The 57671-nt window shown below is 46.4% G+C and carries 43 protein-coding genes and 1 pseudogene (1 of these 44 running past the window's edge); 13 read left to right on the top strand and 31 right to left on the bottom strand.

Features of this window, described 5'->3' with window-relative positions; translation table 11 throughout:
• Positions 1–515: the 5' portion of an MFS transporter gene (locus ACO1NU_RS03090; RefSeq protein ID WP_448816992.1), read on the bottom strand. Its footprint begins 898 nt before the window's first position; only the first 515 of its 1413 coding nucleotides appear in the window; its start codon is at positions 513–515; its stop codon lies beyond the left edge, outside the window.
• Positions 516–642: 127 nt separating this feature from the next.
• On the opposite strand from ACO1NU_RS03090, the gene ACO1NU_RS03085 reads away from it, so the two are divergent.
• Positions 643–1116, top strand: a complete 474-nt coding sequence (locus ACO1NU_RS03085) for a DinB family protein (RefSeq protein ID WP_448816991.1) — start codon at positions 643–645, stop codon at positions 1114–1116.
• 118 nt (positions 1117–1234) lie between these two features.
• On the opposite strand, the gene mnmE is transcribed toward ACO1NU_RS03085, so the two are convergent.
• From mnmE to ACO1NU_RS03070, 3 genes are read right to left on the bottom strand one after another with little or no spacing between them, the layout of a single operon-like run.
• The gene (gene mnmE / locus ACO1NU_RS03080) at positions 1235–2596 is read right to left on the bottom strand and encodes a tRNA uridine-5-carboxymethylaminomethyl(34) synthesis GTPase MnmE (protein WP_448816990.1); all 1362 of its coding nucleotides are present in this window, start codon (positions 2594–2596) and stop codon (positions 1235–1237) included.
• A gap of 9 nt (positions 2597–2605) precedes the next feature.
• Entirely contained in the window at positions 2606–3427 is an 822-nt protein-coding gene (locus ACO1NU_RS03075; RefSeq protein ID WP_448816989.1) for a TIGR02757 family protein, read from the bottom strand.
• A 41-nt stretch (positions 3428–3468) separates the two neighbouring features.
• Positions 3469–4611 carry a cystathionine gamma-synthase gene (locus ACO1NU_RS03070; RefSeq protein WP_448816988.1) on the bottom strand — a complete coding sequence of 381 codons (1143 nt, stop codon included), beginning with the start codon at positions 4609–4611 and terminating at the stop codon, positions 3469–3471.
• A 72-nt stretch (positions 4612–4683) separates the two neighbouring features.
• Between ACO1NU_RS03070 and egtB the strand changes: the two genes are divergently transcribed.
• Positions 4684–5838 (top strand): ergothioneine biosynthesis protein EgtB, encoded by a 1155-nt coding sequence (gene egtB, locus ACO1NU_RS03065; RefSeq protein ID WP_448816987.1) that lies wholly within the window; start codon positions 4684–4686, stop codon positions 5836–5838.
• Positions 5839–5850: 12 nt separating this feature from the next.
• Positions 5851–6831 (top strand): L-histidine N(alpha)-methyltransferase, encoded by a 981-nt coding sequence (gene egtD, locus ACO1NU_RS03060; RefSeq protein WP_448816986.1) that lies wholly within the window; start codon positions 5851–5853, stop codon positions 6829–6831.
• On the opposite strand, the gene ACO1NU_RS03055 is transcribed toward egtD, so the two are convergent.
• On the bottom strand, positions 6812–7852 hold the full coding sequence (locus ACO1NU_RS03055; protein WP_448816985.1) for an AI-2E family transporter: 1041 nt from the start codon (positions 7850–7852) through the stop codon (positions 6812–6814). The two genes, egtD and ACO1NU_RS03055, sit on opposite strands and share 20 nt — an antisense overlap.
• A 312-nt stretch (positions 7853–8164) precedes the next feature.
• The gene (gene proS, locus ACO1NU_RS03050; RefSeq protein ID WP_448816984.1) at positions 8165–9637 is read right to left on the bottom strand and encodes a proline--tRNA ligase; all 1473 of its coding nucleotides are present in this window, start codon (positions 9635–9637) and stop codon (positions 8165–8167) included.
• Between the two features lie 159 nt (positions 9638–9796).
• On the opposite strand from proS, the gene ACO1NU_RS03045 reads away from it, so the two are divergent.
• Positions 9797–10744, top strand: coding sequence for a hypothetical protein (locus tag ACO1NU_RS03045; protein ID WP_448816983.1), 948 nt, complete (start codon positions 9797–9799; stop codon positions 10742–10744).
• 17 nt (positions 10745–10761) lie between these two features.
• Positions 10762–12252 (top strand): OmpP1/FadL family transporter, encoded by a 1491-nt coding sequence (locus ACO1NU_RS03040; RefSeq protein WP_448816982.1) that lies wholly within the window; start codon positions 10762–10764, stop codon positions 12250–12252.
• Between the two features lie 254 nt (positions 12253–12506).
• On the opposite strand, the gene ACO1NU_RS03035 is transcribed toward ACO1NU_RS03040, so the two are convergent.
• From ACO1NU_RS03035 to argS, 5 genes are all read right to left on the bottom strand, one after another.
• Positions 12507–14345, bottom strand: a complete 1839-nt coding sequence (locus tag ACO1NU_RS03035) for a UbiD family decarboxylase (RefSeq protein ID WP_448816981.1) — start codon at positions 14343–14345, stop codon at positions 12507–12509.
• A gap of 26 nt (positions 14346–14371) precedes the next feature.
• A complete protein-coding gene (locus ACO1NU_RS03030) occupies positions 14372–15319 on the bottom strand; it encodes an aldo/keto reductase (protein WP_448816980.1) in 948 nt (315 codons plus the stop codon).
• Between the two features lie 54 nt (positions 15320–15373).
• Positions 15374–16072, bottom strand: coding sequence for a phosphatase PAP2 family protein (locus ACO1NU_RS03025; RefSeq protein WP_448816979.1), 699 nt, complete (start codon positions 16070–16072; stop codon positions 15374–15376).
• A gap of 82 nt (positions 16073–16154) precedes the next feature.
• Positions 16155–16610, bottom strand: coding sequence for an NUDIX domain-containing protein (locus tag ACO1NU_RS03020; protein ID WP_448816978.1), 456 nt, complete (start codon positions 16608–16610; stop codon positions 16155–16157).
• Between the two features lie 24 nt (positions 16611–16634).
• Entirely contained in the window at positions 16635–18401 is a 1767-nt protein-coding gene (argS, locus tag ACO1NU_RS03015) for an arginine--tRNA ligase (protein WP_448816977.1), read from the bottom strand.
• A gap of 85 nt (positions 18402–18486) precedes the next feature.
• On the opposite strand from argS, the gene ACO1NU_RS03010 reads away from it, so the two are divergent.
• The 4 genes from ACO1NU_RS03010 (at position 18487) to ACO1NU_RS02995 (ending at position 23019) form a co-directional block, all read left to right on the top strand.
• Positions 18487–19920: an arginine deiminase family protein gene (locus tag ACO1NU_RS03010; RefSeq protein WP_448816976.1), complete on the top strand. Its 1434-nt coding sequence runs from the start codon at positions 18487–18489 to the stop codon at positions 19918–19920.
• A gap of 1 nt (position 19921) precedes the next feature.
• Positions 19922–20845 (top strand): citrulline utilization hydrolase CtlX, encoded by a 924-nt coding sequence (gene ctlX, locus ACO1NU_RS03005; protein WP_448816975.1) that lies wholly within the window; start codon positions 19922–19924, stop codon positions 20843–20845.
• Positions 20846–20923: 78 nt separating this feature from the next.
• Positions 20924–22309 carry an arginine decarboxylase gene (locus ACO1NU_RS03000; RefSeq protein WP_448816974.1) on the top strand — a complete coding sequence of 462 codons (1386 nt, stop codon included), beginning with the start codon at positions 20924–20926 and terminating at the stop codon, positions 22307–22309.
• Between the two features lie 143 nt (positions 22310–22452).
• Complete coding sequence (locus ACO1NU_RS02995; protein ID WP_448816973.1) at positions 22453–23019, top strand: thioredoxin family protein; 567 nt, start codon at positions 22453–22455, stop codon at positions 23017–23019.
• On the opposite strand, the gene ACO1NU_RS02990 is transcribed toward ACO1NU_RS02995, so the two are convergent.
• The 4 genes from ACO1NU_RS02990 to ACO1NU_RS02975 form a co-directional block, all read right to left on the bottom strand.
• Entirely contained in the window at positions 23016–24113 is a 1098-nt protein-coding gene (locus ACO1NU_RS02990; RefSeq protein WP_448816972.1) for an acyltransferase family protein, read from the bottom strand. The two genes, ACO1NU_RS02995 and ACO1NU_RS02990, sit on opposite strands and share 4 nt — an antisense overlap.
• 42 nt (positions 24114–24155) lie before the next feature.
• Positions 24156–25151 carry an NADP-dependent oxidoreductase gene (locus ACO1NU_RS02985; RefSeq protein ID WP_448816971.1) on the bottom strand — a complete coding sequence of 332 codons (996 nt, stop codon included), beginning with the start codon at positions 25149–25151 and terminating at the stop codon, positions 24156–24158.
• A gap of 142 nt (positions 25152–25293) precedes the next feature.
• Entirely contained in the window at positions 25294–26754 is a 1461-nt protein-coding gene (locus tag ACO1NU_RS02980; protein WP_448816970.1) for a Gfo/Idh/MocA family protein, read from the bottom strand.
• Between the two features lie 119 nt (positions 26755–26873).
• Positions 26874–27596 (bottom strand): class I SAM-dependent methyltransferase, encoded by a 723-nt coding sequence (locus tag ACO1NU_RS02975; RefSeq protein WP_448816969.1) that lies wholly within the window; start codon positions 27594–27596, stop codon positions 26874–26876.
• Between the two features lie 91 nt (positions 27597–27687).
• On the opposite strand from ACO1NU_RS02975, the gene ACO1NU_RS02970 reads away from it, so the two are divergent.
• Positions 27688–28557, top strand: a complete 870-nt coding sequence (locus ACO1NU_RS02970; RefSeq protein ID WP_448816968.1) for a LysR family transcriptional regulator — start codon at positions 27688–27690, stop codon at positions 28555–28557.
• 153 nt (positions 28558–28710) lie between these two features.
• On the opposite strand, the gene ACO1NU_RS02965 is transcribed toward ACO1NU_RS02970, so the two are convergent.
• Positions 28711–30798: a hypothetical protein gene (locus ACO1NU_RS02965; RefSeq protein WP_448816967.1), complete on the bottom strand. Its 2088-nt coding sequence runs from the start codon at positions 30796–30798 to the stop codon at positions 28711–28713.
• 190 nt (positions 30799–30988) lie between these two features.
• On the opposite strand from ACO1NU_RS02965, the gene ACO1NU_RS02960 reads away from it, so the two are divergent.
• Positions 30989–31780, top strand: coding sequence for an SGNH/GDSL hydrolase family protein (locus ACO1NU_RS02960; protein WP_448816966.1), 792 nt, complete (start codon positions 30989–30991; stop codon positions 31778–31780).
• Here the strand turns inward: ACO1NU_RS02960 and ACO1NU_RS02955 are convergent.
• Positions 31758–34106: a PAS domain S-box protein gene (locus ACO1NU_RS02955; protein ID WP_448816965.1), complete on the bottom strand. Its 2349-nt coding sequence runs from the start codon at positions 34104–34106 to the stop codon at positions 31758–31760. The two genes, ACO1NU_RS02960 and ACO1NU_RS02955, sit on opposite strands and share 23 nt — an antisense overlap.
• A 147-nt stretch (positions 34107–34253) precedes the next feature.
• Between ACO1NU_RS02955 and ACO1NU_RS02950 the strand changes: the two genes are divergently transcribed.
• Complete coding sequence (locus tag ACO1NU_RS02950) at positions 34254–36434, top strand: hypothetical protein (protein WP_448816964.1); 2181 nt, start codon at positions 34254–34256, stop codon at positions 36432–36434.
• A 27-nt stretch (positions 36435–36461) separates the two neighbouring features.
• Here the strand turns inward: ACO1NU_RS02950 and ACO1NU_RS02945 are convergent, their stop codons facing one another.
• From ACO1NU_RS02945 to ACO1NU_RS02920, 6 genes are all read right to left on the bottom strand, one after another.
• Positions 36462–37601 carry a vWA domain-containing protein gene (locus ACO1NU_RS02945; protein ID WP_448816963.1) on the bottom strand — a complete coding sequence of 380 codons (1140 nt, stop codon included), beginning with the start codon at positions 37599–37601 and terminating at the stop codon, positions 36462–36464.
• A complete protein-coding gene (locus ACO1NU_RS02940) occupies positions 37598–39784 on the bottom strand; it encodes a DUF5682 family protein (RefSeq protein ID WP_448816962.1) in 2187 nt (728 codons plus the stop codon). Before ACO1NU_RS02940 ends, ACO1NU_RS02945 begins: the two co-directional genes overlap by 4 nt.
• A 9-nt stretch (positions 39785–39793) precedes the next feature.
• A complete protein-coding gene (locus ACO1NU_RS02935) occupies positions 39794–40876 on the bottom strand; it encodes an ATP-binding protein (RefSeq protein WP_448816961.1) in 1083 nt (360 codons plus the stop codon).
• A gap of 12 nt (positions 40877–40888) precedes the next feature.
• Positions 40889–42358: a DUF5691 domain-containing protein gene (locus tag ACO1NU_RS02930; RefSeq protein WP_448816960.1), complete on the bottom strand. Its 1470-nt coding sequence runs from the start codon at positions 42356–42358 to the stop codon at positions 40889–40891.
• Complete coding sequence (locus ACO1NU_RS02925) at positions 42358–43668, bottom strand: SWIM zinc finger family protein (protein WP_448816959.1); 1311 nt, start codon at positions 43666–43668, stop codon at positions 42358–42360. Before ACO1NU_RS02925 ends, ACO1NU_RS02930 begins: the two co-directional genes overlap by 1 nt.
• Before the next feature lie 792 nt (positions 43669–44460).
• Entirely contained in the window at positions 44461–44850 is a 390-nt protein-coding gene (locus ACO1NU_RS02920; protein WP_448816958.1) for a hypothetical protein, read from the bottom strand.
• 421 nt (positions 44851–45271) lie between these two features.
• On the opposite strand from ACO1NU_RS02920, the gene ACO1NU_RS02915 reads away from it, so the two are divergent.
• Positions 45272–45394 (top strand): hypothetical protein, encoded by a 123-nt coding sequence (locus ACO1NU_RS02915; protein WP_448816957.1) that lies wholly within the window; start codon positions 45272–45274, stop codon positions 45392–45394.
• A 472-nt stretch (positions 45395–45866) separates the two neighbouring features.
• Here the strand turns inward: ACO1NU_RS02915 and mcrC are convergent, their stop codons facing one another.
• The 8 genes and pseudogenes from mcrC to ACO1NU_RS02875 form a co-directional block, all read right to left on the bottom strand.
• Positions 45867–46907: a 5-methylcytosine-specific restriction endonuclease system specificity protein McrC gene (mcrC, locus tag ACO1NU_RS02910; RefSeq protein ID WP_448816956.1), complete on the bottom strand. Its 1041-nt coding sequence runs from the start codon at positions 46905–46907 to the stop codon at positions 45867–45869.
• Positions 46904–49540 (bottom strand): AAA family ATPase, encoded by a 2637-nt coding sequence (locus ACO1NU_RS02905; RefSeq protein WP_448816955.1) that lies wholly within the window; start codon positions 49538–49540, stop codon positions 46904–46906. The genes mcrC and ACO1NU_RS02905 overlap by 4 nt, the downstream gene beginning before the upstream one ends.
• 246 nt (positions 49541–49786) lie before the next feature.
• Positions 49787–50119: a cyclic-phosphate processing receiver domain-containing protein gene (locus ACO1NU_RS02900; protein ID WP_448816954.1), complete on the bottom strand. Its 333-nt coding sequence runs from the start codon at positions 50117–50119 to the stop codon at positions 49787–49789.
• 58 nt (positions 50120–50177) lie between these two features.
• Complete coding sequence (locus ACO1NU_RS02895) at positions 50178–52082, bottom strand: DUF262 domain-containing protein (protein ID WP_448816953.1); 1905 nt, start codon at positions 52080–52082, stop codon at positions 50178–50180.
• Positions 52070–53446 carry a DUF262 domain-containing protein gene (locus ACO1NU_RS02890; protein WP_448816952.1) on the bottom strand — a complete coding sequence of 459 codons (1377 nt, stop codon included), beginning with the start codon at positions 53444–53446 and terminating at the stop codon, positions 52070–52072. Before ACO1NU_RS02890 ends, ACO1NU_RS02895 begins: the two co-directional genes overlap by 13 nt.
• Positions 53447–53989: 543 nt before the next feature.
• Complete coding sequence (locus tag ACO1NU_RS02885; RefSeq protein ID WP_448816951.1) at positions 53990–54889, bottom strand: helix-turn-helix transcriptional regulator; 900 nt, start codon at positions 54887–54889, stop codon at positions 53990–53992.
• 65 nt (positions 54890–54954) lie between these two features.
• The gene (gene ftsA, locus ACO1NU_RS02880; RefSeq protein WP_448816950.1) at positions 54955–56301 is read right to left on the bottom strand and encodes a cell division protein FtsA; all 1347 of its coding nucleotides are present in this window, start codon (positions 56299–56301) and stop codon (positions 54955–54957) included.
• Positions 56302–57076: 775 nt separating this feature from the next.
• A pseudogene (locus ACO1NU_RS02875) lies at positions 57077–57671 on the bottom strand (hypothetical protein); the annotation flags it as partial.

The following is a 57671-nucleotide window of genomic DNA, read 5'->3' as shown; positions in this document are numbered from 1 at the left end:
ATCCAGTGCCAGGATAGATAATCAACCATATACCCACCAACGAGCGGCCCAAGAACGGGGCCTATCAAGGCGGGAACAATGGCGAAGTTCATCGCTTTTAGCAGCTCATGTTTGGGGAACGTCCTGATCAGAGCAAGTTTGCCAACCGGAGTCATCAGGCTCCCTCCTACACCTTGTATCATTCGTGCAACCACTAGCTGAGAAAGATTTTGGGATAATGAACAGAAGAGCGAACCCGCACTAAACAAGATCAGCGAAAGAATGAAGATCCTTCTGGTGCCAAACTTATCAGATAAAAATCCGCTGACGGGCATAAATACCGCCAGGGTCAGCACATAACTGATGATAGCATTTTGCATATCCAAAGGCGACTCGTGCAGATCCCTGGCAATCGCAGGAAGCGACGTATTCAGGATTGTAGAATCCAGCATCTGCATAAAAATAGAGGTAGCCAGGATAATAGGAAGAAGTTTCTTTGTTGTTTCGGTACTGGATGTTGCTGCTGTTGACTTCATGGGCGCGATGCTAAGAAAAACGGCAAAACAGCTTCATTGTTTGGTTTGTTAAAGCAATGAGTCCTGGGCCTTGGAGGCTGCGCGTTTGTTTGTTACGCTCCAGGCTGAACTTAAAATCTACCGCGCTATGCAGAATAACGATCATCTGATTAACGAACTCGAGAAGCTCCTGAGGGGAGGAACGGCACATGTCAGCTTGCATGATGCTTTGAAGGATCTTCCGATGGATCTGCTTGGAAAGATGCCGGAGCATCTACCCTATAGTATCTGGCAATTGGTAGAACATATCCGGATTGCGCAATGGGACATGCTCGAATTCTGTAAAAGTGCCGAACATCAGTCGCCTGAATGGCCTGAGGGTTACTGGCCCGAAGAATCAGCTCCTGAGGATAGCGAGACCTTCGAAGCAAGCGTAAAACGTATCTGGTCTGATCTGGAAGAGTTTATCGCTCTGCTGCACGCAGGGAACCTATATGCTCCTTTAGCGCACGGAACGGGGCAAACCCTCTTACGTGAAGCGCTGCAGATTGCAGACCATACAGCGTATCACGTTGCAGAGATTGTTGTCATCAGACGTTTGTTGGGGGCCTGGGAGTCCTGATCAGAAGTTCAGAAAGAGGTACTTTCAGCCTTAAACAACTACGTAGAACCAGGCTGGATGTGTACCTTAACTGTATCTTGAGATCGCGGGCCAATAACCAGGTCTGTGGGTAGTAAACTTATTTCCCAATACAGAACTTCGAAAAAATATTATCCAGAAGATCATCCGTCGTCACCGACCCAGTAATTTCCCCAAGATAATACAAGGCCTGCTTGATATCCATCGCTAAAAAGTCAGACGTCACCGAATTATCCAAGCCATACAACACCCGCGACAATGCCTCCTCCGTCTTTTGCAGCGCTTCCACATGGCGGATATTGCTAACAATCACATCATCGTTGTTTATCTTGTGCAGATTCACTTTGCGTAATATCTCATTCTTCAACTCTTCGATACCATCCTTCTCCCTGGCAGAGATAAAGTTCAGATGAAGCGTGTCCAGCGACTGGATCAGAGATTCGTCTAAAAGATCCTTCTTATTGACGATACCAACATACGGAATTCCTAACGTCTCAAGCTCTTCCAGCTGCGCCCTAATTTCATCAACTTGCTGAACAACAGGATCGAAAAGATACATAATCAGCTTCGCCTGGCGCATCTTTTCCCGCGTTCGTTCTACGCCTTTTGCCTCAATGATATCGGCGGTTTCGCGAATCCCTGCTGTATCAATGAAGCGAAACACCACGCCTTTGATAGACATCTCATCTTCAATAGTATCACGTGTGGTACCTGCTATCTCAGATACAATAGCCCGCTCCTCGTTGAGGAGAGCATTCAGGAGTGTAGACTTACCGACATTTGGTTTACCTGCAATGACCACAGGAACCCCATTTTTCATCACGTTGCCCTGTTCAAAAGAACTGATCAACTTATGAAGTACCCGGTTGATCTTATTGATCAGATCCCGCAGCTGGTCTCTGTTCGCGAACTCCACATCTTCTTCCCCAAAGTCAAGTTCCAGCTCAATCATAGAAGCAAAATGAATCAGCTGTTCCCGGAGAACCTGCAATTCATTCGAAAAGCCTCCCCTCATCTGCTGCATAGCCACCTGGTGGGATGATGCTGAGTTCGATGCAATCAGGTCAGCTACCGCTTCTGCCTGCGAAAGATCCATCCCGCCGTTTAAAAACGCGCGAAGCGTAAATTCTCCTGGCTTTGCTGCACGGGCACCAGAACGGATTAAAAGCTTGATGATACTCTCAATGATGTACTGAGAACCATGAGTGGAAATCTCCACCACATGCTCCTTTGTATAGGAGCGTGGTCCGATAAACAGCGAGACGAGTACCTCGTCCAGGATGGCCTCTCCGTCTCTGATGGTTCCGAAATGGATGGTATGGGAGGGCCGACTCGACAGATCCTTCCCTTTAAATACTTTATTTGTTATCGTGATAGCCTCCGGACCTGATAAGCGGATCACACCGATTGCGCCGCTGCCTGAAGGTGTGGCTAGTGCCACTATTGTATCGTTGTTTGTCATGATATGCTTTTAAAACTTTTCCTCAATACCCAGCCCGAATAAAGCGAAGTCATACCTGACCGGGTCAAGGGGATCAAAATCCAGTAGATGATCTGTCAACTCCACTGCTGTTCGCCAATCTGTTTGCTTCCTGGAGATCAAACCTAGCTTTCTCGCTACGCGGTCTACGTGCAGGTCGCAGGGACATATAAGCTGCGAAGGTGATATCCTGTTCCATATACCGAAATCTACGCCCTTATCGTCTTTTCTGACCATCCAGCGCAAGAACATATTTAATCTCTTGCAGGTCGACTTCTGCGATGGTGAACTCACATGTTTGATTGTACGCGGAGGAAAGTCCGGCAGACTGAAAAAGTATCTCCTGAAATGATTCAGGATAACTTCTACCCTATGCTCGGTGCCGCTTACTGCCGACATGGCGCGAACCGCCATCTCATCTCCGTTATGATCCACGGGGTGTCCCTCGAATTCAAAAAACCGGCTTGTTCGCGAAGGCAGGAAGGCATCTTCCAGAGAATCGAAACGGGCGTAATGATGCTTGAAAAAGCTAACAAAATACAAGAGATCCGTATCGTTGAACGTGCGGTGCTTAAACCCTAAAAGAGCCTTCAGATCTTCCTCCTGATGCCCGCTTATAAAGGCATATGGTGTGCCCGACATACGCTCAATCAGTTCATTACACTTATTGATAATGGTTTTTCTCTGCCCCCACGCCAGTATAGACGCAAAGAAACCCATGATCTCTATGTCCTGCTTCAAGCTGAACTGATGAGGAATCACAATGGGATCGTTATCAATAAACGAAGGCTGATTGTATTGATCAGCCTTCATATCTAAAAACGACTTTAATTCTTGTCTGTCCAATTTCACTCCTAAGCTCCTATTGCTTGCTTAATATCCTCAAGAAGATCTTCAATATCCTCCACTCCCACACTTAATCTCAGTAAGTTATCTGTTACTCCTGCAGCTTCACGAATCTCCTTCGGAATCGAAGCATGCGTCATAGATGCCGGATGATTGATCAGCGACTCTACTCCACCGAGCGATTCTGCAAGCGAAAACACCTTAAATGACGATGCCAGCTTGAACGTGGCTTCCAGATCAGCCCCCTTTAAACTGAAGGAGATCATGCCACCAAAATCGCGCATTTGTTTCTTCGCTACATCGTGGTTAGGGTGATCTTCAAAGCCGGGCCAGTAGATCTTATCTACCTTGGGGTTAGACTTGAGGAACTCGGCTATCGCACGTCCGTTTTCGCAATGTGCTTTCATCCGGAGATGCAGCGTCTTCAGTCCTCTGAGCACCAGAAAACTGTCTTGTGGTCCCGGTGTGGCACCACAAGAATTATATATAAACCAAAGCTTCTTATAGAGCTCCTCATCATTCAGCATTAGTGCACCCATCACAACGTCTGAGTGCCCGCCCAGGTATTTAGTAGCCGAGTGCATCACAATATCTGCACCCAGATCTATAGGGGTTTGGAGATACGGAGAAGCAAACGTATTGTCAACAGCCAGCAGCACATTCTTCGCCTTCGCTATTGCAGCTACAGCCTGAATGTCAACAATCTTCATCGTCGGATTGGTAGGCGTTTCTATCCAGATCAGCTTGGTATTTTCGTTGACATACTGATGGATGATTTCCGGATCAGAAAGGTCAATAAAGTGGAATTTGATACCATAGTTCGCGAAGATTTTCGTAAAGATACGATATGACCCACCATAGAGGTCATTGCCCGTAATCACCTCATCTCCTGCCTTCAGCAATTTCATTACTGCATCGGTTGCAGCCATACCACTCGCAAAGGCCAGGCCATAACGTGCATTTTCCAGCGCGGCAAAGCAGTCTTCAAGGGCTTTACGGGTGGGGTTGGTACCCCTCGAGTATTCATATCCCTTGTGGTCACCCGGCGACTTCTGCCAGTAGGTAGAGGTCTGGTAAATAGGTGTCATTACTGCTCCTGTTGTTGGATCAGGCTCTTGTCCCGCATGTATAGCTTTTGTTCCGAACTTCATAATTGCATGTTGAACCGCAAAAATAAAACAATTTCAGGTTTAAGCACTTAATACATGAATTAATACATCAATATGTTAATCTCTCAATATATCGCTGTGAGGAAGCGCACGGAATGGATCGCTGCGCCTCTGAACATTGAAGATTATGTGGTGCAGCCGGTTGAATATGTGAGCCCTCCGAAATGGCACCTGGGACATACTACCTGGTTCTTCGAGACTTTCCTGCTGAAGCCCTACATCCAGGGCTATCGCGAGTTCAATGTCAACTACAATTATGTTTTTAATAGTTACTATGAAACAGTCGGGGCCCGTGTTATCCGCACAGACCGGGGGAACCTGAGTCGCCCCTCCGTTGAAGATATCTATAGATACCGGAAGTATGTTGACGAGGCAATGGCTGAGTTACTTAGTAACAGCGCTGGAGTCGATGACGAGCTGCGCGACCTGGTCACGCTCGGTCTCAACCATGAGGAACAGCATCAGGAACTGCTCTTTTCCGACATGAAATACATCCTGGGGCATAACCCCTTATTCCCACCCTACAACCTGAAGATGAACAAGGTAAAGATCATCTACAACCAGGAATGGGATTATCTCCATATGGATGAAGGGGTGTATGAAATTGGGCATAAGGGAAAAGGTTTTAGCTTCGACAATGAGCTGGGAAGACATAAGGTATACCTCCAGGAGTATCAGATAAGTCGCACTTTAGTAACCAATGCGGAATACATGGAATTTATCGCCGAGGGCGGATACAAGGATTTCCGGTACTGGCATGCTGAGGGTTGGGAATGGGTAAACCGGGAAAACATTCAGTCGCCAATGTACTGGCACCTGCTGGATGGCACATGGCACACCTATTCCATGGATGGCCTTGTCCCTGTCGAGCCGACGACCCCCGTTGTACATATCAGCTACTACGAAGCCCACGCCTACGCAGAGTGGAAAGGACAGCGCTTACCTACTGAATTCGAGTGGGAAGCCGCTTCTCCCCAGCTGCTGTATGGAAAGCGGTGGGAATGGACCGAAAGCGCCTATCTTCCTTACCCTGGCTTCCAGCGTGCACCCGGAGCGCTCGGCGAGTACAATGGCAAGTTCATGGTCAACCAGATGGTACTCCGTGGATGGTCTACGTTCACCTCACCGGGCCACGGAAGAAATACCTACAGAAATTTCTTCCACCCGCATCTTCGCTGGCAGTTTACCGGCATCCGTCTGGCCAAATAAATCAATCTACCTATGAATGTATTAACCGAATATATGCCCCTTACAGACGAGACTCTCAAAGCGTTTAAAGATGACGTGTTTAAGGGCTTGTCAACTGAACCGAAAGCACTTCAATCTAAATACTTCTATGACGCCCAGGGTGATGAGCTGTTTAAGCAAATCATGCAGTCTCCTGAATACTACCTGACCGACTGCGAGCTGGAAATATTCAGAGAGCATTGCGAAGAGATGACCTCCGTGCTGCGAAGCTTCAAAAGTAACTTTGATCTGATTGAACTGGGTGCAGGCGACGCCTCGAAGTCTTTCTATCTTCTAAAATGCCTGATGTCCAACGATCTTGATTTCACCTACATCCCCATCGATATCTCGTCCAACATCATCAACATGCTGAACGCCGAAATCCCGGAGCGACTTCCAGGCATTCGCGTGGAAGGTATTCAGGGTGACTATTTCGAGGCGTTGAAAAAGGCTGCGGCTATGTCCGGGCGACCAAAGCTAATCATGTTCCTGGGAGGCAACATCGGCAATATGTCGCCCGATGAGGCGCAGGCTTTCTGTGTCAGACTTCGTCAACACCTTTCTCCCGGAGATCTTGTTCTGATGGGATATGATTTAAAGAAAGACCCCTGGGTGATCTTCAACGCTTATAACGATCAGGCGGGCATCACAGAGAAGTTCAACCTAAACCTCCTTTCAAGGATCAACCGCGATCTGGGCGGAGACTTCATCTTAAGTCAGTTCCACCACTACGAAAACTATGATCCGGAGACCGGTGCGTGTAAGAGCTACCTGATCAGCAAAACAGATCAGACGGTTACCATTGATGGCCATTCATTCTCTTTCCGGGAAAACGAATATATTTTTACCGAGACCTCCCACAAATACACAGAAGGCGAGATCGAAGTATTCGCCTCAGCTTCCGGGTTCGCACCTGTGCTTACAATAAAAGATTCGAAGAATTGGTTTTCTGACGTTATTTGGAGGGCGGTGTAACGCCTTCCTCCTGATTTTTAACATACAGCTCGTCGACGATTACGATAACAAGAGCCAGAAGTGGAGTCGCCAGGATGATACCTAAGCCCCCGGTCAGCGTTCCGATCAACACCTGACTGATAATAATCATAGCCGGTGGGATTTTAATGATCGCATTCTGAACCATCGGCGTCACCACGTTGCTCTCAATAGCCTGAATGCCGACATACATAGCCGCTACAATAAGGCCGGTGTTGGTGTCGATGGTCAATCCGATTAACACGGCGGGGATCATCGCTATAAGCGGCCCGAAATTAGGTATAAAGTTTAGCAGTCCCGCCATCACTGCGAGTGCCAAAGCCATTGGTAAACCAACAATCTTCAGTCCGATGAAGGTGAAAATGGCAATAATAAACATGGCCAGCATGGCGCCTTTTAGCCAGCCTTTCAGCGTCCCGCTTATTCGATTCATCACCCTCCTGGCACCCTGCTTAGCCGGTCGGGGCATCAGCTTAACCACGCCTTCTTTATACATGGAGGGATTTACCGTAAAAAAAAGCCCGATAAAGAGAATAATGTAGAGATCTCCTACTACTCCAAAGCTTGTCCGGAAGATCTGCTGAAAGGAGTTCATCAGCTTCTGGCTATTATTTCCCGCGAAATAGTACAGGATCTTCCTACCCATGGTAGACTCTCTCAACTTGCTTTCGGCGGTATCAACCAGGCCGGGAATCTCCTTCGACATCTCACTCGCCTGCTGAGAAATCTTGGCTCCCATCAGGTAGAACATAGATCCGATAAGAAGAAAGGTAAACAGAACACCCACCGTCATGCTAACCGCGCGTTTCCACTTTGTTTTCCTCTCGACAAGATCAGCAAGCCCGTGGAAAAAGATAGAGATGAGTGATCCTGCGAAGATCATCAGCAGCACATTAAAAGCTGCCTTAAGAATAAAGATGAGGATGACCAGCAAAGCGATGATGCCGGCAGTGATCCAGACCTTTTTAGCGAACAGATTTAAATCTTTTTTTTCTTCAGTCATAATAGTACACGCAAGAAAACTGCTTCTGCCGTGAAAATGTTTTAAAATGACCAAATGGACTGTTGCTGACCAAGTCATATCACTGACGATGAACGGAATATTTTAGCAGAGACCTTCCCCGCTCACCTGTTCTTCGGCAGGAGCAGTATCGGCCCCACTTCAATTCCCTGATTTTTCTCCTTCGTACCGGCTTCAAATATCAGCTGGATCTTCTCAGCATCGGCGAGCCTCAATGAAGCGGGTCGTCCGGATACAGCAAAGGCTGATCACTATTCAAGTGACCAGCCTTTCTATAGCATACTTGAATAAATTCTAGTAAGCTCTTGCAAAAAGAACGCGTTGCTTAGAAGGTTGTCCGGAGTAAATACATACTCCATCCTCCAGCTTATTGTCCAAAGGAATACAACGGATAGTTGCCTTCGTTTCTTCCTTGATCTTCTTCTCCGTTTCAGGAGTGCCATCCCAATGAGCAGACACGAAGCCGGCTTTCCCATCCAGTACTTCTTTAAACTCTTCGTATGAATTTACTTCGGTGATGTTTTCAGAACGGAACTGAAGAGCTTTCTGATAAATGTTTGTCTGAATATCTTCCAGCAAACCTTCAATATGCGCAGCCAGGCCTTCCTGTGAAATGGTCTGTTTTTCTTTTGTATCTCTTCTCGCAATCTCTACGGTGCCGTTTTCCATGTCGCGGCCGCCAATAGCAATACGTACAGGCACACCCTTCAATTCGTATTCAGCAAACTTGAAACCGGGGCGCTGCGTATCGCGGTCATCATACTTAACCGAAATACCTTTTGCTTTAAGCTCAGCATGCAGATTATCAGCAAATTCAGTGATCTTAGCTAAATCAGCATCGCTCTTGTAGATCGGAACGATCACCACCTGGATGGGTGCAAGTTTCGGAGGAAGAACCAGACCTGAATCGTCGGAATGCGCCATGATCAGTGCACCCATTAAGCGGGTAGATACCCCCCAGGATGTTGCCCAGACATGATCCAGCTTTCCTTCTTTGCTGGTGAACTTAACATCGAATGCTTTAGCGAAATTCTGACCCAGGAAGTGAGATGTTCCCGCCTGAAGTGCTTTTCCATCCTGCATAAGTGCTTCGATACAATACGTCTCTACTGCACCTGCAAAACGCTCGTTCGCTGTCTTGATACCTTTCACAACCGGCATAGCCATCCAGTTTTCAGCAAAGTCGGCATAAACGTTCAGCATTCTCTCTGTTTCCTCAATAGCTTCGGCAGCTGTAGAGTGAGCTGTATGGCCTTCCTGCCACAGGAATTCGGTTGTACGCAGGAAGAGGCGCGTACGCATTTCCCAGCGCACCACATTCGCCCATTGATTCACCAGAATCGGCAGGTCGCGGTATGACTGGATCCATCCGCGATAGGTGTTCCAGATGATCGTTTCTGAGGTCGGACGAACGATCAGTTCTTCTTCAAGTTTTGCCTCCTCATCTACAATAATATTTCCCTGACCATCGTTCTTCAATCTATAATGGGTAACAACAGCACATTCCGTTGCAAAACCTTCAACGTGAGCAGCTTCTTTCGAGAAAAATGACTTAGGAATAAAGAGCGGAAAGTAGGCGTTACTATGGCCGGTGTCTTTAAACATCTTGTCAAGTGCAGCCTGCATTTTCTCCCAAATGGAGTAGCCATAAGGCTTGATAACCATGCAACCTTTCACAGCCGAATGCTCCGCCAGATCTGCCTTTGTAACAAGTTCATTATACCATGCTGAATAGTCGTCGTTTTTGCTCGTAATACCTTTACTCATATTTAATTTATGTTGTTTTTTTCGTAATTTTAACACACTGTCCGAGCGAGCAAAGTTATAAAACAAACCGGGCAATTTTACCATTATTTGACGCAACCTTTTCCTATGTTTTGCGTCTATACAGATACAGTGATGATTGGAGACTTAACACACACAGCGATGAGAAAACTAATTATACCGGCTATGGCAGCGTTCGCTGTTATGCTGGCCTCCTGCTCCACTACCCAGCTGGCGCAGCAGAGTACCGCAACTGATGACGATGTTTACAGCACCCAGGCCAAAGCAAAAGAAGTAAACTATGCTCCTGTTGCTGACCGCAACTATCGTACGGATGAGCAGCTTTACGGAGGTAATGACTATTCAGACGGCGATTATTCAGACAACATCGATTACGATTACGACTATGGTTATGCTTCGCGCATCAACCGCTTTCAGTATGGCTCCGGCTACCGTCCATACTACGACAACTTCTATTCTTTCGGTTACAATCCGTGGTACAGCTACGGATACGATCCGTTCTTCTATGATCCATGGGCATTCCGCCCAGGCTACTCCATGTGGTTTGGCTTTGGCACCTTCGGTGGTTCATGGGGTTACAATCCATGGGGTTACGGCAATCCGTATGCATACGGAAACTACTGGGGACCGGTATCTTACGGCGGATTCCGCTATCCTGGATACGGTTATGGCTACGGGGGCGGCTACTATGGCAATGTCTCAGCACGGAGGAACAACCCGCGTCCATATCTTGGATCAGGCAACCCTGATGCTGTAAGAGGTACTGCCCGCGGCACCCGCGCAGCTGGAATTGGAAGAACTAACGGTACAATTTATGACCGTACAGGAAGAGCAGGCACGATGAACGGAACATACGGCCGTCCGTCAAGACCTACGACAGGAACCTCAACCCGGGGCGGTTCAGGCGCTGCAACGCAGAGCAGACCAACTCGTGTTGAAAGACCAACAAGAGAACCTTACGTTGACCGTACACCATCAACTCAGTCTACTCGTCCGAGCAGCTGGGGCGGATCAAACTCAGGTGGTGGTTCAAGCGGCGGTAGCTCAGGTGGTGGAGGCGGCTCCAGACCAAGCAGAGGTTCCAGATAATACTTAACTAAACCAACATGAAAATTCAGAATATATTGATGGTGATCGCAGCTACTGCGATCACCCAAGCATCATACGCACAATTTAATCAGGACGCGCTCAGGTTCTCCCAGTTCAACGACGGTTCTACATCCCGGATAAAGGCTATAGGAAATGCATCAACCGCAGTAGGCGGTGATCTAAGCTCTATTGGTGGAAACCCTGCAGGACTTGGTTTCTTCAACAGATCCGAGATCAGCATCACCCCTGAGTTTAACTCATCAAATGTAAATGCAACCTATTTCGGGCAAACAGAAGGCGACTCTAAAAGTCAGCTCAACCTGGCCAATGCCTCCCTGCTGTTCCATTCTGCCAAGAAGGTTCCTGTAGGTTCAAATGCAACGACCGGATTTCTGAACTTCAACTTCGGGCTTTCTTTTAACCGGACGAACAACTTCTACGACAACCTGTTTCTGGCAGGCGTCAACCCCAATAACTCCATCGGAGACTTCTTTGCTGAGCAGGCAAATTTGGTTGGCGGAAGCACTGATGACCTGAACCGCGACGCTAATCCGCTCGGATGGTGGGGTTATGAGAGCTATCTGATTGACTCCGTAGGCAGAGATCAATACGGTAACCTGTATGCCGCCAATACCTATCTTAATGCGGATCAGACCCTGTTAAGAAGAAGAACAGGCGGACAGACAGAGTTCAACATCGCCATGGGTACTAACTACAGCAATAAGCTGTATCTGGGACTAAGTGTTGGATTAACCAGCTTGAGATATAATTCATATACTTCGATAAGCGAAGTAGGAAATGTAGGCGGTATTCCCAATGTAGTAGCCGAGGGCGCGGAATACAAATCATTCTATGACTTCAATCAGCAGACACGCGGAAGTGGTGTAAACTTTAAACTGGGGATGATCTATAAACCCGTCGAATCGGTTCGTTTTGGTGCATCGTTTAGCAGCCCAACCTGGTATTCTATCGAAGATGACAGCAGCCTTTCCCTCGAAACTTCTTATGTGGGCGGAGACAACTTCCCTGCGCTTCCGGAGACTTTTGCCGACAATTACAACCTGAGAACTCCAATGAAAGTGAATGGTGGTGTGGCGGTATTCTTCCAGCAGTTTGGATTCTTATCGGCAGATGTCGAGTACGTAGATTACGCGGGCATGAAACTGAGCAACTACTCTGGTTCGGGTGCCGACAATCAACGCATATCGGACCTGTACAAATCGGTAGTGAACGCAAAAATCGGTGGTGAGGGACGCCTGAATCCCAACCTGTATTTAAGAGCTGGTTACAGCTACCTGGCTAATCCCGAGAAAGGCATCAGCGGTGCTACAAACGTGATCAGCGGTGGTCTTGGATACCGCGTTGGAAACTTCTATGTGGATGCCACATATCAGAATGTTTCCAGAAACCAAACCATATTCCCTTACGAAATCGCTATGGAAAGTCCACGGTCAGATTTGAAATGGTCTAACGACAATGTTTTCCTGACTTTGGGCGTTCGCTTCTAGCAGGCATAATCCATCTCGTGATAGAAAGAGAGGGTGAATCATGATAAGTGATCACCCTCTCTTTTTTTTACGCCTATTGTCTTTCATACCCCTCCCGTCCCGGAGGCCGTATTCGTCCTCCTAACCAGTATTGGGTCACTACAGATTCTACGAAGTACAATCAGGGGATTTCAAAAGAAGATCCAAGTTTCTAATAGCAAAAAAGGGATGATCATCATCTGACCTCCCTTTTCATTGGAATCTTATTTGATCCGTTAAATGATTCCGAAGAGTGAACCTCCCTTGGCTCCCATTTGGTCGACGCGTCTCTCTACTTCCGGGTCTTTGATCAGTTCGGGTGCGTGATGTGGCTTCTTGCGTGCATCAATAATCAGCGGACCTTTACATCCCCAGTGCTTATGTTCGGTAAAGCTGTTGATTCCATGTACGTCGTGAGATGGGTTGCTTCTTGTAAACGTAACCCATACCAGATTATTAATATCGGCGGCAGTGAATGCAGCATCGTCGCACAGAATGATCAAAGCAAGACCATCCAGCTCAACGCCTTTCAGATGAACATTCAGCAAGGCTATTTCCTTCTGGGTAGCTTCAGAGGAGGAATAAGGCATTCCCTCTACCGCTACTACGCCGGGAATCGCCAGCTTGAATCCCCCGAATAAAGAGGGCACTTCAAAGTAGCGCGGTATCTCCCTCCACAACTCCCGCTTCTTCTCTCCTGCCGCGGCAAACACCACTTTGGAACCGGAATTCAGGCCGTCGCCACTATAGTCGAGCGTGTCGATGGTGGTATTCGTGTGGAAGTGAAGATCACGACTGAAATCCATTCTTTCAAGCACATGCATCATGAACTCCGCGATATGGTGCGTGTGCAGAGAGGCATCATCTTCCTTCGCGGCAATGAATAGATATTTGGCCAGGCTCAACTGATTGCGGCCCAATATCTGGTTCGCAATGGTGAGGATCTCCTGCGGACGTCGTTCTTTCAGATAAGGGGTGTACCGCTCGCTGCCAATAGCAAACAAGAGCGGGTGTACGCCTGCCGCATCAACTGCGTTCACTTCGTGGAGTCCTGCAATTTCTTTCGGCATGGCAGAACCGGTGATCTCATGTATGAGTGCACCAAAACTGGTATCTTCCTGAGGAGGACGTCCCACCACGGTGAACGACCAGATCGGGTTCTTTTTATGGTAAACCTTATGGACTTTCATCAGTGGGAAGGGATGCACAAGGCTATAGTAGCCCAGGTGATCACCGAATGGTCCTTCTGGTTTATTTTCTTGCGGGTACACAGTTCCGGTGATTACGAAGTCGGCATCTGCCGAAATACAAAATCCTTCCTCATCGTAAAAATAGCGAAAGCGCCTGTTACCTAGCGCACCGCCAAAGATCATCTCAGACAAGCCTTCCGGTAGCGGCATTACGGCCGACAGAGGATGTGATGGTGGGCCTCCTACGAAGATACTCACCTTCAGCGGCTGCCCCATGCCGTTGGCCTTAGCCTGATGTACACCAATACCCCGGTGAAGCTGGTAATGGAGGCCGACTTCCTGGTCCGGAACATATTCGTTCCCGTTCAGTTGGATGCGGTACATGCCGAGATTGGCGTTCATTATGCCTGGCTTGTCGTAATCTTCCGTATAAACCTGCGGCATGGTCACGAACGGTCCCCCGTCCATAGGCCAGTTAACGATCTGCGGAAGCTCTGAAATGCGCGTCTGCCCGAATGCAATGGGAGCATTCTTGCCTACTTTCATAGGCAGGGCCGAAAGCGCAGTAAGGCTCACGTTGGCATACTTGAACGGATTTTTCATAGCCTTAACCGGATCCATCTTGATGTCTACCAGCGTCTTAATTTTATCCAGCGTATCGCGAAAGATAAACTTCGAGCGGTCAAGTGTTCCGAAAAGATTGGATACGGCCGGGAACTTACTCCCTTTGATGTTTTCGAAATACAATGCCGGCCCCTGATGCTCATAGACACGCAGATGTATAGCTGCCATCTCCAAATAAGGGTCAACTTCTTCTTTGATCCGTATTAAATGCCCATGTTGCTCCAGGTCATTTACACATGCTTCTAAACTTTGATATCCCATTTGCACCAAACTTAGAGATTTTCGGATTAATATGCACTGACTGCATTCAATTCTTCGAGATCTCCTTTGTCAAGATTCAGATACGCAGCTCTGGTGATGTCGCGGAGCTGCTCTAAACTTGTCGCACTGACGATGGGTGCGGTAATACCCGGCTGAGCGATAAGCCAGGCAAGGGCAACTTGTGCCGGTGTTGCCTGATGGCGCGTTGCAATCTGATCGAGCGTTTGAAGTATGGCTGTTCCCTTGTCGTTCAGGTACTTTTTCACACGTGCTCCGCGGGGACTTTTGTAAAGGTCAGCTTCCGACCTGTATTTACCTGTAAGAAAGCCTGCTGCCAGCGAAAAATAGGAAATGACGCCGATGCCATACTCCTGTACAAGTGGCAGATACTGCTTTTCGAAGTCTGCACGTTCCACCAGATTGTATTCCGGTTGGAAGCATTCGTAACGGGGCAGGCCCTTGTCGCTTGCCTCAAGCGCTTCTCTGAGGCGCTCGGGACTAAAGTTTGATGCCCCGATTACACGCACTTTGCCTTCGCTGATCAGCTTGGCATAGGCCTCGAGGGTTTCTTCTACCGGCGTGGATGGATCGTCGTAATGAGATTGATACAGATCGATATAATCTGTCTGCAGGCGGCTGAGTGATGCTTCCACGGCCTGAATGATGTACTCCTTCCTGAGGCCCTTCAATCCGGGGCCCATTTCAGAACCGACCTTGGTGGCCAGAACGATGTCCTTTCGCTTTCCACTTTCCTTCAACCACTTGCCAATAAGCGACTCAGAATCCCCGCCTGAATTGCCGGCAACCCACCGCGAGTACACGTCTGCTGTGTCGATGAAATTGAATCCGAGGTCGACGAACTCATCCAGTAATTTAAACGAGGTGGACTGATCTGCTGTCCAGCCAAACACATTACCGCCGAAACATATTGGTGAAACCTTGAGTTCTGACTTGCCTATTTTCCGTTGTTCCATAATACGTTTGATTAAAGTGTAAGAACAGTTGAAAGGCGGTGTTGTTCGGGTGCGCTATGTCCTTTCTTTTCTCTCGAACTTTTTTAACGTCCAGAGACAAAAGATGAGCCACACGGTTCCCATGCAGTATCCCGCGAGCACGTCACTTGGGTAATGGACCCGGAGGTAGACGCGGCTATACCCAATGGTGAGGATGAAACTCAGGAGCAGGACAATCAGGAATACCCTTAAAAATACATTTTTTACATAACTGGATGTGAGATAGATGAACAGTCCAAAGAAAGTGATACTTGTCATCGCGTGACCGCTGGGGAAGCTCAGTCCATGTGCTGGCTCTAGCAGCGGGATTAGGGGTCGTGGTCTGTTGAAGAGCAGCTTGAGCAGGTGCATCATGCAGACGCTGCTCAGAGCGATCACGCCAAATTTGATAGACTGCCAGCGGTTTTTGCGCACAAAAAGGAAGTAGCAAATGAGCAGCATATTGGCCGGAAGCATGAACTGAGTACCACCAATCCAGCTGGCAATAACCATGATTCTGGATGTTGTGTCGTTTGTATGCGGCTCGATGAGCGCGTAGATCTCCTGGTCGAATACCTTATTTTCATCGATCAGAATCACTTTAACCAAGGTAAAAAACGCCATCAGGCAAATGAACGCCAGGGTGGCTATCAGAAACTCTTTTGAGAAAAGTCTTAAAGACCGTTTCACCTCCGCAGTGTCAGATCCGTTCAGGGGCTTATTTATTTCATCCATAGGTTTATTCAAACAGCAGATCCGTCCTCCGGTTCTGCTGCATAATATAAAACTTTTTACTATGGAACTGGCCTTAAGCGGTTCAGACTTCTCTTTTGTGCCAGAATTGTTGCAATTTTTCGATTGCGATCTTGTCGGTCAGGAAGGTCACATCATTTGGCGAAAGATCCTCTAGCCTCACCCATCTGAATGACTGTTTTACCTGACAGGAGTTATCAAAATCAAAAGCTCCTGGGGAAATCCTGCACTTGAGGGGCTCGAGAGGCTTCACGAGGTAGTATATACTCAGGATCTGACTTTCATTAAATGAAGACTTCTCAAAAAAATCAGTGGTATAGATATGTTCCAGAACCTCTACCGGCGTATCACACTCCTCCATGAACTCCCTTTTAAGAGCTTCGAGCAAGCCCTCTCCGTATTCAAGTCCCCCGCCGGGGAACTTGCTGAACCTGACAGACTGATGCTCTTCATCGCTTAGCAGGATCTCGTCCTGCTCATTGATCAAAAGGCCGTAAACGCGAACATTGAATAAAAACATCTTTAGGTATTTAGAGCTTAGGCCTTACATTCTCTGCGGAACATCAATACCGAGTAATTTCATGCTTTTCTTCAGTACAGAAGCAGTTGACGAAGACAGGGCAAGACGTATATGGCGGAGGTCGGCATTCTCTTCCTTCAGAATCGGCTCTTCGTGATAGAATTTATTGTACAGCTTGGCGATGTCGAACGCGTAGTTGGCAATCAGTGCGGGACTAAACTCCTTTGCCGCAGCCGTCACTACTGCCGGGTACTTGCTGATGGCCAGGATTAGCTCGCGCTGTACGGGCGACAAGTCGTCTATGGCTTCAAAAACCGGTGCACCCACATCGGCCCTGTTGAGCACCGAGCAGATACGGGCATGCGTGTATTGAATAAACGGACCGGTATGTCCCTGAAAGTCTATTGACTCGTTTGGATCAAACAGCAGGCGTTTTTTAGGCTCTACCTTCAGCAGGAAGTACTTCAATGCTCCCAGACCGATCATGCGGTACAGGTTAGCCTTTTCCTCTTCAGAAAAGCCGTCCACCTTACCGAGTTCCTCTGTGCGCTGACGTGCCGTATCAACCATTTCCTGAATCAGATCATCGGCGTCAACAACAGTACCCTCACGGGATTTCATTTTACCGGATGGCAGGTCCACCATTCCGTAAGACAAGTGGTACAATCCCTTTGCCCATGACTTACCTAATTTATCGAGGATCAGGAACAGCACTTTGAAGTGATAATCCTGCTCATTACCTACCACATAGATCGACTCGTCCATCTGGAAGTTGTCATATTTCAGCTGTGCAGTACCGAGGTCCTGCGTAATATATACAGATGTGCCGTCACCCCGCAGTACCAGTTTCTCGTCGAGTCCGTCGGCAGTAAGGTCAATCCATACCGAATTATCTTCTTTCCGGAAGAACACCTTCTTTTCCAGACCTTCGTCGATAATATCTTTACCAAGCAGGTAAGTGTCCGATTCGTAGTAATACTGATCAAACTCCACACCCAGACTCTTATAGGTCACGTCGAAACCGGCGTACACCCAGCTGTTCATGGTTTTCCAGAGATTGATCACTTCTTCGTCACCAGCCTCCCATTGGCGGAGCATCAGCTGCGCCTCCTTGATGAGCCCGGCATTCTTTTTCGCCTCTTCTTCGGTCTGGCCGGCTGCTTTCAGCTCATCAATCTGCTTTTTATATTCCTGATCGAACTTCACATAGTAGTTCCCGACCAGCTTATCGCCCTTCAATCCGCTGCTCTCAGGCGTTTCGCCATTGCCAAACTTCTGCCAGGCAAGCATGGATTTACAGATATGAATTCCTCTGTCATTCACCAGATTGGCTTTGATCACTTCGTAACCAGATGCCGCCAGGATCTCCGAAACAGAGAAGCCGAGGAGGTTGTTACGCACGTGTCCCAGATGAAGGGGCTTATTGGTATTGGGCGAAGAATATTCGATCATCACCTTTTTACCATTCGAAGGCAGATCACCGAAAGAGGAACTTGAGATAGTTCCGCGGAAAACATCGAGCAGATAGGCACTGCTAAGAGATATATTGAGGAAGCCTTTGATCACGTTGAAGGCGGAAACCTGTGGAAGGTTTTCCTGCAAGTAAGAACCAATTTCATTTCCTGTTTGCTCAGGTGATTTCCTGGAAACGCGGGTAAGAGGAAATGTCACTATGGTTGTTTCACCTTCAAACTCCTTGCGGGTTTCCTGAAGGGTAATGTCGCTTTCTTTTAATTCAACATCATATAAGGCCTTCACGGCCTCAAGGGCTCCTTTTACAATAAAATCCATCCGTCAAAATTAATCATTAGTGCGACAAACGCCACTTATAAATTCTCATAAAATCCATTAGATTTGTTATACATCCATCCAGCCTATGAAAACATACGAATCAAAGATCCAGGTTGACTCAGAAATTGGCAGGTTAAGGACGGTATTAATCCACAGTCCGGATAACGGAATTGGCCGTGTAGCACCATCCAAGGCACAGGACTGGCTTTTCGAAGACATCCTGCATCTGGACACAGTCCGCCGCGAATACGACTGCTATGTACAGCTTCTGCTCTACTTCCTCGATCCCGACACGATCCGGAACAGGCCTTCAGCTTCTGCCGGGGCAGCAGACGAACGCTCGTTCTATAAGCCGGGAATGCCGGGATTTTACCAATCAGACCGCGTTTTAGAAATCGAGAAGCTGCTTTCCGACATCCTGAAGATCGAAAATATTCGCGAGAAGCTTTGCGCGGCGGTTTGCGCAATAGAAGGCTGCAGCTATAATCAACAGTCGGACCTGAACGCACTTGATGCGGAGCGCCTGGCGCGGATTCTGATCTCCGGATCACTAAAAAGCGGCGAGATGCTGTTTCCGCCTATCCCCAATCTGATCTTTACGCGCGATATCGGAATAACGATCAATAGCCACATCCTGCTAAACAAGCCTGCGAAGAAAGCCAGAAACCGCGAATCGCTGCTTTCACGGTATATTTTCTATAACCATCCACTGTTTGCAGCCTACCGGGACCGGATCCTTGAAATCCCCCACCAGGTTCAGCACTTCCTTCGTCCCGGAGAAGCCCCTGGAGATAAGACCACTCTGGAGGGTGGTGATGTGATGGTGGTAAGTCCCGATCATGTGATCATCGGCTGTTCTGAGCGGACCTCTCCAGGCGGTGTGGCAGAAGCGATACGGCTGTTGTTTGAGAATGACGTGGTGCAAAAGGTGAGTGTAGTAAAGATCCCTCACAAACGCGATTACATGCACATAGACACGCTGTTTACCCAGGTAAACAAGCATACCTGGGTGGTGCTACATGCTATCTGCTCAGGCCGCAACAAGAACAAGGGGCAGCCTCTTGAATACCTGAGCGATAAGAAAAAGCAGGATCAGGTATCGGTGCTTCAGTTCAAAAAGGGGCGTGAGAAGCCTAAAAAGTTCAAGAGTATAGAAAGCCTGCTCGCATCAGTAAGCCAGAGAGATCTGGGCAGCACCGAAGAACCCGTATTTATTTACTCCGGAAACGACGAGTTCCCACATGACGAACGGGAGCAGTGGACAGACTCCTGCAACATCCTGGCACTGAAAGAAGGCGTTGCGCTTGGCTATGACCGGAACGACCGGAGTATCGAAGCCTTCAAGGAGGCCGGGTTTCAGGTCATTGAGGCAGAGCAACTCCTCCAACAGCTTGAAGCTGGGGAAACCGATATTGACCGGCTAGAAAATACCCTTATTCTTATGCCTTCTGCAGAGCTGTCGCGTGCCCGCGGCGGTTTCCGCTGCATGAGCATGCCTTTACTACGTGACCCTATTTGATATGCAGACAACATCCAGACTACTGATGATCAGGCCCTCGCGCTTCGGGTTTAATGAGCAGACAGCCATCAGCAACGTTTTTCAGATAAGCCCCGAAGCCAACGAAAATGTACAGGAGCAAGTCATGCGCGAGTTCGACGGCTTTGTAGACATGCTCCGGGAAAACAAGGTGCTCGTACTGGTTATAGACGATGATCCGGAACAGGACACTCCTGACGCTATTTTCCCGAATAACTGGATCTCGACCCATGATAATGGCACGATCATCATCTATCCCGTGGAAGCAGAGAACAGGCGCGCAGAGCGGCGGATGGATATCGTGAAGGCCATCCAGGGCGGCTATCGCTTTAAGCATTTTGTGGACCTTAGCTTTTTTGAACACCGGGGTCAATACCTCGAAGGTACGGGCAGCATGGTACTCGACCGCGAGTATGGGATTGTTTATGCATCCATTTCGTCGCGAACCGACGAAGAAGTACTGGGTTTCGCCGCCAATCTGCTCCAATATGAGGTAGTGAGCTTCCATGCGACCGATCATGAAGGCCGGCCAATCTATCACACCAACGTGATGATGTGTCTGGGAAGTGGCTTCGCGCTGGTCTGCCTGGAGTCGATACACGACGAAGAAGAGCGCAGTCGCTTCCTGAGCTCCCTGATTGCCACGAACAAGGAAATCATTCCGCTCTCGCGAGAACAGATGAACCACTTTTCGGCCAACGCCCTGCAAATCAGCAGCACGGAAGGCGAAAACCTCATTGTCATGTCTACCGATGCCTATGAAGCATTAACAGAGGCTCAGCACAGCGCGCTGACCCGATACGGCCGACTTATACATGCCCCGCTGGACACGATTGAACGTATCGGAGGCGGTAGCGCGCGCTGTATGATAGCAGAAATCCATACACCTATTACCACTGTTTTGTAAACATTTAGATCTTTGATGATTTTATAGAAATATAATTCACAAAAAAACTACACTTTTGCACAAATTTTAAGAATATAAATGCAGAGCTACGAAGAATTTCTTGACCTGAGTGTTGGATTCCCACAGGAAGGCTTTGAAGTAATAGACGACGAACTATACTTCCACGACCTGAACCTGATGGAAATGATCGAAACCTACGGTACTCCCCTACGGTTCACCTATTTGCCGCTGATCACGAAAAAGATCCAGAAGGCAAAGATCCTCTTTCAGCAGGCCATCATAAATAATAATTACCGCGGTTCATACATGTACTGCTACTGTACAAAGAGTTCGCATTTTAAGCATGTTGTTGAAGAAGCATTAAAGAATGATATCCACCTGGAGACCTCTTCAGCTTTCGACCTTCCGATGATTGATGCACTTGAGAAGAAAGGAACGGTCAACAAGGACATCACCGTTATTTGCAACGGCTTTAAGACTTATCAGTACAAGCAGTATATCGTGGATATGCTTCATGACGGGTTTAAGAATATCATTCCGGTGCTGGATAACAAGGAGGAGTTCAATCTTTATGATGATGAGCTTGATATCCCCTGCAGTCTGGGGATCCGGATTGCAGCGGAAGAGCAGCCCGACTCACAGTTCTATACTTCGCGTCTGGGTATCCGCATGGAAGATATTATTGAGTTCTATAACAGTAAGATTGCGACCAACCCCAATTTCGAGGTGAAGCTTCTTCACTTCTTCATCAATTCCGGTATCTCAGATACACCATATTACTGGAACGAACTGGAGAAATATGTGACGTTGTACTGCAAATTCAAGAAAATCAACCCTGCGCTGTCTGTTCTCGACATTGGCGGTGGTATGCCTTTCAAAGACTCGCTGGTATTTGATTTCGACTATGAATACATGGTTAATGAAATCGTGAAGCGTATTAAGGAGATCTGTGCCGAGCATGACGTGGAGGAACCCGATATCATCACTGAATTCGGAAAATACACAGTTGCCGAAGCTTCAGGTATTCTGTATAAAGTATTGGGACGCAAGCAGCAGAATGATCGCGAGAAGTGGCTGATGCTGGACGGTTCATTCATCACCAACCTTCCGGACGTTTGGGCCTTAAACCAGAAGTACATCCTGGTGCCTGTCAACAACTGGGATTCAGAGTACGAGCGTGTCAACCTGGGTGGAATCACCTGCGACGGGCAGGATTATTACAATCAGGAAGCCCATATGAACAGCGTGTTCATGCCGAAGACCCGTAAGGTTCAATACCTGGGCTTCTTCCACACGGGTGCTTATCAGGAAGTACTGAGCGGCTATGGAGGTATCCATCACTGCCTGCTGCCATCTCCTAAGCATGTGCTGATCAGAAGAAACCGCGACGAGACCTTCAATTTCGAGGTGTTTGGCGAAGAGCAAAATAGCAAGCAGGTCATGAAGATCCTGGGATATACCTAAAACAGAAGCCGGTCATTTTGCTTGACCGGCTTTTTTGTTCTTATAGGTACCAGGAAAAGATGAAATACTTGCTTTTTACCAGCTCATACAATATACAGCCTCATAGAACGTAATAGAATATAACACTACTTAACCCCTATCACGTGAATTTTCAGGAATATAGCAGCTATTTCAAACATATACTCAGTAAGGACATTACGCAACAGGCTCCGCCTTACAACAATGACGATTATTTCAGTTACACCCGGCTCAACTGGTCGCGCATGAACCGCTGGTTCAAAAAGGGCGAACTCTCAGACGAAATGCTTGACGTTGTTCATGACATCAATAAGCCGCAGCGTTGGATTGTGATCACGGAGCCCTGGTGTGGCGACGCAGCACACAATATTCCCTTTATCGAAATGCTCTCCTGGGAAAATCCGATGATCAGCATCAGCTATGAGCTGCGGGACTCTCCTCCATTCCGGATTGAACAGTATCTTACGAACAATACGAAGTCAGTCCCCAAGCTGATTATTCAGGATGCTGCGGGCAAAGATTTACTGGTATGGGGACCGCGTCCGCGTGACTGCCAGAAGCTGTACAATATCCTGAAAAAAGAGGAAGCCACTTTCGACAAAGTAAAAGTGGAGATTCAGAACTGGTATAATGCCAATAAGGGCGTCGATCTGCAGAATGAGCTTACCACGCTGTTCCTGCAGAAGTTTTAAAAGCTTTCATTTCTGCTTACCAACCTATTCTTCAGATACTTCCGCATGGGAATATCAACAAATACCATAATACAATAAGCCAGAGCCAGCAAGGCAACAACGCTCAAGAAAATGACAAGGATCAGCTGATTTTTGTCGGGCTTCACCGCCTCCATATAGCTGCCGAAGACGAATAAGAACGGGTAGTGCGTCATATAAAGCGGGTAGGATATATCACCCGAAAGGCGGCATACTTTCCTGAAACCTTCGTTCAGTCGGGCGCCTGCGCCAAGAGCAACCAACAGCGGGAAGTAAAAGAGGACGATCACGGGATCTACGATCTTAGGATCGAGCGTATATGGCACGAGAAATGCCAGCATGAGAAGCACGCTCATCGATAAGAAACCCAGTCTGGACCTGATGATCCAGTTGGAACGGTATACCAATACGCCCGCCAGGAAGGAGTAGAAGACCCGGATACCTCCACCGAGGAAGTTTCCTTTGCCCCAGCCACCAAGTAAAGAACCCGAACGATCAGCCTCATAGCAGATGAGCACTGCCGCTAACACAGTTAAAAACCAAAGGAGTTTATTGCGTACTTTGATCAAGACAAGTGCGTAGAAAATATTGGCGACATACTCCCAGAACAATGACCAGGAAGGAGCGTTCAGATTGAAGAAGTTGAAATACCGCTCCTCAACCACCGGGTACGGTATCATCAGGCAGGAGGTGATAAACAGCATGAAGGTCCCCCCCGAACCGTACACATGGAAGAGGTCCCTGAAGGGATCAAACAGAAAGGTCAGCAGACCTATTACAGATCCGATAAGAACCAGGGGATGCAGGCGGATAAGCCTCAACTTGAAGAAAACTGTCTTCCCCATTTTCTCCAGGCGACCGTCATAAGCATAGGCAATAACAAAACCCGAGAGACAGAAGAAAAAATCAACCGCCAGATACGCGTGAGCGATAAAGTTGTCTTTAATGTCGGGAGCCGCATACTCCATAAAATGAAAGACCAATACGGCAAATGCGGCAACTCCTCTTAGACCGTCCAGTATTTCGAAGTGTTGTTTCGTTTCAAGCTGAACGGGTGTAGTGGTAGTTAAGTTCATCCCCACTAAGCTAAAAAAAAAATGAAAGGCATGCGACCGAACCTACACCTTCACCACCATCTTCCCATTGTTTTTACCTTCGAACAGATCAATAAAGGCCTGGGGTATTTGATCAAACCCCTCCACAACCGTTTCGGTATAAGTGAGTTTTCCTTCCTGTAACCAGCGGGTCAGTTGTTGAATGCTTTCAGGGAACTTGGCAGAATAATTGGAGACAATGAAGCCCTGCATTAAGACGCTGTTCTTTACCATTACCGGTTGCACGCGCGGCCCCACTGAAACCTCCGTATCGTTGTAGCTTGATATGGCGCCACATAAGGGTACCCTGCCAAGGTTATTAATATTCGCAAGAACCGCATCAGAAACTTCCCCTCCTACGTTGTCAAAATAGATATCCACGCCCTGAGGTGCAGCGTCAGCAAGCGCCTGCTTCATATCTTTAGCCGTCTTGTAATTGATACCTGCGTCGAATCCAAACTTAGATTTCAAAACCTCTATTTTGTCGTCACTACCGGCAATGCCGATTACCTTACAGCCGAGTATTTTTCCAATTTGGCCGACCACACTTCCCACAGCACCTGCAGCCCCGGAGACGACGAGTGTCTCTCCTGCCTGAGGGCGACCGATCTCTGTGAGTCCCAGATATGCCGTTAGCCCGGTCATCCCCAATATCCCCAGATAGGCAGAAAGATCTGCTGCTGTGGAGTCGACCTTGTTCAATCCCTTACCATCAGAAACCTGAAATTCCTTCCACTCCAGTAAACCGCTAACAAAGTCACCTTGATTGAAGCTGGCGCTTTTAGATTCAAGTACCTCGGCAACTATCCCCGACTGCACCGGCTGGTTCAGCTGGAATGGAGGCACATAAGACTTCGCATCCGTCATGCGTCCCCTCAGATAAGGGTCAACGGAAACATAGCGTGTTTTCAGTAACACTTGCCCTTCTGCAGCGGTAGGGATCTCTTCTTCTGCAAATTTAAAATCATCCAGTGTTGGCTTTCCTTGCGGGCGTTTGTTTAACAGAATTACTTTATTCATGTTTCTTTTGTTTAGATGCATAGGTACAATGATCCGATAAGAACAAGCCATTTGGCGGTCCTGTTTTAGATTTTGATAACTAGGCACGAATATTAGAGGATGTGCCTATGGTAACTCGACCATGAAAATTGTTCCGTTTCACTCAGATCGTCCCGATATTCCAGCCGCTGCGGTACTGGCGCCTGACGAACTGGTTAACGTCTTCAAAGTTGGTTACGCGCATATTCGCATTATCCCATAGGAGTTTTAAACCTCTGCCGGGATAGGTAAAGCCTCCATTAGCGTTCACTCTCCTGATATCGTGGCCACGGATCGCCAGGTTGGCCATGAGCAGGGCTTCGGTAAGAGGACCCGATTCTGAGAATGGCGCACTGAGTTCAGTTTTGCCGTAGCCGGCAATGCAGGCCTCAACCCATTGGGCATAATGCCCCTCTGCCTGTCCCGGAACCCGCCTGATCTTTTGCTTAACTTTCACCTCAGAGGTGCGCGAAGTAGGCAGCAACTTCGCATCGGCACCATAGGTGCTTGCAATCATTTTGCCTTTGGTCCCCACAAACAGACTACCGTTGCCGCCGTCGCCAAATACTTCATTGGCACCTAACTCATCGGGTCTCACGGGCTGAATTCCCCCATCCATCCAATGAACAGTTACATCACCCTCTGTTTTGTCAGTCTTCGGAAATGTAAGAGTCACGTGACTTGAAGGAGGGCAGCTCTCCGGAAAGTACCCTTGCTTGAATTCATCCACATAAACTGTTCCGACACTAGCCTGCACATCCTTAGCATATTGCAGTCCGAGCACCTTGAAGGGGGCATGAAGCAAATGACAGCCCATGTCGCCCAGAGCACCGGTACCGTAATCCCACCATCCACGCCAGTTAAAAGGCACAAGTTTCTCGATATAACCTTTGTAAGGTGCCGTTCCCAACCAGAGATCCCAGTTCAGGTGCTCTGGAACGCTCGCCTTTGCAACAGGCCAGGGTATACCCTGAGGCCACACCGGACGGTCGGTCCAGCAATAAACTGTATGCACTTTCCCGATAATATCCTCATCATACCATTCCATCAATTGACGTACACCGTCGTTAGAGGCACCCTGATTACCCATCTGGGTAACTACTTTGTATTTCTTGACTGCTTCAGTTAGCAGGCGCGCTTCATAGATGTCGTGTGTAAGGGGCTTCTGGACGTATACATGCTTGCCGAGCTGCATGGCAGCCAGCGTACTGATAGCATGATTATGATCGGGCGTGGCAACAGACACCGCGTCGAAGTTCCGCGACTGCTTGTCAAAGAGTTCACGCCAGTCTTCGTAGAATTTAGCTTTGGGGAAAGCAGCTACACTAGCTGCTGCGCGATTCCTGTCTACATCACACAAAAAGGCAATATCTGCCCTGTTCGTAGCAGCAAAGGATGCAATGTCACTCTGTCCCTTGCCCCCAACACCTATAGCGGCTATGCGGAGGCGGTCGCTAGGAGCGACATATCCCTTCCCACCAAGGACATAACGCGGAACAATCATGAAACCCGCCGCAGCCAGACTGCTTGTTTTTAGAAAATCCCTCCTGGAAAGACCTGTCGGTTCAATTGATTTCTCTGACATGGTTTAAAGGCTAATTGGTTATGATTGAAGATAATCATTAGAAATCAGCTTTTTATCACCTCATGTATTTTAAAATCTAATAGCGCTGGCAGCTTCTTAACGGCAAGGTCCCGCCGCAACTACCTGATGCCTCCGAAGGCTGCGAAACAGGAGTTTTTATGCAGCAATTCAACATGCCTGAAGCCGACCTTTTTCATGAGCTCCATTTGAAAAAAAACAGATCGCGGCGTATCCTCCCGGTCAATATAATCAAGCACTTTCTCTTTATAGTCCTTCCCGCCGAGTTCTGTGAGGAACGCGCCATATGTATCCTCAAAGAATTGCTGGATAGCCGGATGATCGTGACTGACGAGGTCGCAAATCCAAAAGCTCGCACCAGGTTTCAGGGAGCGGAATATTTTCTGAAATACGTGCACCCACTCGCTCTCCTCCCGGAGGTGGTGCAAAACTGCGCCCGCCACGGCAATACAATATTCCTGTTCCGGTAGGTCAATTTCTCGAATATCACTTTGGAAGGTGATAACCGTTCCCTTCGTTGCCTCGCTTACGCGATCCCGCGCCTTTTTCAGCATCGGGTCACTGAGGTCGACCAGCGTACAGTTCAGGCCGGGAAGTTTCTGCAACATCTTGAGGGTATAGTTCCCTGCACCACAACCGATATCTAAAAGACTTTTGGCGTTTGGCGTCACACGCTTTACCACTTCAGTAATGACTTCGAGACAATACTGCGCATCGATAACGGTCTGCTGTGCAGTATCCAGGTTGGAGAATCGTTCAACATCATGGTCGAACCGGGCCCTGATCTCTTCGATACTGGACTTTGAGGCGTTGTTTGCTTTCATGCTGCTCATATTTGATTTGCTAAAAATATCTCAATTAACAATATTTGAAAAATACCATTTTTGTCAACTACTGATATCTTTTAAGTATCACATGGAAATACGCCACCTGTTGTATTTTAAGAGCGTCGCCGAACATCTGCACTTCAGAAAGGCCGCCGCTTCATTGTTTATATCTCAACCGCCGCTTAGCAGACAAATAAAAGAGCTGGAGGAAGAACTGAATGTTCAGCTATTCATCAGAAATAACAAGCAGGTTACGCTGACTGATGCGGGAAAATACTTCAAAGAAGAAGTGGATGCACTGCTCTCCAGACTTGAAGAAAGTAAGAATGTGGTTCGCCAGATCCATTTGAATGTAAGCGGTGAACTCAGGATAGGTTATATCAGTTCTCTTTATCAACCCCAGTTAGCGGATGTTTTAAGGCGAATGCAGGAGGTTTTTCCATATGTAAAGACCCGCCTGTACGAGCTGCCTACAGTTAAACAAATTGAAGCACTCGAACGCGGGAAGCTGGATGTAGGGATTCTAAGGGCCCCCGTGCATTCGGAAAAACTGACACTAAAAACCTTATTCTTTGATCCTTTCACAGTTGTTGTACCAACTAGAAATGAGCTGTTTAGCAGTCAGGAAGAACTAGCTGAGTTTATCAGGCAACGTCCCTTTATCTTTTTCAATCAGGATTATGCCCCTAATTATTACGATAAGCTCGTGGAGATATGTGAGAGGCTTGGCTTCCGGCCCAACATCCTGCACGAAACCAATAATGTTCATTCCATTATGCAACTGATTGACGCTGGCTTAGGGGTTTCTATCCTTCCTTCTTCCCTGGAGCGGCAATACGGACATTTGAACGTTTCGTTCGTTCAGTTGGCAGAGATGCCGATCTCAACCGAGGTCGTACTGGCATACAGACCGAACAGCAACGCTGCATTAAACTGGTTTGTTGAAGAGTATTCATGAGTACGACCAGCTAGCCCACAGATACTCTTTCATAAAGAAAGCCTCACAGCATCCTGATCTTCATGGCTAAAGATCGGAATGCTGTGAGGCTGAACTCAAGCCGCAGATACGGCCAGGTGTTAAGAGAACATTTATATTTAGATAAACTTCATGTTATTCTGCTACGAATGCTACGCCATAGGTTTTCACCATACCCTTGTAGTCGAACTGTACAGTAGCCTTTCCAGATGCTGAATCCGCTTGTGTTACGGTAATTTTAACATCCTTATTGTTCGAAGAGGCCGTTACCTTAGGCTTCGCTGTTGAGGAAGCTGGCATCTTGTATTTTGCTTCGTATACATCATACCCGGTTATTCCGTTAGCATTGGTAGAGCGAACCGGAATAGACGGCAGATCAACCTGCTGACCGTTCACAGCGATCTTCACCTCAGGAACGACCGGTCTCACGATCTTCTTGTTCTTAGAAGAGAAACCAAGACCTATCAGGTCAAACAGAGGCTCAGATCCAGGGCTCTCTGCCACCAGATAAATGGCATGTTTCTTATCCAGATGATCTACAAACTTCGCCACATCCACAGCGAACTCCGTTGTTTCCTGTTTGCTATTAGCCGGTACAGTGACCTCTCCTATTTTCTTGCCTTTCCAGGTAGCATTATCCCATGGACCATCTAACCAGATGGCCACTTTAAATGACTGTGCTGTTTTTGGAGTGATAAACAGGTTGAACCTGGTGTTGTTACCTGCTTTTACACCCTGGAAAGCCTTCAATCCCAGCTCATCCTTTTTCAGCCCACCAAAGCCAAAGTATTTATATCCAACGATATGCCCGTTCCTGACATTGGTGATCGGCATATGATTATCCCAGATATCCCATGAATCCTGCTGGATGCTGATATCTGAAAGATAGCTGGCATATCCTGCGGAATAATATTGATAAGGATCCAAACCATAAACATGGAAGCCTTCAGATGTAACTTCAGCCCCTTTGTATTCCTTCCCGTCGCTCGCTTTAGCAGTCCACATCTGGTTTTCACCGTAGGGATCAAAGGCGCGGATGGAAACGGTACCCCCTTCTGCTACCGGCTTCTCATCCCATTTGATGGATACAGGAGCGACCACAGCCTGACGGGCAAATCCGAATCCTCTCGGTGGACGATGGTAGAAAACGTACCACTGACCGTTAATCAGCTCCAGACTACCGTGTGTATTATGCCCGGCATTAGAAGTTTCAATCGCTGAGCCATCCTGTTTGAGAACAGGCGCGCGGGAATCCACCAATACACCACCACTCTTCCAGGGTCCTAGTGGCGAGTCGCCAATGGCATAACGCAAGGTTGAGTTTGAGCTACTTACCCCATATTCCGGTCCTGAGTATCCACTATACACAGAAAGATACTTGTTGCCAACCTTACGAATCGAAGATGCTTCAAAGAAGTTGAAAGCACCGAGGTCCTCTTTCGCATAAATATTGGGATAGTTTGTACCCTTGGGATCCCGGCTAGCAGGTAAAAGGTAATTGATGACCTGGGTTCCGGGCCTGACCGAATATAAGGTATTCTGATCCAGCTCAGCAGCCATCGACCGTTGGAAACCCCAGAATCCGTAAGCACGGAAGCCGATTTTGAAATCCGGATCTTTAGGATCTGTGATGTACTCGATGTACACGGCAGGGTCGAATCCGAGAATACTACCCGGAACAGTGCGGGTACCATCCTCTGTCAGGTTGACCGGCTTAAAAGGTCCGTCAGGACGGCTTCCTTTAACCACCATCTCCTCGCGGTTAGGTCCCCTGCTATGAGGAAAAAGGTAGTATTCTTTTACACCATCTTTCCTTTTCACTTCCACGAGATCAGGAGCGTACATGACATCCCACTGTCCGTTTATCTCGTAGGTAAAAATTGCACCTTCATCGCGCCAGCTCGACAGATCTTCTACAGGAGCAGACCACATTCTGATATCGGGACCGCAATAGCTGGTAAACCTGACATCATGAGAACCGATGATATAGGCCCTGTATTTACCAGGGTTATCCGGATCTTCAAAAACGCGGGGCTCACCATCAGGCAAATGCTCCCACAAGGGCAAGTATGGATTGCCTGCACCCTTATGAACAAATTTCTTACTTGTTACTGCTTTTTTCTGCATACTGGTTTGTGCTTTAACATACGCTGCGGTAAAGATGAACAGCATGATAAATAACAACTTCAACGGCTGCCTGAAGATAGATTGAGATCGCCTCATAAATGAACTAGTTCTGGTTAGTTTTTAATTATTCTAATACCCTGCAATGTTAGAACTACTCCCAATGAACAAACAGCATTAATCGTCAAAAAGATAGAATTTTTGTTTACGCGAAGGGTAAACAACTGAGAGAAGTCATACGACACACCAAGGTCCCGATTTGAACTTTATCTTTGTTGCCGAAACAGGCATGAAAAGAATAAACCTACTCGTATTTACCTTTATACTTCTAACCCTTTTTGCTTTTGCTCCGTCGGGAAAAGAAAACCTGAATGTGATCTTCATTGGCGACAGCATTACGCGCGGCACGGCTTCGAAAGACCTGGCGCCGCCCGATCACGCCGGGAAGCTACTACGTCAGTTGAACCGATGGAAAACCGTGCAGGTATCTAACCAGGGAAGAAGCGGCAACACGACGGTCAACTTCCTGCCCTCTTCTAAAAAATCCTTCTCCAATGTAAAGGCAGCCGCAGATCAGTTCAATCAGGACCAAACAGCCACGCTGTTATTTTCCATTATGCTGGGCACCAATGACAGCGCCATAAAAGGGCCGCTGGGAGCACCTGTGTCTCCAGCCATGTATCATACGAACCTCAAGACCATTACTGATAGCCTGCTAAGTAGCTATCCTGAATGTCTGATCGTTTTGAATTACCCGCTCTGGTATAGCGATAATGCTCAAAATAAGGGGGCAGAATATAAAAAGGAAGGACAGGCGCGTGTTCTGGCCTACTGGTCGGAGATTGACAAACTTGTAAAGTCTTACAAAGGAAAAAACAAGGAACGTGTCTACAGTGGCGACAAGAAAGCCTACAAATACTTCAAAGCAAATTACCTTACCGATTTCCGTACAGAAGAAGGGCCTTCCGGAACCTTTTACCTGCACCCCAATCAAAAAGGCGACCAGGTCCTTGCGGAGTTCTGGGTGAAGGCCATTGTCAAGGCCTTACAGATCCACGCTAGGTTTCGAGCGGCAAGGTAAACCAGAAATCGCTACCCACTCCCGGCGTACTGCTGACACCGATTTGTCCCCCGTGCCGTTCAATGATCTCCTTACAGATGTACAGGCCGATGCCAAAACCAGAGATGGATTTATTATGCAAACCCTCCACACGATAAAAACGGTCAAATAGCTTCTCCTGATCTTCGGGTTTAATACCGATTCCCTGGTCTTTCACATCGACCCGTGCATAACCATCCTGGCTTACACACGAAATGTGAATAGTCGATCCAGCAGGCGAATATTTGATCGCGTTACTGATGAAATTGTTGATCACCTGCTCAATCTTATCCTTGTCCACGCTGGTCCAGGTCTCCTCCACCGGCGCAAACAGAATCCTGTGCGAACTCGCTTCAGGCACGATCCCCTTCTCCACCTCCTTCATGAGTACCGCCATATCAAACGGGCGTTTATCAATGTAGATCTTGCCCGCCTCGAGGCGCGATACATTCAGAAATCCGTTGATCAGCGTGGTCATCTTTCCAAGCTGCTTACTCGCCCGTTCAAGCATACCAGCAGTAAGCATATCGCCATCAGCCAGCGCCTTCTTGTGCGAAACCTGAACATAACTGATCGTAGAAGTAAGCGGCGTTTTCAGCTCATGGCTCACCATCGATATAAAGTCATTCTTGCGCTGTTCATTCTGCTTGCGTTCAGTAATGTCGAGAGACGATCCGATGAATCCGGTAAAAGAACCATCGGGTTCAAAGCGAGGAGATGCGAAGGTAAGCAGCCAGCGGTACTCCCCCGATTTACTTAAAATCCGGTATTCCCCGGTATAGGGAACCTGCTTGCGGAGCGAGTCCATATAAAGGTTCAGATAGGGCTCTTTATCCTCAGAATGCACAAGATCAGCCCAGCCGAAAGCCAGTAATTCCTGCGTACTTTTGCCCGTCAGCTCAGACCATGCCTGGTTGAAATAGGTGATCTCTCCTGATTCGCTGCCAAAAGCAATCAGAATACCCGAACCTTCGGCCATATTGCGAAAACGCAATTCACTCTCACTGATCGCAGCCTCAGCCTTTCTGATCTCGGTTATGTCGCGGGTAGTGCCCGATACCGCAATCACCTCACCAGCTTCATCAAACACCGGCACGAAGATATAGTCATAGATACGCTTTCCCAAGGTAGCGTGTGGAAATGCCACCTCTCCTCTTATCCGCTGTTTTGTTGCGACCACCTGATCGATCTCGCGCTCGTGCATGCTAGCATGCCAATCTTCGTAGCCATTCTCCCGCAAGCCCTTTCCAATAGCCTGCTCCCAAGTCTTACCCCACATATCCAACACCGCTTTGTTGACATAGATGAACTTATAATCGAGATCAAACATATACATCAAATCAGGCGTATTGGAAGTAATGGCTTCATAAAGCAGCTTTTGCATTTCGATAGCGTCTTTCGCAACGCGTAATGCTACTTCTGTCGCCTTACGCTCCGTGATGTCGCTAAACATACCCACAGATCCGGTAATATTTCCGTTTGCATCCGTAATAGGTGCAGCATTCATGATCAAATACATTTTGCTGGTACCCGGACGTTCTATGGCGAACTCAAAACCAAACACCGGCTTCCCTGTAGCCATAGCAATCATAGTTGGATGTTCACTGTCGGCCATCGGCCTCCCATCCAGATGCGTATTGAACCACTCCGGAGAGTTGCTGCTTCGCTCCGGAAAAAGGCTGCTGTTGGTACTCAATATCTGGTGCGCCATCGGGTTAGAGTAAACAATACGCCCGTTTATATCCGTTATCCCAACCCCTTCCGCCATATGATCCAACACCCGCTTGAGGTGTTGCTCATTCTCCTGAATCAGCTGATTGCTTTTACTGGTCTCCGTACACACGATCAAAATACCTTCCGGCATGCCTTCACTATTGCGAACAGGACTACAGGAGAAAGTCCAATGTGCCTCTTCCCTGACTCCATTCCTGAAAACAGCAATAAGCTGATCCTTCAGCTGAGCCGGCTCACCCGTTCTGAAAACACCCTCAATCAGCGGACCGATAAGCAACCAGTTGTCACCCCAGCAGACCGAAGCATCCAGATCGAGGACATCTCGTTTTAGCCCACTTTCACCTGTACCCAGATTCGCGCGAAACGCATCATTATAAAACTGAATCTTGCCTCCAGCCCACCAGAGAACCATTGGACTGGGAGAATCCAATACCAGGTTAAGCGCAGTGAGTAAATTGGCCGGCCAAGAAGTAATCTGGCCTATGGAAGTTGCAGACCAGTCAAACGACCTGATGCTGTCGGCCATCTCTCCTTTCGCATGTATCAAACTGGGCACTCTGGATAAGGGTTGCATAATTACCCTGATGAACCGAATTGAAAAGCGATTGTTTGAGCTGAAGATAGCATAGTAAGCAAAATTTAAATAGCTAACAGGGAAATTATTACGGTCCCACTCATAGTTGAAGAATAAATCCTAAACTTGTGATCCTTAAACCTAATCATGCTAAATAAAACCCTTATCACCTGTTTACTTTTCCTATTTACCTCTGTCGCCCTTACTGCGCAACAGACTAAGAAGAAACCGAAGCTAAAAGAGCTGCCATTGATGTTTCTGGATGGCAGAGCCTTATCTCCCGGAGAAATCCAAACAATTGACCCTGAAGAAATAGCTTCATTAACTGTCCTCAAAGAAGAATATGCGTTGAAGCACTACGGCAGAATTGGCGTAGTCCTGATCAATAGCAAACGGGCCACGCGGGAGGAGTATCAAAAATATTTCTCATCAAGGAGCCCGGAGTACCAAAAGCTTTTGGCAGAAACACAAGGATCTGATGAAACCTTCACTTACATTCTAGATGAAGAGATTTTGAAAAAAAACTACGAAACAGATCTTGCATCCATTGCTGACAGTACCTTTAAGAGTATCAAAGTCGTCGACTCGCTGACACTTGCCAACACCTACAAAGTCACCAACAAATCAGCCGGTATAGTGATCACCACCACAAAGGGACCTAAACCGCAATCGTCAACAAGCATAAAATATAAATTTGAGCCCCAACTGCTCATACTCTCCCCTGGTAATACAGCTTTTGATCCTCAAGCTGCAAAGGACATCGAAGCCCAGAATAAGGAACTGAGAGCCAGCGCTGCATCCCTGCCGGAAGGCTTGAAAGAGGAAGCGGAAAATATACAACTGATGAGGCGGAGCGCCACCAGTTTTATCAGCAAGCTCGATTTTTTCAAACAAGTCACAATGATCTCCCAGGATTATCTTGCTTACCGCTTCTTCGAAAGATTCCCACAAACGCTGATCTTGGTCAAAGACCAAAAAATCGATGCAAACATCACTTTGGCTCAATTCGCTGACGCAGAAAAAATGCCTTATCTACTCCTGTTCCCTTCCGTCAATATAACCAAGGGAAAGACGGGATACATCGCCCGAATAAAAGCGCAACTATATGAACGAGAGAGCAACTCCCTTTTAATTGACAAGGAATACCAAGGTGATGATCAAAATCCTGGATTCGAATTCATGTGTAAGGAAGGGTCATTGAACTGCACGTTGAACAACGCCCTGTCAACCCTGTTGAGAGAGGTCATTCAAGCTATCGCTATGAACAATGCGACGTTGAAAGCAGAAAAACTACTACGAAGAGAGCGCAGCACCTTCATCAGAGAAAATATATACCCAGAAAGCTTCGATGTTTCCCTACTGAGGAAAGCTGTCCCACTTACAGACAAGTCAATCAATCTGGAAAATGTATATCAGTGTCTCAATAGCCCAAAAGCCGACAAGTTTGTAGCATTCTTCACTAAAATAGCATCAGAAAAAACCTTTAAAGATGTCGCTGACGGCAAAAAGGACCGTAATGTAAATATCATTTCCAAAGAGAACATTCCCGATAAGGCATTATTCAATGAAATACCTAATACATACGCTTACATCGTAAAGGGTGTAAAATCCAACGGCCGATGGTTCTATAAAAAGGATAAAGTAACCTACTTTGAGCCCGAAGATAACCAGCAAGGCAAGCTCGAATACCTGTACAACTTACAAAAATGGGGCTATTTCAAGAAAGAATCGACCGAACCGGACACCGGCTTTTGGCACGGGCAGCTGTTTGAAAGAGTACCGGATCTTCGTAAAGATCCCAAATGGGAAAATTATAGAGAGATGTGGCGCACAGAGGAGAAGGAAAACAGGGATTATATCGGGATGTACGAGATTGTCGCTTCAGTATTGCGGTCAGAAAAGGAAGAACAAGAAAAAGCGTGGCAAGACAGTGTTCAAAATCACATATTCGCTCCGTTTTATCAACAACAGATAAGATCCGGTGTTAACGGCATCAAAGCCCACTCTCCTGTTTTAACCTCATCGTTATTAATTTACAGTAAAAACAAAAAATACATCCTGAACCCTGAAGAAGTCAAAGATGCCAATGGGAGCACTTATGTTCGTTACTTCCTATTCGAATCAGCCACCGGAAAGATCTATGAATGGACCTATTTCTCTCCTTACCAAAAGAAAAAAGGTAATGTCGAGAACGGTATCATGGACAATCTGAATAAGATCACCCAATGGAATTATAGCTATGATACACTGGATGACGATAGTTTCTGGAGCAACTGTGTTTTATTAAAAGAGAATGGGATGTATAAGTATTTAAGAGAGGTTAACTAAAGTCCATGGTAGATTCAGGACTTTTAGTTAACCTACCTTAATATCATTCATCGCGGCCCATTGCTGAATATCCTGTTTACTCAGCGCAGCTGCCATCAAGTCAGGGAAAAGATCAGGCGTACACGCAAAAACAGGAACCCCGATCGAAGCAAAAAAGTCAGCATTGCTGTGGTCGTGATAAGAAGAACCATCATCATTGAGCGCAAGAAGAACGATCAGCTGAATGCCGTTATCCACCAGCTGAGCAGCTTTCTTCCGCATCTCCTGTTGATTGCCACCTTCGTACAGGTCCGTGATCAGGACCATTACCGTATCCAGAGGCCGTGAAATGATCTGAGAACAATATCGTAATGCTTTGTTGATGTCCGTTCCCCCACCCAGTTGCACACCAAACAGCAATTCAACCGGGTCCTGCAGCTCCTCCGTAAGATCGGCAACCTCCGTGTCGAATACCACCATTCTGGTCCTCACAGCCGGGATCGAAGCCATGACCGCTCCAAAGATCCCCGAATACACAACAGAAGATCCCATGGAGCCACTCTGATCGATGCACAGCACAATATCTTTAAGCGACCTTCTCCGCCGGCCAAACCCGATACGGGTCTCTGGGATCACCGTCTTATACTCCGCCTGGTAATGCTTCAGATTCCGGCGAATAGTCTCCGACCAGTTAATCTCATTATGCCTCGGGCGACGGTTGCGTACAGCCCGGTTCAGACTTCCGCTGATAGCCTGTTCCATCGGCGCCGCTAACTTCTGCATCAGCTCATCTACCACCCTTCTCACCACCATCCGGGCTGTTGCTCTTGTCTTTTCCGGGATAGCGCTGCCCAGCGTCATCAGGTTGGCAACAAGATGTACATCAGGAACCACATTCTCCAGCATCTCCGGCTCGGTCAGCATCGACTTTAGGTTCAGACGTTTCAAGGCGTCCTGTTGCATCACCTTGACGACAGTGTTCGGGAAATACTCCCGGATGTCGCCCAGCCAGCGTGATACGTTAGGCGAAGATGGTCCGAGACCGCCCTTGCGATCCGTATTGTAAAGAGCCTCCAAGGTATTATCAATCCCTTTCTCCAAGGTGCTCAAGTCAACAGGAAGCTCGTCCCTGGTCTCCGCACCAAGGATCAGTCGCCAGCGTTTCTCCAATTCGTTCTGCGTACTCATAGTCCCAGTATTTTCTCCAAAATAGGCAGTACTCGTTCCGCCCTTCCTTTATTGATCGCGTAATTCTGAACAGCAGCTGTGCCAGTTGCCGACCCACCGTGTTTAATCTTCTGAGCCAGTCTGCTCTTTTCAGCCGAATGATAGGCCGCAAAAGTGCGGCGCAGCAGCGGAACCAGCTCCATGAAGGTATCAGCATCCAGTCCCGCCACCCATTCATTGATGATGTTCCAAATACCATCATCCAGGATCAGGATGGTGGCCGCGTCCTTCAGGAAACCCTCGATCCATTGCGCCGAATACGAGGGCTCATTTCCACGGGATAATGCTCTGCTGAGTTCAGCAGCAGTCTGGTCAGAATCCAAAGCCTTCACATCGTAGAGGATCTTGCAGCAGGAGCCATAGATAAGCGGAGCCACCTGCTTCATGGAGATCGTGCGCTGCAAAGCCTCCAGCCAGGAAGAACGGAAGTCCTCGTCATCCAGGAACACGATCGACTGATGAACCGACTTGATCCGCTCCGCAAGTTGCGAAGCAGCTTCTTCATCTATACCCGAGCAACTAACCGGCAGCCCCGCAGTCATCCGGTAAAAAACAGAGCTCAGAATCACAGAAACAGTCTCCCGGTCCGTCTGCCGTACATTGCCGTACCTACTTACCTGCACAAGAGGCATAAACGCATCCATCAGCATAGACGTGTCGCTTGTAGCAGCCGCCAGTTCATCCATACGGCGCATCACCGCCTCAATCCCCTCGTGAAGATCAGCCGGAAGCGCCTTATCAGCAAGCTCCGTAATTTCAGGAAGCTGCTTACAGGCAGCAGCCTTATGCCTCAGGTAATGAATACACGCGGTCTCCACGGTATTACCCCATGGAGCCTTCTCCAGAAGCTGTATCGTCAGCTCCGGATACCACCTCAGTCGCCATTCCTCTTTGAAGGTCCCCTTACCACTTGTTTGCTGTTGCTTTGCCCAGGGAATATCCAGAACCCGTAGCCGATGAAAAAGAACACTCTTCTGAAGACCCGATGGCTCCCGCAGATCAACACTCACCAGCTTTTCGTCATTGCTCAGCTTCAGGCGCAGAGACTTCACAGTTTGTTCCAGGTCCCGCTGAACAGGCACCTGCGGAGCCGTATTGGGCACCTCCCCCTGATCTTTCCCCACGATCAGCTCCCTTCTTACTAACTGCATGGGGACAGCATCACCCATACACATGACCGTCTGCGTAGCCTCATTAAGCTCCTTCAATCCGGCCCGTGATAGTCCACGCATACCCGCCAGAGTGCTTGCCAGGCGCACAGCTTCAATAATATGCGCAGAAGAAATATCAATCTTATGATCCCGGAACACCCTTGCCGCATGAGCCAGCCACCGGGTACCATCATCATCCGGATTTTCCCAGATATGTTTATAGTAACCCGGTGAATCGACACCCGCGCCATAACCACTTTCAAAGCTCAGACGGTCGCTGGTCCACGGAATCCAGGTCGTCTCCACCTTCGCTTTTGGAAGGCCTTTCAACAACAGATCATCCTCTTTCTGTTTCGGCATAGCACGAAGAGCGGGAACATGCCAGGCCCCACATACTACAACTATCTCGGTATACATCTCCCGTTCCGCCCTCCGGATGCCGCGGCGCATAAAAGCCTCCCGGATCTGTTCCCTCAGATCCGGGTTCTGCGGCAGGCCCTCGCGGAGTGAAGACATAGCCTCTTCCACGGCAGTAAAAACCTCCAGCGGATGCCTGCTCAGTTCAAACTGATGTTCCCACCATTCCTCCTCATCATCAAAGCCAGCAATATCAGCCAGATAAGAAAGCGGGTTCTTACGAATCCCCGTTTGTCCCACTTCCCTGGCCACAGGCTTCTCAGCCAGATGATGAACGAGCGGCATATCAATAAAGCGAACCGGACGCTTGTTCTCCAGGCCATAACGTATAGCCTGCCATTCCGGAGAAAAACCAGTAAAAGGATAGAACACCGCCCGCTGCGGATTATCAGGAACATAGGCCAGCAAGGCAACCGGCGGCTTCATCTCCTCGTGGAGAACCCATTGCAGCATCTCCTCCCCTTCAGGCGGACCTTCGATCAGAATAATATCCGGCTTAATCGCGTTCAGTGCTTCGAGAACGTGGCGAGCAGAACCCGGACCGTGGTGGCGAATACCTAAAAGATGTACAGGCATAACAGAAAATTAGATAATATCCCGGCAGGCACGATAAATATCCTTCCAGCCATCCCGTTGCTTCAGTACGGTCTCCATATACTCCTGCATCACGATCTTATCCTGCACCGGATCCTTCACGATCGCTCCGATCACCCCACTCGCTATATCATCAGCCTTTACAGAGCCGTCCCCGAAATGATAAGCCAGAGCCAGGCCGCTGTTCATCACCGAGATCGCCTCCGCAGTACTCAACGTTCCCGTAGGCGACTTCAGCTTCGTCTTTCCATCCGTGGATACACCGTTCCGCAATTCCCGGAACATCGTCACGATCCTGCGGATCTCTTCTGATATGGATTTCTGAACCGGAAGATCGATCGCCTTGCTGAAACTGGCTACACGCTGTTCCACAATCTCAACCTCCTCTTCCACACTTGCAGGCACCGGAAGAATCACCGTATTGAAACGCCGCTTCAAGGCGCTCGACAAGTCATTAACCCCTTTGTCCCGGTTATTCGCTGTCGCGATGACGTTAAATCCCCTTACAGCCTGCACCTGCTGATTAAGTTCCGGAACCGGAAGCATCTTTTCAGAGAGGATGGTGATCAGCGAATCCTGAACATCCGAACCGATCCGCGTCAATTCCTCAATGCGAACGATCTTGCCCCCCTTCATGGCCCGCATCACCGGCGTTTCCACGATGGCTTCAGCAACAGGACCAGCCGATAACAGCATGGCGTAATTCCAGCCATAGCGTACAGACTCCTCACTGATCCCCGCAGTACCCTGGATCACCAGACTCGAGTCGCCAGTGATGGCAGCGGCCAGGTGCTCCGATACCCACGACTTGGCCGTACCCGGCAAGCCATAAAGCAGCAAAGCGCGATCCGTGGTTAGGGTCGCCACCGCGATTTCCATCAGTCTGCGGTTACCAATGTACTTCGGACTCACCTCAAAACCGTTGTCCAGCTTTGCTCCCATCAGGTACTGCACAACCGCCTGCGGAGATAGCAGCCAATTGGTTGGCCTGCTATGCTTGTCCTGCTTCTTCAGTTCTTCAATTTCGAGCGCAAACTGCTGCTCTGCTGATTGTCTTAAAATATTCTGTGTCACGGTTATGGAAGTTTAAAAGTCTAAAGATGCCCTCAGTTCCAAATATCTAAGCATCATATGCGCCTGGTTCTTAAAATATCGCTTCTGATAGTCCTCATCAGAAGCATCGTTCATATACAATTCAAGTAGTTTACCCGCAGAAGCAGGCAGTGAAAGTCCGATCCGCTGGTAAACAGGCTGCGTGATCTGGTAGGGATTTACCGCAAGCCGTTTGATGATCCGCTCTGCCAGAGGCAAAGACAAGATCCTGTACTCATCATCAAGAAGCATATCCAATGTACCCATAAAATACTGCTCCAGGTACTTGCTGATATATATCCCCTTCTTCTCCTCGTCCAGCAATCTCAGCAATCCCGCATCATATCCGTTTTCCATCTTCAGCAAGCTTTCCGCCAGCACCGCATCCTCAAAGCGGATTGCCGCGTTTATCAGATAAGGCCTGAACACTCCAGCCGATGGATGTTCCAGCAAAAGCTTCAGAAACTCTTCCTTATCCATTTTCTTATCCTGTGCAAGAACCGCAGGATCGACATACGCGAATAACTGCGCCAATTGGAAGATGGTATCGTCCACACCCTTCTCCGAACTTACCTTCTCTATACCCAGCTTGAAAAAGTCTTCCGGCATACCTTCAGCAGTATCCAGGTGCAAGACCTCTTTCTTCAGCAACAAAAGATGACGCTCCTCTTTCACGGAGATCGCACGCAGCAGGAACTCCCTGAAGCTTCCATTGATCTGAGATCCGCTGAGTACCCGAAGTAAGCTCAAAGCAGAATCCCTTACTTTCTTACTCTTGTCGCCAAGCGACTTCATCAAAAATCCCTCATCCTCCAACGAAAGACCAATTTCCATAAGATCAACAAAGTCGGCCCTGTTCGCAGCATTCTCCTGATCAAATCCGGCGACCAGCAGATCAAGAGCAGCAGCCGGTTCCCCTTGTCGCAGCGCAGCAAAATACAGCTTCCGCTCCTGGTGACTTCCAGTCTCCCAGTCGACAACCTGCGTTTCCTTTTCGCTGATCTTTCCCCATTCCGGATTCAGGCCGCAAAGCCATTGCCCAAGCACACCACATACCTGCAGGATCCATTCTGCTTTTCCTTTCTGCTCCAACGCCTTATTCAGCAACAAGGGGACCACAGAAGCAGAGGCCACCTTCTCAACTTTTACGGCTTGCGTTAACAGATAGCCCAGCAAGACCTCATCTTTCCCAATCAGCGCATCCCTCAGATGTTGATCGATCAAAGGCGATAACGAAGACTTGATCTCCGGAGGACATTCCTCTATAGACGATGTACCGTCTGCGGGCTCCAGACCACTAGCCTGGTAAAGAAAAGCCGCTCCCGCATACTTCAAAAAGCCATCCTCCCTGTCTTCCTGATGTAAGGCCACCCGTTCCGCCAGATCCTTGAGATCACAGGAAGGTTGGAATGGTACATTGGCAGTACCCAACAGAGCTGTTTTTATGATTTCCTCCTGCATCATCAGCGTAATGAATAGTATAGATCATCCTGCCAAAGCGCCAGGAGTTTAAAAGCTTCATTCTCGTATAGACCGAACCCGCTGAAGGACTTTCCCCGACTGATGGACAAGATCATCCAGCATTCATCAGCCGGATTATCCAGCGCAAGTATCCTGCTGTCACCATCAATAGCGAACCACCGATCTTTCTCCAGGTAAACGCGTATATCCGAGAAGATAAACGGCAAAGCATCAGCAAAGGGATTGACGGCGAGCTGCTGACTGAAAGCATCCGAAAGCTGTTCAATACCCTGAGAAATCGAGGGAGCTGAAAACGTATTCTTCGTCTCCACAGGTTCCTTCAGCAGTCCCCTCATTGGAACCTGAGAGGGATAATAGACCAGTTCCCCGCTGATCGTTCCGCCCTGAACATAACTATGCTGCCGAACCTGAGCACCGGCATAAAAATTCAGGATCAATCCGTACTTCCCACAGCCCGTGCCATATAGCCATACTTGCTCGGTCGTCAGGTTGCCTTCCTCTTCCTGTACAATAGCCAGGACCAGCCATTCGTCTTGGATTCCTGAACCCTCGAGGACTTCCTCCTTTGGTATATTCCACCCGATGAGAGTCCGGATATCTGTCTGCAGATCCGGTGAAAGAGCATCAAGCTGTGTATAAGCCTCAGTAAGAAGATAGATCTTACTTAACTGCCTGATTAAAGCATTCTGCCAGCCATCTTTATAAAAATTGATCTGATTGATCTTGCGCAGCTGATTCGCAAGGCCGCCAGCCTGCGAGTCGACCATCCTGGCAATAATATTCTGATTAAACTGATAAGGATCCTGAGGAACATTCATGATGCCCGTCCGAACCGCGTCCTTGATCCACAACCGTAATTCTGCAATCCCTCCCTCAACTTTCTTTTCTCTCGCTTCCGTTCTCTTTAGCTGAGCACGCTCATTCGGCAGGCTCTCCGCTTTTACCGGCTTACTTTCTGCCGTCGCTGCCCGTTTCCCGATCCACTCCGATACATGCGGAGGAAGCGATAACTCTACTGAAAAGACCGAAGGATTATCCGCATACAGGAAAAGCAAACCTAAACTGTGTTTGCAAGGAAACTTCCGGCTGGGGCAAGAACATTTGAAAGCCAAATTAGTCAGGTCAATGATGGTCCGGTATGGAGTTTTACCACTTCCCTGACAGTCGCCCCAGAGTGCCTGAGAATGCACGCAACGGACCAGCCATTTGGAATTTATTGCCAGTGCCCTCCCCGCTTTAGCTGATGCATCATCAGGAGCTAATTTCAATATTTGTTCCGCAGTAAAGTTCATGGCTAAAAGGCGGAATGGCTAATGTTTGTTGGAATAGTATCTGGGATGGTAAAGGTCAGGTGCAGAGTACTAGGCATAGTCGGATTGTTCAAGTAGTCCAAACATAAGAATTCTGAAGAATTTAGAGAATGTGTCCGAACAAAATTAAAACTAAGCTACAGCGGCTAATACGCACGAATACTATTTACAGTCGAGGTGGAGGTAAAGTGTAGCAAATTGAACACCTTACTTTCTATCGATCATCCTCTTATCATATAGGGCACTATATTTAGCAAACTTTTCTAGAATACTTCTAAAATCAGCATCGCCGGGCCGAAGAGCATCTTGCACCATAACAGCATCGATTGGTGAGCAATCACGTAACGCGGTATTCTCTGAAGATCCAGTGCCTTACTTAGTAACTGGATGTCATTCTTTTTTAAAATGTAACTTTTATGGAACATCTTCAGTCCATCTTTCTCTCCAGCATCGAGCTAGGCAGCTTGTTCAAAGGCAATCGAAATGAAAACAAACGAGATATCCTTTGCGTACTTTTATTGACTACGACTTCGCTTTACGGCAACAACCTAACAACCAGCGACTCATGAACCAGGTTACTATAAACTCTCAAGCTATTTCAAGAGTTTTCCGCCATCACGTGAAATCGATAACTATGATTTTGTAAGTATTACTAACAGTTTAGAACTCAACAGACCGACATTGAAACTTATAAAGAGGAACTTGAATATACTAAAAATTGATCCAGCTAAAAAGTGTAAAAATCTTTTTATCAAATGGATTATAAGCCGCTTGTTAACGTCTTTTGAGAAAAGCTTGAACAACCATCTTTATCAATAAATATCCACCGTACCCCAAAGTGATCAGTAGGCCTACCCCATAAAGCGTAGACAACGTTTGAAAACTTGTCAATGCCGTCAAGCCTATGCAAAATCCTGCTACTCCTGTAATGTACAGACTTTTTTTCCAACCGAACCAATAGGTTAAATAACAGTATGCACCAAGAGTTCCAATTGTTGGCATTACGTACAGTGCCGGAGAATTTTTTAGCTCTTCAGGAAAGTTGGGGATATATAGTAATTTATACAATATGATTATTATAGCAATGTTAAAAGCTATTTTAAATAAAAATCCAGAAAATTTTACAGATGATCTATAATCTTCCTCATCCTCGTAGTAACTCATCTTAATCTATTAAAATTTTACCCCCTTAAAAGCTTCCTCACCCCATAATATTAGGATATTAGTCCCCATATCAGAGGGGACAAATTTGAGTTTTGAAAGCTTGCCGTACCACTCCTCACCTCCACAATCCGAGTTTGAAAAATCATCGGGACGTTAGCCTTACGATAATTGTCCATTATCTCCTTTTGGATCTATGTAAAAGCATTTCTTTCTCTTGATCCTTATTTTAAAGATACATAAATATTAAAATACTTATATAAACCCAATTGTGCAATAGGCATGTGCACTCCTAGTTTGTACTCATCCAGATTTTGAAAGAGTTAATCCATAAAGTCACGTTTTTTGCCCTAGACTGAAAGTTTGAGTCTGGTTTTATGAGCGATAGCCTGGTCTCGGGTGGCAAGTTCCGAATTTTAACGTCATGGACGACTGCTCTCGTGAAGTGTTAACCATTGAGATCGGCTCGTCTATATCTTCCCGACGAGTTACCCGCGCACTGGAACAGATTATAGACTGGCGTGGCAAGCCTCTTTCCGTACGTTGATAACGGGGGGCCCAAGTGTGCCAGTCATCATTTTGAACTTTGGTGTAAAGATCATGGTATCAGTATCAAGTATACACAACCGGGCAAGCCCACTCAGAACTGCTGCGTGCGTTACCCCATAATATTTCTTGCGATGTGGTGCCAGCCAATTCGGTCAAACGATGCCAATCCTTTCAATTCTAAGTGCTAACAAACAATTACTGGCGTTTTTGTAGTCAACTAAGCCCAGCGAGTACAGGATCATCAACGCACAAGCGGTATTTTTCCCAGCAACAGAAGGATCGCGCTCGGCGACAGCCCAGCTATACAGCACATCTTTCATATTGCCTACAAGGAATAGATCATACGCAAAATATTCAAAACCGAACGTCCTTTTTCTGCCGCGTCGCTGGAAGCTTGAGCACTAAGACCGGGGCTAAACTGAACGCTTACTATTTGAACGTTATAAGAAAAACCTATGCCTACCATATAGTCAAATTTCTGATTTCACTATTTCTCTCAATCTTCTATCTATTCTCGCCCAGTCCTCAGCGAGGTTAATCGTCCTAATCTGAAGTGAATGACCTAAGAAATGATAATTCAAGTTCAACTCCTGATTAGTTTGGGGATAAAGAAGTATCCCTGTCACGGATTTTGTGATATTTTCATCCGATTGTTGGTTAACTAAATAGCTTGTCATCTGATAAAGGTTGTCTGAATTTAAAGTCTCCTTATCATAATATGTCCGGAGCGTCCTATTGTAATACTTCGTATCTATAATAATCTTACGATGCCTGTTTTTTAAAGTTATGTCAGTCCTCATATTCGGCACATACCCCATATCGAGAATGTTATCCGAGCACAACTTCCACGAAATATGCTCTGCAGTGACTTTAAACTCTGATTGCTCCCGCTTATAGAAGTTTCGGACAAATTGCTCGAAAAGCCGATTCATCTTCCTCTCGTCCCTTTCAAAACTCATAAACTTATACAAACCTGGTGTCTCAGAAGGAATACTATTGTCGACAATCAACTGGCAAACCCGCAGAGGAAAATCATAGTGCCGATTATTTCTATGAATCTGTATCTTATCAAATAACTTGGGGCGCAGTGCTACAGAACTCACATTCATGAAATGAGGAATCAAATTTCTAAGCTGCAGCTTTAGCACGGCCGCAACTCCTGTCGTACGGAGCAACAACTCCATTGACGACAAGAGAATTTGATTATGTAGAGTATCAGAAGAGAATTCATCAAAGCTACATATAGCTCTTTGACGGGCAAACAAGTTCTGTTTTATAGATCCACTGAAGTCCAGTTTCCCCTTTATTGTTGCCAGATCGTCCGTTACATCCACATAGTCCCTGTCCAATCCTTTCTTTAATATGCTAGAAACACCTGTAATCAGAATCTTAGCTAAGAGGTCTTGAATGGAAGTAAATTCATCTTTTCCTACAAGTACAACATCTTTTTTGTCAAGCCTGTCCCAAGCGTAGCATAAGAGGTAATAGATATTTTGAATGGGAATACTCATAGAGCAAACTGAAGAGACTTAGCCAACTTGTCGACCTGTTCTGGTTGATCAAACCAAATTTCCTCAAGAAGGGGCTCTAACTCGTACCGACAAACATCCGCCCACCAGTCAGCCGCGGGATGATCATTCTTATATGAACAGAAATAGCTGTGCCCGATCATAAATCCTTTACCCAGGTTTGGATCATTCTTTATTTCGTTGTTTATTCTAGTTATAGACGCACATAGATGACTCGTCAGCTCTTTAGATACACCTCTTTGTTCCAAGAACGATTTGAAGGTGCCGTCGAATACGGGTGTTAGCTCAACGAAAGCAAACCTCCTCCTCAAAGCATAGTCAACGATCGCCAGCGACCGGTCTGCAGTGTTCATTGTACCAATCAGATATAAGTTATCCGGCACCGAAAATCTTTCATGCTCATCTTCGGCATAAGTAAGCTTCAAAGCTACTCCCCGCTTTTCAGCCTCAATTAACATTAGGAGCTCTCCAAATATTTTGCTAAGATTACCACGGTTTATCTCATCAATTACAAAGAAATAATCACGCTCTGGGTGCGCTTCAGCAAGTCTGCAGAACTCAAAGAAGACCCCGTTCTTGATCTTAAAGTCACCTTTACTTCCAGGCCTTATCCCTTGTATAAAGTCCTCGTAACTATATGACTGGTGAAATTGAACCATCTCAATTTGGTTTTCGTCTTTTGCACCCATCATTTCATAAGCTATTTTTTTCGCTATGAACGTCTTTCCTACCCCGGGAGGCCCCTGAAGTATGACATTTTTCTTTCGTCTTAGAAGCTTGATAATTCCGCTAAACTGTTCCTCTGGAATAAAGGGCTTGTCTGGGTCATCAGCAAAGGAATAACTCTCCGACGATAGAAGCTTCCTTTCTTGTTGCTGAATATTCTTAGAATCAATGATGTCTCTGACGATATCAAACTCCGTCTCTGTGAGTTTGAACAGACTTCCCTGGTTGTTGATGAAAACTTCGCAATTCTGGAGAGAAGGAACTGAGATAAGTTCTGACCAGTTGACCGGAAAGTCAAGCTTTTCGAAAAGCTCAACCTCAATAACTTCACCTTCTTCTCGGTGATGAATCCCCTGCGATATCTGAAAAATACCTTTAATCTGCTTGCTAGGAGAACTTTCATACCCAATCACCAAATCACCCGGTTGTGCCGCTTCGAAGTACTTGTATATTCTGCGCTTGTTCTTTTTCGCATTATAGGTCGTATACACCTGCCTGTCTCCTTCTTGGATATCGTTTAGACTCCAGATTGTAGGATTGGCATTTAACCACCAGAATGCTTGTGGTTCCGGTCGGGAATACTCCGGAGCGTCTTCTTCCATCTCTAGAATTTCCTCATTTTGCATAATTTCAGGAGTAGAGGATACCGATTCAGCAAGAAGATTGTGTTGACGAAAAACTTTCTCCAACTGCGGAAACTGCAGAAGATATTCATTCAATATGAACCGAGATACTTTCGTAGGTGCGAACGTGTCGGGACGGAACAAGGTCTTGTACCCTTTAATCTTATCGGGTACGTACAGGTAAACATAATCCGTTATCCAATTAACTCTTCGAACATGGGCAAAATTAGATGAGTTCTCGTCATAAATATAGTCACCCTCGATAATCCCGATTCCTATACATGTATTGGTCCCCTTGTTAGCAAAGACAACATCCCCTTTTTGCGCGGTCTTAAAGAGCCAAAGGTTCCAGGTTTGGTTACTCAAATCTACTTCCTTCAACCCTGCACCAACATTTAATTCTTTATGCGTTCTATATTGCCGCAAGTCTCCCGTATCAAGCCCGGAGAAGTCTAAAGCAGCGATCCCTGCACTATGCAGCTGCTCCCACTTACTTGCTTGAGCACCGGGAGAAAACTTAAAAAAATTGCGGAGGTTCCTATTCAGACCAACAATATGAGCTTTTTGTCCGCCCAAGACAGTCAGTGCTTCATTGAAGCCGCTTACAGGCACAAGCTCCAAACTTTCCGCATCTTTCACCTCACGTCCCGGTGTCATACCTGCTTCAACCTGCCCATTAAAGCCCAAGAAGAACTGATATGCTTCCATATGGGAGTTTTTTTGAGCTGGATAAAGGGCCAACCAAGCCATGGTGCTCCCGAAATTTGACGGACCACAAAAGTCTACCCAGTGAAAAGTATAATCGTTTATATCAAGTTGATCGATAAATGCTTCAGACAATTCTTCTAAGCACCGCCTTGTCCTTTCTTTAGTTTCCCCTCTGAATAAAAAGACGTGAAATATAGCCCAAAGCTTCTGCCAGTTCGCGAAAATGTCTCTAGAGCCGACGACATAATCCTCCATTTCTTTTATCATATGGTCGGGCAGAAAATGAAAATACTTCTTGTCTTTCTGACGGACACGCTCCTTAATCTCGTCAACAAGTTGGACTGTCAGAGTCTCGCCAGATATTACCTCTCTGGCTATGGTGGCGCGAAGTATATTCACCGGCTGAAAATGAGCATCTGGACCAACATACTCCTGGAAGATCTGTCCGTGCACGTCTACAGAGACCTTGTGTACAGCACTTAACAAGTCAGAACTATTTTGGGAGAGGGAAGTAAAATGTGTAGATAGATTTTTCAGGTATTCAAATTGATGATCCATTCGTTACAGATTTATTAGCGATGCTGTCTTACAGCAATAAATAGTAGTAGAAATAACGCGAAAATTTGTTTCTTGTCCAAGAGGACAATCAACGCCCAGGTTAAATTTTTCCCAGCAACAAAGGAATGGGGACTAGAAACGCAACCTAGTGTCCAGCACATTCTTTACATTGCATATAAAGATTGATGCTTCGTAAGGAGGCTGTTCGAGATAAGTCCAAATTTTTTGTTCACCTATTAGGCTTGACTACTCGTTCAAGAACCTTAGGTAGTTTCTCAAAAGCGATTCAATTTGAACTTTGGCAACTGGGTTCGCCGAATAAACATAGAATCGTAATTCTCTTAAATCTAGACCACTTTCAAATACTAGCCATTTTGCACAAGCATAGCCATCTGGCAACAATTCACCATTTTCATCTTCTCCGAGATCATTGTCAAAGCTGATAAACGATGGAAGCCCGTTTTTTTGTATGCAATCTACAAAGGCGTCATAGGACCTAACTAACAAAAACCTAGTACTCTGACCTGGATATATCATATCAACTGCTCGTAAATCATCCAAAAATAGGGAATATTCCATTCAACTTACTTCCTGATACCTTACACCAAACAACTAACAATATTGTCGTTAGAACCTTCTACTTAGATATACTTTGTGAGATTAATGCAAGCATTTCATCACCATGATTCTTGATCTCCTTACTTGTCCACTCTTGGTATTCAAACATCAGAACCTGTTTGAGGCTTTCAACAGAGGAGCTTTTCTCAAACTGCAACTTCTTAGCAGCATAATTAAAATCGCTATATTTCGAGTTACTACCATTACTGATCAAACAGAGATTTCCAAAATAATTCAAGATCATTCTTTTGTCCTGAAAGTAAGGTTCATCGAGTGTATTTAAGTCTTCAACATGCCTCTGAGGATGCATGTGCTCTACTGAGTTATTTTGTGTGAATCGAAATCTAGAAAACATAGCCTTTGCCTTCTCAGAAAGCTTTAATGCGTCAGAATTCTTCCAAATCAAGTAGTCTAAGTAATTGAAAACAAAGCGTGGCATAGCTACACCAGAGAACTTATCAAAATTCTCAATCATTCGTAACCTGTGTTCAGCCATGTTTAAAGTTTCGGAATGCAATTCCCTTGCCGTTAAATTTTGTCCCTTTTCTCCAAAGAGAACTAGAAGATTTTGAAGCCAATCTTTATAATTATTACCAGGAAAAGTAACATGAAACATGGATTGGAGCATAATGATGTCTTGATAGTCTGGGGACTCATCTATATCGGCCAAGTTGCCGGTGCCAAAGGTGTTTACAAATCCCAAATCGCCTTTAGAATATGAAACCGGCTTAGATAGATTCCAACTCCAATCATCATTGCCTTCTTCTCGCTTGATTATATACCGGTCAAATAAAAGACGATAATAAAGGAGCGCATTGATAAATTTAACCGGATCAGGAAGATTATCAGGATAACCGAACTCAGTCAATAGCTTTTTGTCGTCTAAAGATTTGCCCTTTACGTTTCCAGAAGTTGTTGCCTCTCCAAAATCAAGCTTCAAAACTTGCAGTAAGAAATTTGGAAAGTCAATGATCGATTTAAATCGCGCTCTAATCTCGGCTCCTCCAAGGTTCTCCTTTTTCAAATTTCGTGAGTCTAACGTCAGTATTTTCTCTAATGAAAAATCGCTTACATTCACGTCTTCACTTTCTGTTGAACTAAAATCATCAATTTTCAAAAATGCTTTAGGCACTTTTGAAAAATCATCACCACAGATATTCTTTCGAAGAGTCGGTTCAAGGCATGATATCACATGCCGGTCCATTTCGGAGCATGCATCCCAGATAGCCGCATATGTTTTTCTTAGCCTGGGATCTACCGGACCAAGTTTGAAAAGCAATTTAGCTTTCAATACCTCATGTTTCTCTAACTGTTCTCCGCGATTATTCATTATCTCGAAGTAATGGTTAATATCCGTGTGAGGTGGCACGTTGATGCGGATAATCTTCACATTATTATAGAAGTAATCTGCGAACCTGGAAATTGCCGTAGTTTCTGCATCCTTTGACAAATCATTTAAGAACTCTTCCACATACTTAACCGCTGCATAGAAATTCTTAACCTCTTGGTTGTCTCCATTATAGTTTCTAGCTATATTATAATCGTTATAGAGCTGGGTAAGGTATTTCCTCACATCTCCTCTTGCGTCGAAATCAATCACAGGCTGTAATGCTAATGCCGAAAAAATGCTTTTCAGTGGTAGCCTGTCTTTAAGAACGGCATCTATCACTGTAATTGTACTAAATCGCTGCTGTCCATCAATGATTTCCAACTTACCTTCGGATTTTTGATCCAGCACCAACGTTCCTATGTAGTAGTCTGAGGAGTTGTCCTCCTCGGATTTGTTCCATATATCATCTAAAAACTGTCGAACCTCCTGCCTCTTCCACGCATAATTTCTTTGGTACAACGGAACAATGTAGTGTCCACTATTAAGTAAATTTTTGATATTAACTGACTCAGGCCTAGAGCTTATTTCAAACATATTAATCCTTTAAAAATATCTTTCAATTCGGAATCTCCCAACTTTATCTCGTCTACATTTATGCTGACGTTAAAGCTCTTAATCTGCTTCGGATAATAACTTAACTCCACTTTCTTGAACAAGTTATCTTCGGAAACATGCTTATCAATAGAACCATAAAAGACCCGCATTTTAGTTAGCCGTAAGCGATAGGCCCACTTGTAAAAGACGAATACCACCTCCTGCAAATCTTCCTTACCATATTTATCATCATAAAAGAGCAACAATGCTTTAAATAGCTCGCTGACGTATCTGTCGCCAATTCGATGATGGCCATTATACTTGCAGTACTCCTGGTAAAAAGTCTTTATGAGATTATCATCTTCGAATAATCTTGTGTACTTTTCATTATAATGTTCGATCATTTCGAAGAACATCCTGCCGTTAACAATCGGCTGGGTCAACCTAAAAGGGAAATTCGTCTCGACGCCCATAATCTTGTATAAAGAATTGCCACCCATATTATTAAGAAGGACATCATTCATCAAAATAGACTTCATATAAGGATAATTCACAGCATCGTTGATGCTAATTCCCTTAAACTCTGCAATGTCTGCTTTACCGAACTCTCCGGCATTACCTCCTCTTGCCCATTTTCTAATTCTGAAGATGTACTTACCTAAGTTGTTCAGCATTCCTTTATTGACAGCCTCTTCCCAGCTCTTAACGCACTTCTTTTTTTCTTCTTCCACTTCCTCCGCCATTTCCCTCAGGTGAAAGGCCTTAAGTAGATCATATGGCTCCAATGCTTTACCTCGTGCATTCTGCGAATCAAACAGCTGAAAAGCTTCAGATAGATCGTCCAGTATTATTTCGACCAGCTCGCATTTTTGAAGAATAAACCTCTCAAATTCTTTATGATCCGAACCGTTGATCCTCTTAAACCATTCTTTAATCGCTTTATAGTTCTGCGCAATGTTTACTTGCGAGTCCGAATGAGGAAATGAGCTCGATAACAGTGGGAGTCCGCAATTTGATCTAACCTCTTTCGAATCCATGTCCCTTGTTTGAGAATACAGGTAGTGTAAAATCAAGTTGAGAGTCACCATTCGCTGTTGTCCGTCCACTATATCGTATGACCCCGGATGTCGGTGTAAAATAATAGTACCAATGCGATAGGAGCCAGCATTTTTCAAGTTGCGCTGGATGTCTTCTAAGAGCTGCAGTACGTGCTCAGACCGCCAACGATATGGCCGCTGATAATCTGGAATACTCAGTTTTTTGGCGAATATAGATTTAATAAATGCATAATTCAGGTGCACCTTGTCTGCAACAACATCAGTAGATGACGTTGGCAGCTCAAGTTGAGAGTTAGTATCAAACATAGTAATGAGTAAATAATCAATATATATTACGGCGGCCAAATTCTATAAAGGCTGCAACACTTTGGTTCAGATTAACGTCTCTGCGCACGCACGAGGCTTACGCATCTATCTACCCTATCCGAAGCATTGTTCCCAAACTGATCGCAGGGTTCACCTTCCTTTTACAAAGCCGGCGCGTGCTTCCCCTTGTTACTTCCATTTGGATGCCGAGAGCAGCTTAAGCCTGTTAACGAAGAAATAGACGATGAAGAACTTCCACAATATTTACAACTGTACTTCGCCTTCTCTGAGCCTTCGTATAATTTGTGTTTTCCTTTATTACTTCCCAAAGGATGACGAGAGCAACTAATGCCGGTCAAGGAACTTATAGACGAAGCCTTGCTCCCGCAATATTCGCAGAAAAATTTTGACATAAGATTTAGGTTATTAGGTTTGATAAATTTACTAGATCAAATATAAATTAAAAGTTGTAATATGAGCGGGTCAAGAGAAATAAACCAGAGGCCGTATCCTGGCCGAATGCCCATGTTACAGCTTTGGCAATTATTTGTAAAACAGCGCAGCTTTCTCATAGTTGGCAAGTACTTCTTTTCTTAACTTTTCCGGCGCAATAACACGTACCCTGCATCCATAAGACAAAACCTCCATTACCAGATCATGAGTAACATACACGTGCAGACTTATCCTAAGCTGCTCATTACTGTCGACCAATATTCGTTGACTCCTATGCAGCGGAAAGCTCTTAATGTATTTTCCCTGATCGGCATCGAATGACAATACAACATTTTCCGCCTCGCCCTCGATAGGATTAATAATGCCAAAGCACTCCTCGAAGAGCTCCGCAACGTTAAACTTATTTCGATTAACAAATTTCTTCTTCGTTATCTCCAGGTCAGCTATACGATCAAGGCCGAAGGTCTTGGTCCAACCATCATTTTCATCCTTGGCAATCAGATACCAACGCCCTTTAAACTCCTTCAACGCATACGGTAAAACCTTCCGAATACTCACTGTACCGGTCCAGTATTTCAAATAGCTAAAAATAATAAGCTGCGTATTTTTTATAGCATGAAGCAAACCATGGAAATTCTCTGTCCCCTGCGGCTTCCTGCTTTCAAAATAAACATATTCAGAAAGCCCACTCGCTACGTTCAAAGCATTAAGCGTATCAAAAGCTTCCAGCATCCTACTGTTTAAGTCAGGAGATTCTTCCAGGTTGATCTGGTAAACCCTCCTTGACGAGTCATAGCTAATCTCAATCTTGTACAGACTCCAGATATCGTTAAGGTCTCTTTTAAAGGTACGATCAGAAACATCAAAATTATACCCCTGGATCTCAGACTCACGTTGCAGATATTCCCTGATCTCTTTGAGAGTAGCCGGCGATTTACGCACCCGGTTTATGATAAGATTATAACGCGATAAAGCTTCAATTTTCGACATTTTCGTAATGTTTGATTCAAAAGTATAAAAGGACTGAGACAATCTATGTCATACCTTATAGCCATTCAAGGATTTCTGCTCTTTAAAGTTAATTTCAACAGCCCGATACATGTAGCATAACTGGGAGACTTCAATTTGTTGGTCACGCCTTTCCCTAAGTTATCGTTTGGAGCAAGGTAAAGATCAGGATGACCTACACAACACCTGCTACCGGTTACCCTCCTGACGAGCTCCTCTATACCAGGAAAAAGTGCAATACCAGCTCCGGCGAGCACGATACCCAAGCCAGGCTCGGAATCGTCTAATGAAGCCAATATTCTTCCGTAAGCAAGTGAGATGAGCTCTTCCATGCGTGCTTCAACTACACCTCCCAATTCTTTAGTACGAATAGCTATCCGTCGTCGTCCGTTAAATTGATCGACATAGATAACCGCGTCATCAGTTACTTCAGCCGCATGGAACCGACTATAATTTAATTTTAACAATTCAGATTTTTCAAAAGTCAGCCCTGTAAACTGCTGTATATCCCTGGTGATTGTGCTTCCTCCCAACGGTATTGTCTCTGCATGTATCAGCACCCCATCTTTAAACACCGCCAGATGTGTGGTCGAAGCACCTATGTCAATAACGGCAATACTCCCCTCCTTTTCTTCATCCAACAGAACCGCTTCCGCAGACGCAAGTATATTGGGGTAAATTGCTTTCAGTGACAAGTCAGCCTGGCCGATGCATCTGTCCACAACTTTGAGGATCTGAACATTACCAGCAACCGAACGAAAATAGCCTTCAATACGCTTTCCTGTCATACCAACGGGATCAACGATACGAGGAATATCATCAATGGTATAATGCTCAGGTTGAATCAAAATCACCTCCTCTCCCGGAGGAGATATCATCATGTACATTAGTTCTTGTAACCTTTCGATATCCCTTTCCACGATCTCCTGCCTGGTATCATCCTTAATCAATATCTCGGTTAGACTTTTAATAAATAACGGTCCCGAATAGTTGGAGCAAACATCTGCCAAATTTTGAAGGCCACTCATCTCCATTGCATCAGCAACTGAAGAACGAATGGCCCGGGCAATCTTCATTACGTTATAACTTAATCCTCTCTGCGCGTCTTTTAATCTTTGCTCTCCGACGCCCAAAATTTCCACCTGTCCTTTCATGTTCAAAGAACCGATAACTGTGACGATCTTGCTCGAGCTAATTTCGACACACATAGTGGCCTGGTATTCCCCGTCACCAAAGTCACAACCGTTAACAACATGGATACTTCCAGGAGGTCTGTTCGAGGTCCTGCCCCTTGTCGTCAGAGATCCAGTGTAAGATTCAGAACTCATTTCATCAGAAAAAACCTGTCTCACCAGGAAGTTCTTCAAGACCTTAACCATATTGCGGTTCCACATGCAGCCCTAAGTTTATTTATGAGTAAAGCTAGTATGTAGGAAAGCCAAACTATGTCTGATATAAAAGAGCTCTAACGCCAAGGCAGATGCAGACTTTCAAACACGTACTATCCCTGTTTTCTCTTCGGTCGTGCAATCCTTCAACTGCTTAAATGAAATTGTGTCTTTCACCTTGCATTTACCAAAACATGAATTGCATAATTCCTTATGACGAGAGCTACATACGACTTAGCAGCCTCATATTTGAAAGCGTATAAACGTTCCAGCTTTTCGTATCCATTTTTGAGATATTCAATTTCCCTTCTTCTAAAACGCATAGTTAGTTCTATTTAAATTATTTAGTAGCATTAGTCATCTGTTAGTTGAGCAGGTGGGTAACTTTCACGACGGCAAAGAAAGGCTACACATCCGCAGACTCACTGCGTACCGTAAAATTATTTAGTTTTTTACTTTTCCTGCTTCATCTTATTCAATGGCAACAGTCAATCGAATCATCAAATTACTCCTGGTCATTCAAGAAACTAATTCTGAGCGTATCTCTCATCCTACCCTCGAACAGGTCTTGTAGTACGTAGAAGAAGACTGTTAAGATCAGAGGTATTCAAAGCGGTCTTTCCGAAAGGGGCTTTCCGAAGTATCCGCCCCCGACTACTGCATCTTAATACTTTAAGTTCAATGAACTTTGTCCAAAAGACAGAGTAATGATCAAAGAACACGCGTGAAAGGACGACAACGAGTACATAATAGTAAAAGTACTATCCAGTTTCGCTATTGGTCACCCTCCTTTCCTGAACGACACCCGCTGCCGGGACTTTAAATCCCCCGAGTCTTCAACAGGATCCGGTTCCTTCTTCTTCACCGTTGATTCTGCCCCTATCCTCCGCTCCAGATTACGCAACATCTGATTACCCTCATAGCACATCGTATAAAAAGAGGCCCCTCGTTGCAGCTGCGCCCCGCTGAGTTCCATATTCACCGGCCCTGCGGGGTACTCTCCAGGTTCTTCTGCCGCATAGGCCGCGATCAGCGCACAGGGGCTAAAGTTCTTGCTGTTCAGCAGCACGTAGCCTTCCTCCATCCGTGTTTCGCTGTATGCCAGGAGTGAGACACTGAGCATCAGGAGCTGATCGGCTTCAGGCTGAGCCTCAAACCTGATCTCCTGCGCTTCCCCTTGCGCGTATTTTTGCACTTCCAGGTCTCTCACTTCCAGAAATTCGTAGTATTCCTGACGAAAATTAAAGCCGATCAGGCTAAAACGGATCCGGTACTTGCTAGCTGATTTTCTGATGCCCGGGGGTACCCGGATGTCCGTCTTGGAATCAAACGCTCCCATAAACACACGGATCTTCCCTTGTTCATCACGCTCTACC

The organism is Arcticibacter sp., from assembly GCF_053551015.1.
Note: the sequence above shows the minus strand (reverse complement) of the source record. Positions and strands in the feature narration are given on the sequence as shown.

What these genes read in the sequence shown, in the direction of transcription:
- ACO1NU_RS03045 (WP_448816983.1), top strand. Translation starts at nt 9,797, where the DNA reads ATGAGAAAACTAATTATACCGGCTATGGCAGCGTTCGCTGTTATGCTG.
- egtB (WP_448816987.1), top strand. Translation starts at nt 4,684, where the DNA reads ATGTTAATCTCTCAATATATCGCTGTGAGGAAGCGCACGGAATGGATC.
- ACO1NU_RS03075 (WP_448816989.1), bottom strand. Translation starts at nt 3,427, where the DNA reads ATGAAGGCTGATCAATACAATCAGCCTTCGTTTATTGATAACGATCCC.
- ctlX (WP_448816975.1), top strand. Translation starts at nt 19,922, where the DNA reads ATGCAGACAACATCCAGACTACTGATGATCAGGCCCTCGCGCTTCGGG.
- ACO1NU_RS03000 (WP_448816974.1), top strand. Translation starts at nt 20,924, where the DNA reads ATGCAGAGCTACGAAGAATTTCTTGACCTGAGTGTTGGATTCCCACAG.
- ACO1NU_RS02985 (WP_448816971.1), bottom strand. Translation starts at nt 25,151, where the DNA reads ATGAATAAAGTAATTCTGTTAAACAAACGCCCGCAAGGAAAGCCAACA.
- ACO1NU_RS02925 (WP_448816959.1), bottom strand. Translation starts at nt 43,668, where the DNA reads ATGAACTTTACTGCGGAACAAATATTGAAATTAGCTCCTGATGATGCA.
- ftsA (WP_448816950.1), bottom strand. Translation starts at nt 56,301, where the DNA reads ATGTGGAACCGCAATATGGTTAAGGTCTTGAAGAACTTCCTGGTGAGA.
- ACO1NU_RS02920 (WP_448816958.1), bottom strand. Translation starts at nt 44,850, where the DNA reads ATGAGTTACTACGAGGATGAGGAAGATTATAGATCATCTGTAAAATTT.
- ACO1NU_RS03030 (WP_448816980.1), bottom strand. Translation starts at nt 15,319, where the DNA reads ATGGAACAACGGAAAATAGGCAAGTCAGAACTCAAGGTTTCACCAATA.
- argS (WP_448816977.1), bottom strand. Translation starts at nt 18,401, where the DNA reads ATGGATTTTATTGTAAAAGGAGCCCTTGAGGCCGTGAAGGCCTTATAT.
- ACO1NU_RS02960 (WP_448816966.1), top strand. Translation starts at nt 30,989, where the DNA reads ATGAAAAGAATAAACCTACTCGTATTTACCTTTATACTTCTAACCCTT.
- mcrC (WP_448816956.1), bottom strand. Translation starts at nt 46,907, where the DNA reads ATGAGTATTCCCATTCAAAATATCTATTACCTCTTATGCTACGCTTGG.
- ACO1NU_RS02950 (WP_448816964.1), top strand. Translation starts at nt 34,254, where the DNA reads ATGCTAAATAAAACCCTTATCACCTGTTTACTTTTCCTATTTACCTCT.
- ACO1NU_RS02970 (WP_448816968.1), top strand. Translation starts at nt 27,688, where the DNA reads ATGGAAATACGCCACCTGTTGTATTTTAAGAGCGTCGCCGAACATCTG.
- ACO1NU_RS02905 (WP_448816955.1), bottom strand. Translation starts at nt 49,540, where the DNA reads ATGGATCATCAATTTGAATACCTGAAAAATCTATCTACACATTTTACT.
- ACO1NU_RS02900 (WP_448816954.1), bottom strand. Translation starts at nt 50,119, where the DNA reads ATGGAATATTCCCTATTTTTGGATGATTTACGAGCAGTTGATATGATA.
- ACO1NU_RS03010 (WP_448816976.1), top strand. Translation starts at nt 18,487, where the DNA reads ATGAAAACATACGAATCAAAGATCCAGGTTGACTCAGAAATTGGCAGG.
- ACO1NU_RS02965 (WP_448816967.1), bottom strand. Translation starts at nt 30,798, where the DNA reads ATGAGGCGATCTCAATCTATCTTCAGGCAGCCGTTGAAGTTGTTATTT.
- ACO1NU_RS02980 (WP_448816970.1), bottom strand. Translation starts at nt 26,754, where the DNA reads ATGTCAGAGAAATCAATTGAACCGACAGGTCTTTCCAGGAGGGATTTT.
- ACO1NU_RS03055 (WP_448816985.1), bottom strand. Translation starts at nt 7,852, where the DNA reads ATGACTGAAGAAAAAAAAGATTTAAATCTGTTCGCTAAAAAGGTCTGG.
- egtD (WP_448816986.1), top strand. Translation starts at nt 5,851, where the DNA reads ATGAATGTATTAACCGAATATATGCCCCTTACAGACGAGACTCTCAAA.
- ACO1NU_RS02885 (WP_448816951.1), bottom strand. Translation starts at nt 54,889, where the DNA reads ATGTCGAAAATTGAAGCTTTATCGCGTTATAATCTTATCATAAACCGG.
- ACO1NU_RS02940 (WP_448816962.1), bottom strand. Translation starts at nt 39,784, where the DNA reads ATGCCTGTACATCTTTTAGGTATTCGCCACCACGGTCCGGGTTCTGCT.
- proS (WP_448816984.1), bottom strand. Translation starts at nt 9,637, where the DNA reads ATGAGTAAAGGTATTACGAGCAAAAACGACGACTATTCAGCATGGTAT.
- ACO1NU_RS03035 (WP_448816981.1), bottom strand. Translation starts at nt 14,345, where the DNA reads ATGGGATATCAAAGTTTAGAAGCATGTGTAAATGACCTGGAGCAACAT.
- ACO1NU_RS03025 (WP_448816979.1), bottom strand. Translation starts at nt 16,072, where the DNA reads ATGGATGAAATAAATAAGCCCCTGAACGGATCTGACACTGCGGAGGTG.
- ACO1NU_RS03020 (WP_448816978.1), bottom strand. Translation starts at nt 16,610, where the DNA reads ATGTTTTTATTCAATGTTCGCGTTTACGGCCTTTTGATCAATGAGCAG.
- ACO1NU_RS02895 (WP_448816953.1), bottom strand. Translation starts at nt 52,082, where the DNA reads ATGTTTGAAATAAGCTCTAGGCCTGAGTCAGTTAATATCAAAAATTTA.
- ACO1NU_RS03070 (WP_448816988.1), bottom strand. Translation starts at nt 4,611, where the DNA reads ATGAAGTTCGGAACAAAAGCTATACATGCGGGACAAGAGCCTGATCCA.
- ACO1NU_RS03085 (WP_448816991.1), top strand. Translation starts at nt 643, where the DNA reads ATGCAGAATAACGATCATCTGATTAACGAACTCGAGAAGCTCCTGAGG.
- ACO1NU_RS02930 (WP_448816960.1), bottom strand. Translation starts at nt 42,358, where the DNA reads ATGATGCAGGAGGAAATCATAAAAACAGCTCTGTTGGGTACTGCCAAT.
- ACO1NU_RS02945 (WP_448816963.1), bottom strand. Translation starts at nt 37,601, where the DNA reads ATGAGTACGCAGAACGAATTGGAGAAACGCTGGCGACTGATCCTTGGT.
- ACO1NU_RS02975 (WP_448816969.1), bottom strand. Translation starts at nt 27,596, where the DNA reads ATGAAAGCAAACAACGCCTCAAAGTCCAGTATCGAAGAGATCAGGGCC.
- ACO1NU_RS02915 (WP_448816957.1), top strand. Translation starts at nt 45,272, where the DNA reads ATGGACGACTGCTCTCGTGAAGTGTTAACCATTGAGATCGGCTCGTCT.
- ACO1NU_RS02955 (WP_448816965.1), bottom strand. Translation starts at nt 34,106, where the DNA reads ATGCAACCCTTATCCAGAGTGCCCAGTTTGATACATGCGAAAGGAGAG.
- ACO1NU_RS02890 (WP_448816952.1), bottom strand. Translation starts at nt 53,446, where the DNA reads ATGTTTGATACTAACTCTCAACTTGAGCTGCCAACGTCATCTACTGAT.
- ACO1NU_RS03040 (WP_448816982.1), top strand. Translation starts at nt 10,762, where the DNA reads ATGAAAATTCAGAATATATTGATGGTGATCGCAGCTACTGCGATCACC.
- ACO1NU_RS02990 (WP_448816972.1), bottom strand. Translation starts at nt 24,113, where the DNA reads ATGAACTTAACTACCACTACACCCGTTCAGCTTGAAACGAAACAACAC.
- mnmE (WP_448816990.1), bottom strand. Translation starts at nt 2,596, where the DNA reads ATGACAAACAACGATACAATAGTGGCACTAGCCACACCTTCAGGCAGC.